We start from the raw sequence: 44,445 nt of genomic DNA, 5'->3' as shown, positions 1-44,445 counted from the left end.
GTACGTAACGTTAAGAACGTAAAGTAAAGTTAGTTAGATAGTACTACTAACAAAGTAACTAACTTAAACTAAACTACTCTACGTGTTAGAGTGATGTTTTTGTTATTTAATTGCTTCATGAACCTTTAATTGTTTCCCTTTAATCGTTGTGTTTTTCATGATTTTTAAAACAAGTGGTCCTTTTCCATTTAATATTTCAACGTAAGAAACATTGTCCTGTATTGTAATAATGCCTATATCTTCTGCTGTAACACCTTTAATTTTAGCAATTGTACCGACGAAATCTACCGCCCTGATTTTCTTTTTCTTCCCGCCATTAAAGTACAATTTCATAATTCCTTTGTTTAGGTCTGCATTTTTATCTTTCTTTATAATTGGTTTAGCATGTATCTTTTCCTCAAATACTGCTTTCCCTTTCATAACTTCTTCCTTTGAAGGTGCAAGTGCCTTTGGAATTTCAAAGCCGATGTACTCCTCAATCTCTTCTAAAAATCTATTTTCATACGGTGTTATGAATGTAATAGCTTTTCCTTTATTACCAGCTCGTCCCGTTCTTCCCGTACGATGTACATAACTTTCTTTTTCTAATGGAATATCATAGTTAATAACATGTGTAATATTATCAATATCAATTCCTCTAGCTGCTACGTCTGTCGCTACTAAATAACGGAACTTTCCTTTTCTAAAATCGTCCATAACTTCAAAACGATCTTCTTGTACCATACCACCATGTATTTTGTCACAAGGATAATTAACGCGATCTAACTGTCTAAATACGTGATCTACATTTTCTTGTGTACGGCAAAAAATAATACAACTATCTGGATTCTCAATCGTTGTTACATCTTTAAGAAGTGACAGCTTCTCCTCTTCTCTCGTCTCAAAAAGTGTATGTTCAATTTTATCTGTTGTAATCCCAGCAGCCTTAATTTCAATATGCGTTGGCGAATCCATATACTTACGAGATAACTTTTCAACATCTTCTGGAAGTGTTGCTGAAAATAACATTGTCATTCGTTTTGTAGGTAACTCGTCAATAATTGCCTCTACTTGATCGATAAAGCCCATATTCAGCATTTCGTCTGCTTCATCAATAACTAAATACTTCAAACACGCTAAAGAAAGAGTACCTTTTTCAATATGATCTAACACACGGCCAGGAGTCCCAACTACAATATGTGTTTTTTGCTTTAACTCTAATTTTTGACGTGCAAATGGAGATTTACCATAAACTGCAGCAGCCTTAATTCTTTTGAAGCGGCCTATATTCGTAATATCTTCTTTTACTTGTACCGCAAGCTCTCTCGTCGGTGTTAAAACTAAAGCTTGTGGCTTATTCTCTTCCCACTCCACCATTTCACAAAGCGGTATACCGAATGAAGCGGTTTTTCCACTTCCAGTCTGTGATTTCACGACAAGGTCTTTCTTTTGCAGGGCAACTGGAATAACCTCTCCTTGCACTTCAGTTGGATGTTCATAGCCTAAACCAGTAAGTGCTCTTACAATTTCTTTACTTAATGCATAATCAGCAAAACTTTTTTTACTCATATATTAACCTCTTTTTATGATATATTATTTTCTTTTTTTGCTTTTCCTATCACTGAATCATCATATACGTTATTATCACCTTATTCATTATACTTGAAAGCTCACATAAAAAGGCGAATCATTCGTGATTCGCCAGACTAAACAAAAGGGTTTTCTATTTCAAAAATTTTATAAAAATATTATTTCATTATAAAAATAAACCTCTATCATTTCATATACTGTTCAACTAACTGATAACATCTTTCCCTAGTACTAGTTGCCTTCGATGAAATAGTTGCTATCCCTGATAATGTTCCCTGCCCAGATTCATTCCAAGCTTCTTCCGCCTTGCGATCTCGATACGTAATCCATTCACGCTGTTTCTCTCTCAAAGTGTTCATTTCACTTGTAGAAAGTTGCTTTTTCAAAACAGCATAAATCTCATTTAAAGCTTGATCCCATGCATCGTATCTTTTAACTTCCCCTTCTTTCATTTCAGTTGTAATTCCGTTCTCATATAAGTAATCGAACTTTTTCAAACTCTCCTCAATACTATTTAGTTTAGTAATATATTCTGCCTTCTGGCCGGTAATAACACTTTCTTTCTTCGGCTTCTCTTCTATTACTTTTTCTTCCTTACGGTTCTCATCTTTTGTTTTATCTACCTCTACTGTCCTCGGCACAATCTGTGTAATTTGTTCATTCGCATTTTGATAATATATTTTAAACTGTTCTTTCCCTTTCGTTTCCCTAATAATTACGTTCAGTTGCTCTTTTACATCCACAAACTTCTGCTCGTTTTTCAACTCTTCTACTTTAGCAAGCATTTGCTTATATTTTTCTTCCTCATCTTTTTGATTAGATAAAGCTTCTCGTTTTTCTTTTGCTTGTTTGGCTAATATAAATGAACTAGCAGAATCATTTTCAATTTCTCTTAATAACGAAATTGCCCGATCTATATTACTTTCCTGCAATGCTTCACTCATTTTATTCGTTTGATTCATCTTCAGCCTTACTTCTCGGTCATCCTTCTTTTCTTTTAATGCTAATTCAAAAGATGCAACTGCTCTATCGTATTCTTTATTTTCCAGTGCTAAATCTCCTTGTTTCTTCGCCTTATCAAATGCATCATTATTGCTGCATCCAGCAACAACCAACAAAGTTATTCCTATTGTTAGTATTAACTTTTTCATCGTATTTCCCCAGCCCCCTCACTCAAAATAAGAAGCACACATACAATTTTATGCAATTATCGCAACTTTCCTTACTTTTTTTATAAACGAACGTTATGCATATAAAAAGCTATTTAAATTCGCTTTTAACGTTATTTTCGAAAGATATTAGCTTTTTTTTAAAAAAATGTTAAGAAAATCTTTGACTTCTTAATAAAAATAATGTAAATTATCCTATGGACGAACATTTTTAATCAATAAAAATAAAATATTCGTATTTTAGGGGTGTAAATGATGGAAAACGTATTTGACTATGAAGACATTCAATTAATTCCTGCAAAATGTATTGTAAATAGCCGATCTGAATGTGATACAACTGTCACTTTAGGAAAACATAAATTTAAATTACCTGTCGTACCTGCAAATATGCAAACGATTATTGATGAAAGAATCGCAACTTATTTAGCTGAAAATAATTACTTCTATATCATGCATCGTTTCCAACCAGAGCAACGAATCTCATTCATTAGAGATATGCAATCACGTGGATTAATTGCTTCAATCAGCGTTGGTGTTAAAGAAGACGAATACGAATTCGTACAACAATTAGCTGCTGAGCAACTTTCACCTGAATACATTACAATCGATATCGCACATGGTCACTCTAATGCCGTGATCAACATGATTCAACATATTAAAAAACATTTACCAGAAAGCTTCGTTATCGCTGGAAACGTTGGAACTCCAGAAGCGGTAAGAGAATTAGAAAACGCTGGTGCTGATGCAACAAAAGTTGGTATTGGACCTGGTAAAGTTTGTATTACTAAAATTAAAACAGGCTTTGGAACTGGTGGTTGGCAGTTAGCTGCACTTCGCTGGTGTGCAAAAGCTGCAAGTAAGCCAATTATCGCTGACGGTGGTATTCGTACGCATGGTGATGTAGCTAAATCAATTCGATTTGGAGCAACTATGGTTATGGTCGGTTCTCTATTCGCTGGTCATGAAGAGTCTCCAGGGGAAACAATCGAAAAAGATGGCAAACTTTATAAAGAGTACTTCGGTTCAGCCTCTGAATTCCAAAAAGGCGAGAAGAAAAACGTTGAAGGTAAGAAAATGTTCGTTGAGCATAAAGGTTCTTTAGAAGACACTTTAATCGAAATGGAACAAGATCTTCAATCTTCTATCTCTTACGCTGGTGGAACAAAGTTAGACTCAATTCGTACTGTAGATTATGTAGTCGTGAAAAACTCTATTTTCAACGGTGATAAAGTATATTAATTTTTAAATCTAACTAGAAGGACAAGCATTTTTATGCTTGTCCTTCTTTTTCATGTATAAAAATGTAAAATATTTTCATTTTACTGAATTTTCTAGTATCATATTTTTAGATACTTATAATAAGGGGGATATAACAAATGAAAAATGTAATTGAGAAACGCCTTATTCGCGCAGAAGTCTCTACTGAATTGACATGGGATCTTTCTGATTTATACGAATCTGACAAAGAGTGGGGAAATGCATTAAGTGTATTAACAGACGATATAAAAAAACTTGATGCATTTAAAGGACAATTACACACTGGCCCCGCTACCTTATTAAATTGCCTACTTTTAGAAGAAGAGCTTTTAATGAAGTTAATAAAACTCGGCACATATGCAAATTTAAAAGAATCCGCTGATCGTACAGATCCAGTTATTCAAGCGAACTCTTCAAAAATTTCCGCTTTAGGGACGAAAGTACATACCGCACTATCCTTTATTCATAATGAAATTCTCTCCTTTGAAGAAGGAACAATTGAAAAATATTTAACTGAGGAAACAAAACTTGAGCCTTTCCGTAAATCGTTACTAGAAATACTACAAAAAAGGCAGCACACGCTCTCTCCTGAAACAGAAGAAGCTCTTGCTGCACTTGGTGAAGTTCATAGTTCTCCCTACAAAATTTACGGCATGACTAAATTAGCCGATATGGATTTCTCTTCTATACAAGATGAACAAGGAAATGATTTGCCTGTATCGTTTGCATTATTTGAAAGTAAATATGAATTTTCTCCAAGCGCATATATACGTAGAAAAGCATATTCATCATTTGTTTCCACATTGAAACGATATAAAAATACAGTTGCAACAACGTATGCTACTGAAGTAAAAAAACAAGTGACACTTTCTCGTTTACGTAAGTACGAGTCTGTTACCCATATGCTTTTAGAACCTCAAAAAGTTCCACTTGAAATGTATAACAACCAACTAGATATTATTTATAACGAATTAGCGCCTCATATGCGCCGTTTTGCAGATTTAAAAAAGAAAGTATTAGGTCTCGATCAAATGCTCTTCTGCGATTTACACGCACCGTTAGATCCTGAATTTAATCCAACCATCACATACGATGAAGCTGGTAAATTAATTCAAGAATCTTTAAAAGTATTAGGACCTGAATATAATACGATTATTGAAACAGGCTTTAAGGAAAGATGGGTAGACCTTGCAGATAATGTTGGAAAATCAACAGGTGCTTTCTGCTCTAGCCCATATGGTTCCCATCCTTACATTTTAATTACATGGCAAGATACGATGCGTGGATGTTTCACATTAGCTCATGAATTTGGACATGCTGGTCATTTTTATTTAGCCAATAAAAATCAGCGCATTATGAACGTACGTCCATCTATGTACTTTGTTGAAGCACCATCAACGATGAATGAATTACTATTAGCCCAGCATTTACTAGCGACTACTGACGATAAGAGAATGCGCAGATGGGTTATTCTGCAACTACTCGGCACATATTACCACAACTTCGTCACCCATCTACTTGAGGGAGAATATCAAAGACGAGTATATACCCTAGCGGAAGAAGGGCAAGCACTCACAGCTACAACTTTAACCGAAATAAAAACAAAGGTCCTTTCAACATTCTGGGGAGATTCCGTAGAAATTGATGAAGGCGCTGGTTTAACATGGATGCGTCAACCTCACTATTATATGGGCTTATATTCTTACACATATTCTGCGGGCTTAACTGCATCTACTACTGTAGCTCAAATGATTAAAGAAGAGGGACAACCTGCTGTTGATCGCTGGCTTGATGTACTCCGTGCAGGCGGTACAATGAAACCACTCGAATTAATGAAACACGCTGGAGTAGACATGTCAAAACCAGATGCAATCCGTAAAGCTGTTTCTTACGTCGGTTCCTTAATTGATGAATTAGAGCGTTCTTATCAAGAATAAAAATAAGCCCTCGCTTTATGAGGGCTTATTCTATACTTACTTTCCAAATCTTTTGCGGTATCCGCACTTTCTACATAGTTCTTCTACTGCAACTCTTTTTGAAAATCCATCTACAATACTTTTCGCTCTATCGCCTTCAATAATGTTAGAAAATGAATCAGTATTAATATTACCAAGATTGATGATACCTTCACCATCTAAGCAACAAGGAATAACAGTTCCGTTCGCTAAAATTCCAGCCTGATTACGAAGTCCATGACAGAACCCTTTTCCATCATCCTCTTCTTCATGTAATGCCGGCCACTGGAATTCGTAGTCTTGATTAATAAAGACACGTTCCGCAATTTTTATACCTTTTCCTGGTGTAAGCTTCTCTTCAATTTGATAAGATAGATCAAACTCATTTTCAATTATAGATAATAAATCCCTATTTTTCTGGATTTCAGCATTTGTTTTATTATCCTGAGTTAAATTCCATAATCTTAGTGAAACGATTAAATCCGATTGACTTGTCGCCTCTCTAATGAAAGAAAGTATACTCCTTACATAGCCCTCTTTATCTTGCGATCCTGGGTGTCCATCAAAACTGTGCAGCGAAAAATTCATTTGTCTTAACGCAGGCTTATTTAACAGCCTATGCCTTCTCTTATTAATTAACGTTCCGTTCGTTGTAATATTAACTTTAAACCCTTTTTCATGGCTTAAATCTAATAGTTGATCTATTTTCGGGTGGAGCAACGGCTCACCCTTCACGTGCAAATAAATGTAGTCTGTGTGAGGTTTAATTTGGTCTAATCTTTTAGCAAAATCCTCTACAGAAATGAATTGCTTCTGCCTTTCCGTCGGCGGACAAAAGCTGCACGCAAGATTACATACACTCGTAATCTCCAAGTAAAACTTCTTAAACTTCTTCACCTTTAATTCCTCACTTCTCTGACTACTTATACTTTTTCCTCTTCATATTACAGCATACTTTTTTAGAAATAGAAACATACTTATTTTAGGAAATAAGAGTTTACTGCATAAAGTATTTCTTCAATCTCTTTTCAATTTCTGGAAGTTGCATATAACTATCATGTTTTCTATCTTTAATCTCTTGAATACCTCTCTCAAGAATATCTTTCGCTTTATCTTCTTGCCCTGACATCATATAAAAATCACATACTTTTTCATAAAAAATAATTGGACTTCTTGTTGCATACTCCACCGCAGTATTCCAATCATCAATTTGCGAATAATATGGAATCCCAATATTTATTACATTACGTATAAACTCACTAAATTCCGCCCTACCACATTTCGAATTCGTGAGCTTCCAATACTGTGTACTCCTTGTCCACCCTGGAATATTCCACTCTGCATCTCCGGCTATTGAATTATTTACTAGCTTATTTCCCCATCGTTCTTTATACCATTTAGAATACTTTTTTGACGTAACACCCCACATAGTCCAAAACTCACAATAATCTTCAGAGTTCCATTTACTGAGTGAAAAACTAAAAGTTAGCTCAAAATCACCTTGTGTACGAGAAAATTTAGGTACACTCTTTGCATAACGGAAACCTAATTTTTGTAATTCATCCACTAAAAAATTTTCTATATATAAACTTAGTAGTTGTTTTGGCTTCATACTGTTCACCCTATTACATATTGTGAAATATAGAAAACGGCCACATATGTAGCCGTTTTAATGTACTAGTATACAACTATTTATGATACGGTTCCCCGCGATTAATACGAAAAGCCCTATACACTTGCTCAAGCAATACTAGACGCATTAATTGATGTGGTAATGTCATCTTTGAGAAAGACAGAGATTCATTTGAACGCTTCATTACTTCTGAGCTAAGTCCAAGTGATCCACCAATTACAAACGTTACTTTACTCTTTCCATATGTAGCAAGACGATCTAGACTTACCGCAAATTCTTCTGATGATTTTTGTTTTCCTTCTATTGCTAACGCAATAACGTGCGTATCGTCAGAAATTTTATCCAGTATACGTATGCCTTCTTTTTCTTTTACAATTAACATTTCTGCTTCACTTAAATTTTCTGGTGCCTTTTCATCTGGCAATTCAATTACTTCTACTTTTGCGTAAGAAGATAATCGTTTTAAGTATTCTGCTATACCTTGTTTTAAGTATTTTTCTTTTAATTTTCCGATTGAAATAATCGAGATATTCACATCTATTCCCCACCTTACAAACACGTTATCCACAGGACTTATCCACATATCCACAAATGTTACCCACATATTGTGTGAGAATCTGTGTTCGATACAACATATGTCGCCTCATTTTGACAAAATTCACATGTTTTTTTCTCTTCTTCAGAGTTATCCACATTGTTAATAACCGGCGCAACTTCACACTCATCCACAATGATATCTAATGCTAATTCAACATGTTCTAAACAACAAGGTAAATTCATATTCTTCACCTCACTTTTCTACAATAGAAAACAGGAGGTAGGCCCTCCTGTTTTCAATACTTTTGAATGCCTAATTTAATCGTTGTTGTCGCTCTTTTTGTACCACGATAAAACGTAAGAGTCATTTTATCATTAATTTTTTTATTATATAAGGCCGTGCGGAACCCAATAATATCGTTTACCGCTTTTCCATCTACCGCCACAATAACATCATGTTCTCGTAAACCAGCATCCGCGCCTGGTGAAGGACTTTTCACATCTAAAATGCAAACTCCCTCTGCTACATTACCTGGTAAATGTAATGTTTTGGACCAATAATAATTCGGGATCTCATTTAATGATCTAAGTTCAATTCCAACATAAGGTCTTTTTACTTGGCCGTACTTCTCCAGTTCATTCATAATTGGAACGGCTCTAGTAACCGGAATCGCTAGTCCAATTCCTTCTACTTCTTTTGCTGCAATTTTCATTGAGTTAATACCTATTAATTGTCCAGATACATTTACAAGCGCTCCACCACTATTACCTGGATTAATTGCCGCATCTGTTTGTAATACTTCTACTTGCCAATCGTAATGTCCATCTTGATCTAAATCTACAGGAACAATGCGCTCATTAGCCGAAATAATACCTTGTGTGACAGTTCCAGAAAATTGTAGCCCCAGTGGATTTCCAATCGCAATAACTGGTTCTCCTCTACGAACGGTATTAGAATCACCAATTTCAATCACTTTCTTCACATACTTTGCATCTATTTCTAGTACCGCTAAGTCTGTGACTACATCGGTTCCTAATACTTTACCGGGAACTTTCTTACCGTCACTTAAGCTAACTTCAATACGATTCGCTCCAGCGACAACGTGGTTATTTGTTACAATATACGCATGTCCATCTGTTCTCTTATAAATCACACCAGAGCCTGTACCAGCTTCCGAATCAGCCTCTGAAAAATCGTCTCGTTGAATATTAATAACACCCACAACAGCCTCCGAGGCACGATCAACAGCGTCTACAAAGCTAATTTGTTTAACAGACACATTTCCGCTTTGAGCTTCAGCCATATTTTTTTCACTCGCTTCAACTTGCGGAAGTTTACCTTCATGATTCGAAAATAAAGGTGCTCCAAATGCAAATAATGAAGCCCCTACAATTGTTCCCGCTATACTAGAAATAACAATACCTTTATGTTTCTTTTTCCCTGCACGTTTAATACGATATTTTTCTTCATCAATAAAGGACATATTTGTTCACCTATCTTCCTGAAAACAACTATATTCACCTTTATTGTTTACTAAAATGAAGAATTATACGTATTGAATTTTCGTAGGCATTTTTGGATCTGTATCATGTATTTCAAAGGATTCTCCAACCCCAAAACCTTTTTCTTCTAATACTTGTGATACAGACATACGCGCTAATTCTTTCATGTTATTATCTAAGCTTAAATGCGCTAAATAAATGTGTTTTGTCTCGTCTGTAATAACATCCGCCATCGCTAATGCAGCATCCTCATTACAAACGTGACCTACATCACTTAATATACGTCTTTTAATGCTCCATGGATAGCGTCCCATACGAAGCATTTCCACATCATGATTGCTTTCAAATACGAAAGCATTCGCTCCCTTAATAACACCTTTCATACGGTCACTTACGTATCCCGTATCTGTAATAAGAGCTAACTTTCTATTGTTGTTATGAAAAGCATAAAACATCGGTTCTGCCGCATCATGAGAAACACCAAATGATTCAACTTCAATATCCCCAAATGTTTTCACGTCTCCTACTGAAAAAATGAATTTTTGATCAGTTGGGATATTACCTATTAAATGTTCCATTGCATTCCATGTTTTCTCGTTCGCATAAACAGGTAAATCATATTTACGCGCCAATACACCTAATCCTTTAATGTGGTCACTATGCTCATGTGTTACAAGAATACCTGATATATCATTTATATTCAGTTCAGCTTGCTTAAATAAGGCCTCTGTAGCTTTACCACTTAAACCTGCATCGACAAGCAATTTTTTTTCATCTGTTCCTACATATAGCATATTCCCTGTACTTCCACTTGCAAGTACACTAAAGTGCATACTCATTCTTTCTCACTCCATTATGTTCTTCCGGCACTTGAGTTTCCCCTAATTCCATAACTTGTCCTTCAATTGCATTCACAAAATAGTCCTTTTTCTGCTCTGTCTTTAAGTTCCACGTTGGAGCAAGCACTTGTATATTAGAAGAAGATTCAGCTAGAGTCGCATATCCAATCTGCGCCTCTTTCACGTGCGTATTTTCTGCAATTTTATTTTTTACATATATATTTTCTAAAGCTGTTTGAGCAGTGATAATTTCTTGTTCTTTCGTTTTTTCACTTTCGCCCATTTCCTTCAAATCCGTTAACATTGTTTGTGTATACGAAACAAGCTCATTTTTTTCATTCAAATCTACAACGATCATTGCATGATTGTTGTAGAAAATCGGCTTCTCCTTATACTTTTGAAAGAAATAAATTTTTGAATCTTTCATTGCCCCAAACTCGTATTTCTGCCCATCAAGCACGTAGTTTTTTAAGAAATCATTATACTTGTCCTTTGATAACGATTTTGCATTTAAAAATGGTTCTTTCAACTTACTTTCTATCTTATATTCTTCTTGCAGATGCACTGTTTGATTTTTTAAAGACTGCACATCTTCTTCCTTAAAGCTTTTATTTTTCGCCATAATAAACGACTCTTTTTTCGGCTCCTTAGGAAAACTCCCCATAGTAATTTTAGACTCTTTTAATTGTTGATCAATTTTTGTTTCTGTCACAAGTTCCAATTGATTACTATCTTGCTTTTGAATGAACTGAAAGATAAGAAAGAGATCTAAAACAAAAAAGGTCACAATAAATATGGTTTTAATTCGATCCCAATCCATTTAGTCCCCCCTCACTCCATTCAAATATTTTTTGCTTACCATTTTCTTCACATTTTACATACCATATCGGCTTTAAAATAACGTTTTTTCCTTCGTTGATGGAATCTTCCAATGATAACTTATAACCAATTCCAACATCCTGAATTGAATTTTTATCAATTTGCGGATTATTCTCTAATGATGTCATCACTGTACGACCCGATGCAAGAGAAGTTGTTAGTTGTTTACTAGGTAATTTGAAACTTGGATCAAAAAGGGATCTTTCATACTGCATGATTTCACCCGAACCCCATGCTTGCTTTAATTCCGCCATTCCATCGCTATTAAATACAGGCAACCCATCCTCATATAAACGGAAGGACGTTTTCCCCTTATTAATATAATCAAAACGATAGAGTTTTAAGGCACCACTATGCCCACTTACAAAGTCAAAACTTTTTTGTAAAAGTGCTGCATTATCCATAGATTCATCACTATGTACAGCGGAGTTTTTGTATTTCAACATTGCATTTGACTGATCAATTTCCATAGAACGTATACCATCTGTAAATATTTTCTTTGATTTCTCAGAAATAGGGCTTAAATAACGCGGATCACTAAATAATGCATTTTTAAATGTATCCTCATCTAACCTAGATCCAAAATACTCTACCTCACTTAATTCCGTAATTCCATCTGGTAAGTACAGTTTTTTTCTATCACTTATTTGATATTCAAAATACGGTCTCGCTACTGTTATAAGTTGATTTTGAGCATTTATAACATCCTTTACATAAACACCACTCAATTTCGCTTCATATATTTTACGATAAGGATAAGTATCATAGGAAACAAAACTAATTTTAATTTCTTGGTCCTTACTTCGAGAAGGGTCAATTATAATACGATTGAAACTCCTATTACCTTCTATGTTTTTATCTTTAAAATTAAACATACTTTTAATCGTATCCAGTGGAATGTTTGTAGGAAAAACAAATTCGATTTTTTCTTCTCCATGTACATACGAAAGAAAATCACCTTTAGGAACTGTCCCTGTCACTTCCTTTAAATCATGTAACTCTCCATTTTCAAGAATTCTATAAATTAAATCCACATTACTCTTGTTTTCACTCACATAATGATTTTTCTCTTTATGAACAATGACAGAGGATGGGCGAACAACCTCCGAAAGTTTTATTGGATTTATCTCTTCATTACCTTGAACAAATTTTGCATTTTGTATCGAAGTAGAATCGGGGACATATGTCCATAAGTTAAAAGTAAGAAATAGGCTAATAACAACTAGATTAATTAAAACTATCGTTTTAAAGTTTTCCATACTCATTCCCAATCGTCCTCTTCATCAGTTGCCATTGGCAGTGTGAAATAAATAGTTGTTCCTTTTCCTTCCTCACTTTTCGCCCAAATCGAGCCGCCGTGTGCCTCAATCATTTCTTTCGCAATGGCTAATCCAAGACCTGTACCACCCATTTGTCTTGAGCGAGCTTTATCTACACGGTAAAAACGTTCAAATATTTTATCTACATTTTCCTTCGGAATACCCATTCCTTGATCACTCACACTAATTTCTAATAACTCACCGCGGTCACGCAGACGATATGTTACTGTGCCACCTTCTGGCGAATACTTTAATGCATTGGAAATAATGTTATATAAAACTTGTGTAATTTTGTCTGTATCCATATCAATAAATCGAGATTTTTTAGAGAAAGATCGTTTGAAGCTTACATTTTGCTCTTTCGACATTTCAAAGCGATCGATAACGTTATTAAAGAAATCAGTAAAGTCGACCCATTCCTTCATTAAGCGATGTTCTGTACTATCTAGTTTAGATAGTTGTAACAACGCATTTACAAGTCTAATCATTCTTTCTGTTTCTTCTTGTGTAACTGTTAAAAATTGCGGTGCGATATTCGGATCTTGCCATGCACCATCCGTAAGTGCTTCTAAGTAACTGCGCATTGTTGTTAACGGTGTTCTTAGCTCATGAGATACGTTCGCAACAAACTCACGACGCTCTCGCTCTATACGCTCCTGCTCCGTTACATCATATAATACAGCAATTAAACCATTCGCCTTCCCTGTTTCCTTTTGAATGACAGAGAAACTAGCACGTAAAATATATGGTTCATTCCTCGTACTAAAATCTAATAAAACTGAATCCGGTTCTTCATATAAATGATCCAGCGTAAATTCTTCTTGTATCCCTAACACTTCTAAGACAGATTGATCTAGTGCCGTTTCACGCGAAACATTTAACATTTTTTCCGCAGGATCATTTAATAAAATGATGTCACCTTTTCGATCAGTAGCAATTACTCCATCTGTCATATGTGATAAAACAGATGATAGTTTGCGCCTTTCACTCTCTGTTGAAGAACGGGCTTGTTGTAATTTTTTTGATAAATTATTGAAAGATAATGCTAGTTGTCCAATTTCATCATGGCTATGCACTTTTACTTTTCTCGAATAGTTTCCTTTTGCCATTTCAATTGCTTGTCTCCGCATATCTGAAATTGGTCTCGTAATTGTTTGAGCCAACAAAATCCCAAGTACAGCTGTTACTAATAAAGCAATTACTGTCCCCGTCGCGAAAATTCGGTTTATATCTTTCATTTGTTTATACACATCTTCCATAGATGCAACAATACGAATGACGCCAAGTACCTCTCCTTCTTGTTCTTTTAGAATAGGAGTAATCATCACTTGAACCCGATGACCTGTTTTCACGTCTTTCTCAACCTTTGACTCTGGTTTTTTTTGTACCATTACCCGTTGTACAGCTGTATCTGCTGACGTTCGTCCTACTTTATTTTGTTTAGACGCGTCTGAAATTGCCATTAATTTTTTAGTAGAATCAATTACGCTTATTTCTTGAATATCTCTCTTACGATCCGATGCAAGTTTTTGAATCGAATCATTAATAGCTTTATCTACTGATTCTGCTTTAGGACGTTCTTTTACAAACTCTTGCTTCAAGTTATAAGAAAGTAAATTTGTTTGCTGCGTTAAGGAATCTTGAAAACCTTTTACAAGGCTTTTTTCTAATTCCCTAACGAAATATACACCAATTACTTGCATTGCTATTAATATTAACAGCATATATATGAGCACAAATTTTAAATGAATAGATTGAAAAAAACCAACTTTCTTCATATACTATTCCTGTTCTGGGTCACGCAAGTAATACCCTACCCCACGTCTAGTTACAATTAAAGTAGGATGACTTGGATTATCTTCAATTTTTTCGCGTAAACGACGTACTGTTACGTCTACTGTACGTACATCTCCAAAATAATCATAACCCCAAACTGTTTGTAATAAATGTTCGCGAGTCATAACTTGACCTAAATGCTTCGCTAAATAATGTAGTAATTCAAATTCACGATGTGTAAGCTCAATGCTTTCTTCACGCTTCGTTACACTATAAGCATTTGGATTGATGACGATTGGTCCAATAACCATTTCAGTATTTTCTTCTTTCTCTGCAGCACCACCCTGCTGATGACGACGTAAATTCGCCTTCACGCGGGCAAGTAACTCTCTCGTACTAAAGGGCTTCGTTACATAATCATCCGCCCCAAGCTCAAGCCCTAATACTTTATCAATTTCAGAGTCTTTTGCTGTAAGCATAATAATTGGCATTTCTGAGCTTTTACGTATTTCACGACATACCTCTAAGCCGTCTTTTCCCGGTAACATAATATCTAATAAAACCATATCTGGCTGCTCTTCATTTGCTTTTTCAATCGCCTCATCACCATCATGCGCCATTACAATTTCAAAACCTTCTTTTTCTAGGTTGAACTTCAAAATATCCGCAATCGGTTTTTCATCATCAACTACTAAAATTTTCTTTCCCATCATCGTCTATTTCCTCCTTATAAAAATATGGTCAATAATCCCTAAACACATTGACGTTTATATAGTATGTCCCTATATGACCGCACCCTTGGTTTAAGTATTTTCTCCTCTATTCTCATAGACTCATGTATCATCCACTTTTACACGGAATCCTATACGATCTATAGAAAAACCTCTAGCTTCAACTGCTAGAGGCTCCTCATTCTATTGTAAAATAACTACCCACTTTTGTAAAACTGGACAAAATAAAAAGGATATTAAGTGGGCCCACTTAATATCCTGAGAGTGGCTCGGGACGGAATCGAACCGCCGACACGAGGATTTTCAGTCCTCTGCTCTACCGACTGAGCTACCGAGCCAAAACTATATATAAAACCACTAATGGTGGTATAAACAAAAGTGGCGGTCCCGACCGGGGTCGAACCGGCGATCTCCTGCGTGACAGGCAGGCATGTTAACCACTACACCACGGGACCAAAAATGAACATAAAAAAACATGACCCGTACGGGATTCGAACCCGTGTTACCGCCGTGAAAGGGCGGTGTCTTAACCACTTGACCAACGGGCCACGAAAAACAAAATGGTGAGCCATGAAGGATTCGAACCTTCGACCCTCTGATTAAAAGTCAGATGCTCTACCAACTGAGCTAATGGCTCATACTCACCAACGTCATATTTTCGTGACGACAAGATGTATCATAACATATTATCTTTTATTTTTGCAATACCTTTTTTTATTTTTTTATAAAAGATAAGAAAAAACTCATGAGAGCATGAGTTTTTTCTTACAAAAATCAATTTCTTATATCAATTAAGCTTCGTATACATTACGAACGATATTTGTTTGATTACGATCTGGTCCAACCGAGAACATAGATAATTGGATTCCTGTTAATTCAGAAACACGCTCTACGTATTTTCTTGCATTTTCAGGAAGTTCGTCTAATGATTTTACACCAGTAATATCTTCTTCCCAACCTGGAAGCTCTTCATATACAGGCTCACATTTCGCTAAGATGTTTAAGTTTGCTGGAACTTCATCGATAACTTCGCCATTGTATTTGTAAGCAACACAAATTTTAAGAGTTGGAATACCTGTTAGAACGTCGATAGAATTTAATGATAAATCCGTTAAACCACTAACACGACGTGCATGTCTTACAACAACGCTATCGAACCAACCTACGCGGCGTGGACGACCAGTTGTCGTTCCATACTCACGACCAACTTCACGAATTTGGTGACCAATTTCATCATGAAGCTCGGTAGGGAATGGACCATCACCTACACGACTTGTATATGCTTTACATACACCTACAACGCGAGTAACTTTCGCAGGACCAACTCCAGTTCCAACTGTTACACCACCAGCAATCGGGTTAGAAGATGTAACGAATGGGTACGTACCGTGGTCAATATCAAGCATAACACCTTGTGCACCTTCAAATAATACACGGTGATTGTTATCTAGTGCATCATTTAATACAACAGATGTGTCGCATACATATTGTGCGATTTGTTGTCCATATTCGAAGTACTCTTCAAAGATTTCTTCTACGCTGAAACCTTCTGTGTCGTACATTTTTTCAAATAAACGATTTTTCTCTACTAAATTGCGCTCAAGCTTCTCTTTAAATGCTTCACGGTCTAAAAGATCAGCCATACGGATACCAATACGAGCAGCTTTATCCATATATGCAGGACCGATACCTTTTTTCGTTGTACCGATTTTGTTATCACCTTTACTAGCTTCTTCTAACTCATCTTGTTTTAAGTGATAAGGTAAAATAACGTGTGCACGGTTACTTACACGTAAATTATCAGTACTTACACCACGATCGTGTAAGTATTTTAACTCTTCAAGTAATGCTTTCGGATCTACTACTAAGCCGTTTCCGATTACACAAATTTTCTCTTTATAGAAAATACCAGATGGAATTAAGTGTAATTTATATTTAACTCCGCCGAAAACAATTGTATGTCCCGCGTTATTTCCACCTTGATATCTTGCAACTACTTCCGCATGCTCAGAAAGAAAATCAGTGATTTTACCTTTTCCTTCGTCGCCCCATTGTGTTCCTACAACTACTACTGAAGACATTATTAAAGCACCTCCGCGATTTTCAAACGATCTATTCAAACAATATAATTGTACCAAAACCGAAAAAGAAGTCAACCAAAAAGCGAACATTTTTTTAATAAAATTCATTTTCGTTCGTAAGAATTATATTTTCACATTATGAAAGCCTTATCTTTCCTATATAAAAAAAGAAACACATCTTATTATAAGAAATGTGTTTCTTTTTTATACTGCCTTTATGCCCCATCTTCAAAGCGTCGTTCTAAGTTGACGAATTTATTAAATTCCTTAACAAACGCAAGCTCTACTGAACCTACGGGACCATTACGCTGCTTTGCAATAATAATTTCAATGGTGTTTTTATTTTCCGTTTCTCGGTCATAGTAATCTTCACGATATAGGAAAGCTACAATATCCGCATCCTGCTCGATACTTCCCGATTCACGAATATCAGACATCATTGGACGTTTATCTTGACGAGATTCTACACCACGAGATAACTGCGATAAGGCAATAACAGGCACTTGCAATTCACGTGCAATCCCTTTTAATGTACGAGAAATCTCAGATACTTCCTGCTGACGGTTTTCTCCTGATTTCCCGCTACCTTGAATAAGCTGCAAATAGTCAATTAAGACCATACCAAGACCTTGTTCTTGCTTTAACCTACGACATTTTGCTCGAATCTCATTTACTTTAATCCCTGGTGTATCATCAATATATATACCAGCATTAGAAAGGCTACCCATCGCCATCGTTAATTTTGCCCAATCATCAGAAGTTAATGAACCGGTACGAAGTCTTTGTGCATCAATATTTCCTTCTGCACAAAGCATACGCATAACAAGCTGATCAGAGCCCATCTCTAGACTGAAGATCGCTACATTTTCATCCGTTTTTGTCGCTACGTTTTGTGCGATATTTAATGAAAATGCAGTTTTCCCTACCGATGGACGTGCCGCCACAATGATTAAATCATTTCGCTGGAAACCTGCGGTCATCTTATCTAATTCAGTAAATCCAGTTGGTATTCCCGTAACTTCACCTTTTTGATTATGCAAAAGTTCAATTTTATCATAAGCATCTACAAGAACATCTTTAATGTTTTGAAATGCTTTTGCATTTGTTTGATGAGATACTTCTAATATTTTTTTCTCAGCCTCATTTAAAAGGCCGTCCACATCATCTTCTCTCTCGTATCCATCCGATACAATATGAGTCGCCGTTCGAATTAAACGACGTAAAAGCGCCTTTTCAGCGATGATGCGTGCATAATATTCTACGTTAGCAGCTGTTGGAACAACTTCTGCTAACTCTGCTAGATAAGAAACCCCACCAACTTCTTCTAGTAATCCTTGATCAGCCATCGCTGATGTCATTATTACTAAGTCAATTGGTTCTCCCTTATCAGACAACCCAAGCATGACTTCAAAAATCTTTTGATGTTTCGTTCGATAAAATGAGTCAGGTACCAATAGTTCCGATGCTGACGTTAACGCATCCTGATCAATTAATATGGCACCTAAGACTGCCTGCTCAGCTTCTATATTATGCGGAGGGGTACGATCAGCCATTACATCACTCATGCGCAATCCTCCTTATTTAATTTATTTTTATTGTTCACTAACATGAACTTTTACTTTTGCTGTTACTTGCGGATGCAATTTCACAGTCACATTTGTATAGCCTAATGCACGGATTGCATCATCCATTTCAAATTTACGTTTATCAAGTTTGATTTTGTGTGATTTTTGCATTGCGTCTACGATTTGTTTGCTTGTGATAGAACCAAATAAACGGCCACCTTCTCCAGATTTTGCCTTCAGTTCCACAGTTAAATTCTCTAAAGTTTCTTTCAGCTCTTTTGCATTCTCAAGCTCTGCAGCTGCATCTTTTTCTTCTTTACGCTTTTGAGCTTCTAAAGTTTTCATACTGCTGTTTGTTGCTTCGGCAGCTAATCCTTGTTTTAATAAGAAATTATTTGCATAACCGTCTGGTACGTTTTTTATTTCTCCTTTTTTCCCTTTACCTTTTACGTCTTTTAGAAAAATTACTTTCATGATTGTGTGCCTCCCTGTAAATAGTCATCAATTACAAATTGAAGCTTCTCCTCAGCTTCATCTACTGTAACATTTTTCATTTGTGTGGCTGCATTTGTCAAATGCCCGCCACCTCCTAAATTCTCCATGATTAGCTGTACATTCAATTCACCTAAAGACCTACCGCTAATTCCAATGAAATTCTCTCCACGTTTTGCAATAACAAATGATGCAATGATACCTGTCATCGTCAATAACGTATCCGCTGATTGTGCAATAAGCACCTGATCATAATAATCATCACTATCAACTTTAGCAATCGCAATTCCATTTTTATAAATGTACGCATTTTTAATCGCTTTTGCAACTCGTAAATACTGATTCATGTCTTCTTTTAAAAGCTCTTGTACAAGTACAGTGTCTGCACCATGCGAGCGTAAATAAGAAGCTGCATCAAATGTGCGAGCGCCTGTACGGAATGTAAAACTTTTCGTATCAACAATAATACCAGCTAACAATGCCGTCGCTTCTAACATTGTCATCTTTAAATTTTTCGGTTGATACTCAAGTAATTCTGTCACAAGCTCTGCTGTTGAAGAAGCATACGGTTCCATATAAACAAGCAATGGATCTTCAATGAAATCTTCCCCGCGGCGATGATGGTCAATAACCACTACATTTTCAATCTTATGTAGCAGTTTTTCCTCCATCACCATCGAAGGTTTATGCGTATCAACAACAACAAGTAATGAATCATCATTTGCAAATTCCATCGCTTGCCCTGGTGTAATAAAGTGTGACCATAACTCTTCATTTTGTTTCACTTTATCCATCAAACGTTTGATTCCTTTATCCGAATCATTTTCGTCTAATACAATATATCCTTTGCGCTCATTTAATTGCGCTACCTTTAAAATACCAATCGCTGCACCAATCGCATCCATATCAGGAGCTCTATGCCCCATTATAATGACATTACTGCTTTCTAATACTAAATCCTTTAACGCATGCGAAATAACTCTAGCACGTACACGAGTACGCTTTTCGACCGGATTCGTTTTACCGCCGTAAAATTTAACTTTACCTGTCGCTTGTTTAATAGCTACTTGATCTCCACCACGTCCAAGCGCAAGGTCTAAACCAGATTGAGCCATCGCTCCAAGCTCTGATAAAGGCATATCACCTGACCCGACACCTACACTTAATGTAAGTGGTATATTCCTTTTGGATGTTTCTTCACGCACTTGATCTAAAATGCTAAACTTACCTTTCTCCATTTGCGCTAAAATACTTTCATTTAGTACAACGAAGAACCTCTCTGAAGATGCACGTTTTAAATAAGCGCCATACTTAACAGCCCATTCATTTAGACGTGACGTGACAAGGCTTGTTATATTCGTACGTAATTGATCATCTAATCCTTGTGTAACTTCATCATAATTATCTAAATAAATAACGGCTAAAACCGTACGCTGATCCTCATACATTTTTTCAATCTCTGTTTGCTCAGTTACATCAAAAAAATAAATTAGTTTTTCTTCTTTCCTTACGAAAACACGGAACTTTCGACTATTTAAAGATACTATATCGTCCGAAGTCTCTCCTTTAATAAAAAGGAGTAATGTTTCTGATACATCGTACAGATGCCACCCAGCTAATGCGTGTTGCCCCAAACATGAAGACAAGTAAGGATTTGCCCAATCAATCCCATACTCTTTATTGTATAACAATATACCGATTGGCATCTGGTTGAATGCTTCGTTACTCACTTTTTTTACCCTAGTAATCATATCTGTCGTATACTTTTCAAAATTCCTTTGAAAGTTAAGTTCGAATCGTATAACTAAAAAGAACACGATGCTAAAAATAAAAAAGGCGGCTATCCCCATAATTAAGTGAAAATAACAAAGAATCGAGATTAGCACCAAAACAAAAAATGCCAATACGTAAACAGGATATAAAAACCACTGTTTCTTATAAAATTCAGGCATGTATACAACTCCTATAACGTAAAACCAACTTGATTTCTAGTTAGTTAAACAGATTAAACACCTTAAAATAGCATAAAAATGCTATTTTACCCCTTTGTTTTTCATTGCATTTTAGAACGCAATGAAATCCCTAAATCAATTATACCTAAGATTGTCACAAGAGGAAACAGCATTGGAATAAACATACATACGATAAAACTAATAATAGGAACGCCTTTCGTAAAACCTTTTTTGTGTGCTAAAAAAGTGATAAACGTTAATCCTTGCAATACAAGTAGCAAGGCAAAGATTACATATAGATTAGAAAATACCATATGCAAATATGATGTTGGTTCAACTTTCATGAAAGTTGATAGCAAAATAAATATGACGTAATACCAGACAATACTCTTTGGCAATTGTATATCTTTAAATTTAGGCCAAGGTGTCGCGTCGTACTTTAACTTTCTCAAAACACTACCTGATATTATCACTGTGATCCAAGAAAAACATACAGAAACTAGCACAAGTATACTTGGAAATAACGTTTGTAATATATCATTCATTTGTGCAAATAACTCTTTTTGTTCTTTACTAACTGGCATACCAGCCGCATTTGCTATTTTTTCACTTTGCGCGATGCTTTCACTAAACATATTTTGCATTTGCTTCATTAAATCTATGTTAAAGAACTTTATACTTCCCACATAAATGAACATCATACCAATTAAATATGCAAGTGTTCCAGCTATCAATATCTCCACTGGTTTTTTCCCTTTTTTATACATATATCCTAATACAACACCTATTAATCCAAACATCACTGTCTTTATGAGACTAATCGGTTGACTCACGATAACTGTAACAAAAAGCGCCGCTACAAAAATTACGAGCACATTAGATAGTTTATGTCTTACTGTTAATAATATAAATGGTAACGGCAACGCAAATATTGCAACTGTGCCTAAAATCGGAACATACATAGATATAAGCAATAAAATTGAATATATTGCCAATAATGCTGCACCCTCAGTAATAAATTTCGTACTTTTCATCATCTAACCTCTCTTTCAAAAAGAAAAGCATAGCAAAATGCACAGTAGAGTCCGACTCTACTGTGCATTTCATACGCTATTATTCACCAACATATGGTAAAAGTGCCATTTGACGAGCACGTTTAATTGCAACTGTAAGTTTGCGTTGGTATTTCGCGCTTGTTCCTGTTACACGACGAGGTAAAATTTTACCACGCTCAGAAACGAAACGTTTTAATAAATCAACATCTTTATAGTCAATGCGAGTGATGCCGTTAGATGTGAAGAAACACACCTTACGACGCTTCGCACGTCCACCTTTGCGTCCTGCCATGTCTATTCCCTCCATTCTTTGTTAAAAATAGCCGATTCATACCATTAAAATGGTAAATCGTCGTCCGAAATGTCAATCGGTTGACCAACATTCGAAAATGGATCGTCATTCTTCGTAAATCCAGAGTTACCTTGATTACCTTGGTTGCCTGAATTACTAGATTGACCAAATGGGTTAGAGCTTTGGTTACCGAAACCAGCTCCTGATGGTTGCTGATTGAATGAACCACGTTGCTCCCCACCGCCATTACGCGGCTCTAAAAATTGTACGCTCTCCGCAAGAACTTCTGTTACATATACACGTTTACCATCTTGTCCATCGTAATTACGAGTTTGAAGACGTCCGTCTACGCCTGCTAAGCTACCTTTTTTCAAATAATTTGCCACGTTTTCTGCTTGTTTACGCCATATTACACAATTAATAAAGTCAGCTTCACGCTCACCTTGTTGATTCGCAAATGCGCGATTCACAGCTAACGTAAAAGTAGCTACTGCAACACCATTGGGCGTGTAACGTAAGTCAGGGTCCTTAGTTAAACGACCAACGAGGATAACACGATTCATCAATCGAACCACTCTCCCTTATATATCAATTATTTTTCTTCTTCTTTAACAACGATATGACGAAGGATATCTTCGTTGATCTTAGCTAAACGATCGAATTCGTTAATCGCCTCTGAGTTAGAGTTCACGTTTAAGATCATGTAGAAACCTTCACGTAAGTCGTTGATTTCGTAAGCTAAACGACGCTTACCCCACTCTTTCGTGTTAATGATTTCTGCACCATTGTTTGTTAAAACACCTGCAAAACGTTCAACTAAAGCTTTTTGAGCTTCTTCTTCAACGCCAGGACGAATGATGTACATAATTTCGTACTTTCTCATTACACTTTCACCTCCTTTTGGTCTAAACGGCCCATAATGGGCAAGGAGCAATTAATTTATAGTAATTACTCACGAGTTTAGATTATATCATAGTAAGTTATATGAATCAACTCACCAATACGTAAAAAACTTGGCAAACACATAATATATTTGCCAAGTTCATATCTTTATTTTTCCTAGGAAATATTAAATTAAACGTTAAAGCGGAAGTGCATAACATCTCCGTCTTTTACGATATACTCTTTTCCTTCTAAACGTACTTTTCCAGCTTCTTTTGCAGCTGTCATAGAACCGTTTGTCATTAAATCATCATAAGAAACTGTTTCTGCGCGAATAAATCCACGCTCAAAGTCTGTATGAATTACGCCAGCACATTGTGGTGCTTTCATACCTTGTTTAAACGTCCATGCACGCACTTCTTGCACACCAGCTGTGAAGTAAGTAGCAAGTCCTAATAAATCATATGCAGCACGAATTAATTGATCTAAACCAGATTCTTCAATGCCTAGTTCTTCAAGGAATACTTTTTTCTCTTCCTCGTCTAGCTCAGCGATTTCTTCTTCAATTTTTGCACATACAACGATTACTTGAGAATTTTCATTTGCAGCAAATTCTTTTACCATTTGTACGTATTTATTTTCAGAAGGATCCATAATATCATCTTCACTTACGTTGGCTACGTATAGCATTTCTTTCGTTGTAAGTAAATGAAGGCCTTTAACAATCTTCATTTGCTCTTCTGTAAATTCAACAGTACGAGCTGGTTTTCCCTCTTCAAAAGCTTCTTTTAAACGAACTAAAATTTCATGCTCATATACAGCTTCTTTATCTTTTTGTCTTGCTAACTTCGCAACACGCTCGATACGTTTATCAACAGACTCTAAGTCTGCTAAGATTAGCTCTAAGTTGATTGTTTCAATATCATCAATTGGATCTACTTTTCCTGAAACGTGCGTAATATTTTCATCTTCAAAACAACGAACAACTTGGCAAATTGCATCTACTTGGCGAATGTGAGATAAGAATTTATTTCCTAATCCTTCACCTTTACTTGCACCTTTTACGATACCTGCAATATCAGTAAATTCGAATACAGTTGGAACAGTTTTTTTCGGTTCTACTAATTCCGTTAATTTATTTAAACGCTCATCTGGTACTTCTACAATCCCTACGTTTGGGTCAATTGTACAGAATGGATAGTTCGCAGATTCTGCTCCTGCTTGTGTAATTGCATTAAATAAAGTGGACTTTCCTACGTTAGGTAATCCAACAATCCCAGCCGTTAATCCCATATTTTTCACTCCTATGTCTCAATCTTTCATCATTATAGATAGTAACGAAAAAAATGACAAGTTTCCTCCAAATGAAAAAAAGTAACAATTGCCCACTGCAACTGTTACTTTCTCTCTATTCTTCATGCTTCACAAGTATTTTTTTCACCTTACGATCGAACTCTCTTCGAGGAATCATCACTGAATGGTCACATCCCTCGCACTTAATGCGGATATCCATTCCCATACGAATAATTTTCCAACGATTCTCACCACATGGGTGGGCTTTCTTCATTTCCACAACATCGTACAAGTTATATTGCTTTTGCTCCACTCTCCAAACCCCTCTCCATACTAAATTGCTTTTCCACTAACCAATTCTTCACGATTATATAAAACCATACGTGGATATGGAATTTCAATTCCATGTAAATCCAGACGAGTTTTAATCTCTTTACGAAGAGCTCTTGCAATAACTGCATGTTGCATCGGCTCCACTTCAGCAATAACACGTAATATAACTTCTGATGCAGCTAATGTTTGTACACCTAACAATTGAGGCGTTGTTACCATCTTCTCGTACTTTGCAGGTAATTCTACTAATAAATCTTCAATTACTTGCTCCGCTTTTGCTATATCGGCCTCATACGAAATAGATACATCAACGAATGCTACACTATTACTAACTGAAAAATTAGTAACTTGAATAATACTTCCGTTTGGTAAAGTATGAATTTCCCCTGTCCAACTCTTTAGTTTCGTTGTACGAAGTCCAATTTCTAAAACAACTCCCTCAAACTGACCAATTCTTACATAGTCACCAACGGAAAACTGATCTTCTAGCAAAATAAATAGTCCTGTAATGACATCTTTCACTAAACTTTGAGCACCAAATCCGACTGCTAAACCAATGACCCCGGCACCAGCTAATAGACCTGATGCATTAATATTGAACACGCCTAAAATCGCAATCAACATAATAAACATAACAACGTATGCCACAATATTTTCAAGTAACTTCGCTACTGTAACTGTACGACGTTCTGAAATTTGAATTGGCGAACGACTTCCCATGCGAAACGCATTTCGTACAATTGCCCTTGCAACTCGCACAATGATTGCACCAAGTATTAAAATAACGACTATTTGTAGTGATTTCACACCTATATTCGCCCAATCAATGGACTCAAACCATTTCAACGCTAAATCCATGTACCTCTACCTCTCCAGCTAAAATTTCTTTTTAGTTATCCTTCTCATTGTATCAGAAGTCTCTTTGATTTCTGAAATAATTTTATGACTTTAATTCCATTCCTTAACTTCCATTCAGGTATAAAATGGAGCGAATATATATATACTAGTACTATTATTTCCGTTTTTATTAACACTTTGCAAAAATATGCACTTATAGTCTTTCATTTTACTCACCATATAACGTATTTTAAAAATTTATTAAAAGGATGGATGCTTCATGAATATTGGAAGTTTTCGCTTACCTTTTTTTGAAAAAGAAACTCAAAATGTTATGCACCAAGACTTAGAAGCCTCCGAGACAATCAGTAATTTCCTACTTTCCCATATCCCTATTAGAACTAATACACCACTTATTCTCGTTTGTATTGGGACGGATCGTTCCACCGGTGACGCACTCGGTCCATTAGTCGGTACAAAACTGGAACAAGTAGAAATTAAAAACTTCCAAGTATTCGGCACACTAGATGAACCAATACATGCGTTAAATTTAGAAGAGAAAATTCAGAATATACAGAAAGGTAATCCTACTTCTTTTATAATTGCTGTTGATGCATGCTTAGGAAAATCTCAAAGTATCGGTTCAATCACTACTGGAAAGGGACCTAGTAAACCTGGAGCTGCGATGAATAAGAAATTACCTGCAGTTGGTGATTTGCATATACATGGCATCGTCAATCTAAATGGTTTTATGGAGTTTTTCGTTCTTCAAAATACAAGGTTAAGTTTAGTTATGAAAATGGCTGATGTAATCGCACAAAGTATCAAAGAAACGGACCAAAAATTATCTGCGTTAAAAAAAAGCAAACCATCTCTAAATAATAAGATGGTTTGCTTTTTAGTTTTTCTGTGATAATAATTCTAAAATACGATTTAAATCTTCTTTATTGAAAAATTCAATTTCAATTTTACCTTTTTCTTTTTTTGTTTCTTTAATTTTTACATCTGTACCAAACTTTTCTCTTAAGAACGTTTCGCGCTCTACGAAGAATATATTTCGCTCTTTTTTTATCTGTTTTGTTTCACGTGAAACGCTTTGATTAATCTCCTGGACAATTTTTTCTAATTGGCGAACATTTAATCCTTCTTTTTCGATCCGTTTCAATAAAGACTTCAGCTGTTCTTCATCTTTTATCGTAAGTAAGGTTCTACCGTGAGCCATTGAAAGTTGACCATTTGCAATCATATCTTGTACGAACGAAGGGAGGCTTAATAACCGAGTATAATTTGCAATGTAAGGTCTGCTTTTACCAAGACGTTTCGCTAATTGTTCTTGCGTTACATTTAGCTCATTCATTAACATCTGATATGCCATTGCCTCTTCCATAGGATTTAAATCTTCTCGTTGTAAGTTTTCAAGCAAAGCAAATTCCATCATTTGCTGCTCGTTTAATTGCCTTACAACAGCAGGCACCTTTTCAAGTCCAGCCTCTTTAGCGGCACGATATCTTCTTTCACCTGCAACAATTTCATATCCCTTAATACTCTTTCTAGCGATTAATGGTTGCAATATGCCATGTTCTTTAATAGAAGCCGCCAATTCCTGAATTGCTTCTTTATTGAAATGCTTACGTGGTTGATATGGATTCGGCCTTAATTCAGTTACTATAATCTCCTGAATTGTTTCTTCTTCCTTCACATCCAAATCAGGAAAAAACACATTAATCCCTCTTCCTAATCCTTTAGCCACCTGCAATCACTTCCTCTGCTAAATCTATATATACTTCTGCTCCTCTTGATTTAGCGTCATACTGCATAATCGGTTTCCCATGACTTGGCGCCTCACTTAAGCGCACATTTCGAGGAATAATCGAACGATATACTTTATCCCTAAAGTATTTTTTTACCTCATCTATAACTTGAATCCCTAAATTTGTACGGGCATCCAACATCGTTAACAATACACCTTGGATTGCTAAATTTTTATTTAAATGTTTTTGCACAAGTCGAACTGTATTTAATAGCTGACTTAATCCTTCTAGTGCGTAATATTCACACTGGACAGGAATAATAACTGAATCTGCTGCTGTTAATGCATTAATCGTTAATAACCCTAAGGATGGGGGACAGTCGATAATAATATAATCATATTCATCACGAATTGGCTGTAATGCCCTTTGCAAACGTACTTCCCGGGAAATAGTCGGTACCAATTCAATTTCAGCACCGGCCAATTGAATTGTAGCGGGTAGAACATCTAAGTTTTCAGTTGCGGTTTTCCGTATAACTCCTTGAACATCTGCATCTTCCACCAGAACATTATAAATACATTGATCTAATTCGGATTTTTCAATTCCCACACCAGTCGTGGCATTTCCTTGAGCATCAATGTCTACGAGAAGGACCTTTTTACCTACTTGTGCCAATCCAGCCCCTAAATTAACAGATGTTGTTGTTTTTCCAACACCACCTTTTTGATTAGCAATAGCAATGATTTTTCCCATGATGTCACCTACTTTCAACCTTTCTATCTTATTCTAGTAACAATTACGTTTATTGTAACATGAAATAAAAGCTTTTCTTTTACGTCCTTATTAAACTTCAAAATTTATTTCTAAACTCCTTCTTCATTAACAAGAAAATATAGTAAAAGAGACCTCTCCAATAGGATAAGGTCTCTAACACACCATTATTATTTTTTCTTCGGAATTTTAATCGTAATTTGATAGTACTCATCAAATTCTTCTTCCTCAGAATTAACATTTAAACCACTATTAGCAACCATTTGTAATGACTGCCTAATTGTATTCATAGCAATTCTCGTATCTCTACTTACTGCTTTTTGCTTTGCTTTACGCTTCGGTTTTGCTTCCTCTAGTAATTTTGCAATTCGTTCTTCTGTTTGTTTTACATTCAGTTGTTTTTCCACAATTTCCTGTAAAACCTTCAGTTGTAATTCCTCATTTTTTAAAGGAATGAGAGCGCGAGCGTGACGTTCTGTAATACTTTTTTCTAATAACGCACTTTTTATTTCTTCAGGCAACTTTAACAATCGCAACTTATTTGCGATTGTGGATTGCCCTTTTCCAAGTCGTTGTGCCAGTGCTTCTTGTGTTAAATTATGTAACTCAATCAGCTTTTGATATGCCACAGCTTCCTCGATTGCTGTTAATTCCTCACGTTGCAAATTTTCAATTAGCGCTACAGAAGCTGTCTCTGTATCATTTAAGTTCTTTATAATTGCAGGAACCTTTTCCCACCCTAACTTCGTTGCTGCGCGGAAACGCCTTTCTCCAGCAATAATCTCGTACTTATCGTCCTCATATTGCCTCACGACAATCGGCTGGATAAGCCCGTGAGTACGAATCGTTAATGCTAATTCCTCGATTCGTGCATCATCGAAAACTGTTCGTGGTTGATAACGGTTAGGGGTAATATTTACTATCGGGATTTCTTGTATTTCCTCATATACCTTTTTATCTATTTCTTCATGGCTTTCCTCTTGTAATTCGAATTCGCTCTCTTTATCTCCAAAGCCAAATAAACGAGAAAACGTATTTTTCATACATATTCCACCACCTTTTAGGCCTATTGACTATTCTCCATAAAATGTTTCCTATGAAACATTTACGTTTTCATTTATATAATTCAAACTTACGTCTAATAAGATTTATTTTTCAATAGGTAATTTATTGGGTGTTCCCGGTTTGCGTGGATATTTCTTTGGTGTCTTGCGCTTTTTCTCGATTAATAAAATATTACGTTCACTTTCCTCAAACGGTAATTGGAACGTAGACATTTCTTTTAATTCCCCGCCTAGCACCTCTAAAGCATACTTACCATTTTCAATTTCTTCGTTCGCTGCAGCACCTTTCATTGCAATAAATGTTCCTCCAACTTTTACAAGTGGTAAACATAGCTCACTTAATACAGAAAGACGCGCAACTGCACGTGCCATTACAATATCGTATGATTCACGTACACCTTCTTTTTTCCCAAATGTTTCAGCACGATCATGACAAAAGGCAACATCACTTAACTCTAATTTTTGCGCTAAGTGATTTAAGAAATTAATACGTTTTTGTAATGAATCTACAATTGTTACTTTTAAATGTGGGAAACAGATTTTCAGCGGGATACTTGGGAATCCAGCTCCTGCGCCAACATCACAAATAGAGAATGGTTTCGAAAAATCATAATAAAAAGCAGCTGTAATAGAATCAAAAAAGTGTTTTAAGTATACTTCTTCCTTCTCCGTAATAGCTGTTAAATTCATTTTTTCATTCCACTCTACTAACGTTTCAAAGTAGATTTTGAACTGCTCTAATTGTCTAGAAGAGAGGGTGATACCCTTCTCTTCTAGCATAGATTGAAATTGTTCTATGTTCATCTAGCAATATCTCCTTACTATTTATTGGTTCGATACTCGTGCAATTTTTCCTTGTTCAATATACACAAGCAAAATGGAAACATCAGCTGGATTTACGCCAGAAATACGCGAAGCCTGCCCCATTGAAAGTGGACGAACATCTTTCAATTTCTGTCTCGCTTCTGAGGCAAGGCTAGAAATCGCATCATAATCAATATCCACAGGAATTTTTTTGTTTTCCATTTTCTTCATACGCTCTACTTGCTGTAAAGATTTTTCAATGTATCCTTCGTACTTAGTCTGAATTTCAACTTGTTCCGTAATTTCATCACTTAATGCTACTTCACTTGGTACTAAAAGATGAATATGCTCATATGTCATCTCTGGACGACGTAATAAGTCACTTGCACGTATTCCATCTTTCAATTCACTTCCGCCAATACTACGAATTAATTCTTGAACTTCAGGACGTGGTTTAATAATAATGCTCCCTAAACGTTCCTTTTCCTGTTCAATTTGTAACTTTTTATTTGTAAATCTCTCATAGCGATCTTCTTTAATTAAGCCAATTTCATGACCAACTTCAGTTAAACGAAGATCAGCATTATCGTGGCGTAATAATAGGCGATATTCTGCACGAGACGTTAATAAACGATATGGTTCATTTGTACCTTTCGTTACAAGGTCATCAATTAAGACACCAATATAAGCATCAGCACGACCTAAAATCACTTCTTTTTTACCTAAAGAACGACACGCTGCATTAATTCCAGCCATAAGCCCTTGTCCTGCTGCTTCTTCGTAACCAGAAGTTCCGTTAATTTGTCCTGCTGTATATAAATTTTTAATTTTTTTCGTTTCAAGTGTCGGCCATAATTGAGTTGGTACAATTGCATCATATTCAATTGCATAACCTGTACGCATCATTTCAACATTTTCTAGACCAGGGATTGTTCTAAGCATGTCACGTTGCACATCTTCTGGTAAACTTGTCGATAACCCTTGAACATATACCTCTTGTGTATTACGTCCTTCTGGCTCTAAGAAAATTTGATGACGTGGTTTATCATTAAATCTAACTACCTTGTCTTCAATTGAAGGGCAATATCTAGGCCCTGTTCCTTTAATCATACCAGAATACATAGCTGAGCGATGTAAGTTTTCATCTATTAAACGATGTGTTTCTGTACTTGTATACGTCAACCAACATGGAATTTGATCCATAATAAATTTTGTCGTTTCAAAAGAGAAAGCTCGTGGCTTGTCATCACCCGGCTGAATTTCTGTTTTACTGTAATCAATCGTATTACTATTTACACGCGGAGGCGTACCTGTTTTAAATCTAACAAGATCAAAGCCAAGTTCCTCTAAATGTTCAGATAAAGTAATAGATGGTTGCTGATTATTTGGACCGCTTGAATATTTTAAATCTCCCATAATAATCTCACCGCGTAAAAATGTTCCAGTTGTAATTACAACTGTTTTTGCTGTGTATTCAGCACCAGCTTGTGTAATTACCCCTTTACATACACCATCTTCAACGATTAAACGCTCTACCATTCCCTGGAACAACGTTAAGTTTGGTGTTTCTTCAATTGTTTTCTTTAATTCATGTTGGTAAGAGAATTTATCAGCTTGTGCACGAAGCGCACGTACAGCTGGTCCTTTACCCGTATTTAACATACGCATTTGAATATGTGTCTTATCAATATTGCGTCCCATTTCTCCGCCTAATGCATCAATTTCACGAACAACAATCCCTTTTGCTGGTCCACCAACAGAAGGGTTACATGGCATGAATGCTACCATATCTAAGTTAATTGTTAACATTAAGGTTTTTGAGCCCATTCGTGCTGCCGCAAGACCAGCTTCACATCCTGCATGACCTGCACCGATTACTATGACATCGTATGAACCGGCATTGTATCCCATTGTTTATTCCTCCTAATAATCTCTATCTTTCTAAAACGTTGCTTCGCTTTATTATTTTCCTAAACAAAACTGAGAGAATAACTGGTCAATTAGGCTTTCATGGACGGTATCACCAGTAATTTCACCAAGTATTTCCCACGTTCTTGTTAAATCAATTTGTACCATATCGATTGGAACACCATTTTCTATCGCTTCAATTGCATCTCCAATTGTCGTTCCTGCTTGTGTTAATAATCCAATATGTCTCGTGTTAGAAACATATGTCATATCTGCAGAATCAATTGCTCCTTCAAAGAATAAATCAGCTATCGCCTTTTCAAGCTCATCAATTCCTTGCTCCTCAATTAAAGACGTCGTAATAACACGATTGCCTGCAGCTAGCTCTGTAACACGTTCCATATCAATTTCTTGCGGTAAATCTGTCTTATTGACAATAATAATGAAGTCTTTTCCTTGTACGGCATGGAATAGTTCTTCATCTTCATTCGTTAAAGCTTCACTATAATTGACTACAACTAACACTAAATCGGCTTGGCTCATCATTTCTTTTGAACGCTCTACACCAATTCGTTCAACAACATCTTCCGTTTCACGAATACCAGCTGTATCTATAAGTTTAAGTGGTACACCGCGCACATTAACGTACTCTTCAATAACATCTCTCGTTGTTCCTGCAATATCAGTTACGATTGCCTTTTTCTCCTGAACGAGACTATTTAATAGCGATGATTTTCCAACGTTAGGTCTACCAATAATCGCAGTAGCAATTCCTTCACGTAAAATCTTTCCTTGCTTCGATGTCTCTAATATTTTTGCAATTTCAGCACGAACATGTGTAGCTTTCTCAATTAAAATATTATGCGTCATCTCTTCTACATCATCATATTCTGGGTAATCTATATTTACCTCAACATGGGCTAACGTTTCCAATATGTCTTGACGCAGGCGGCCAATTAATTTAGATAATCGCCCTTCCATTTGGTTGATTGCCACGTTCATAGCACGATCTGTTTTTGCACGGATTAAATCCATAACAGCTTCCGCTTGTGATAAATCAATACGCCCATTTAAAAAAGCACGTTTCGTAAATTCACCAGGCTCTGCCAAACGTACTCCTTGTGCCAAAATAAGTTGTAATACTTTATTTACCGAAACAAGTCCACCATGACAGTTGATTTCTACTATATTTTCACGCGTAAAAGTCCTAGGTGCACGCATAATCGATACCATAACTTCTTCAATTACTTGATTTGTATCTAAATCGACAATATGACCATAATGAATTGTATGAGAATCAACCTGTGTTAAATCTTTCCCTTTAAAAATGCGATCGACTTTCTCAATCGCATCATCACCACTTACTCGAACAATGGCAATTGCACCTTCCCCAAGAGCTGTGGAAATTGCGGCAATTGTATCAAATTCCATGTCCTTTCACCTCACTTGCTTATTTATCTCTATTTCAACATGATTTTTTTACGTCACTAAACTATTAGGATACCATAACGAACCTATCTGCAAAAGAATAATAACTCATTTTATTATGTCCTCATGTAAAAAACACTAAACTTATTAACAGTGGATAAGTTTAGTGTTTTTTTAGTTATCCACATCTATTTTCGCCTTAAAAAAACCGGCACTCAATTGAGTAACCGGTCACTTGGAAGATATTACAACATATCGATGTGGTTCTTTTCCTTCAGAAGTTGTAATGATATTTTGATGATTAGATAATGCTTGATGAATAATCTTTCGTTCAAAAGATGGCATAGGTTCCAACATAACTCTTTTTTTCGTACTTACTGCTTGTTTTGCTAGTCGATAAGAAAGCAATTCTAACGTATTTTTTCTTTTACTACGATAATTTTCAGCATCTAGTGTGATGCCAATATATTGCTTCGTATTACGATTTGCCACAAGTTTTGTTAAATACTGTAAAGAATTCAAGGTGTTTCCTCTTTTACCAATCAAAACACCTACGTTTTCACCAGAAATTGTAAATTCCACTTCGCGGCCTTTTACAACTTTTCTAATCTCAACTTCCACACCCATATTGCGAATAACATTTTCCAAATATTCTTCACACTCTTGGATGGGATCTTTCTTCACTACAACTTCTACTGTAGCAGGGCGATTCCAAAATAAACCTAGGAATCCCCTCTTACCCTCATCAATAATCTTTATATCTACTCGATCTTTTGAAACATTTAATTGTCTTAAAGCATCTTGTACTGCCAGCTCGACTGTTTGTCCTTTAGCAGTAATTATACTCACTTGCTTGATCCTCCTGCCTTACTAGCCTTAATTTCAGGCCCTTTGATCAAATACATTTGAGCAATACCAAAGATGTTACCAACTACCCAGTATAGTGATAATGCTGCTGGGAAGTTAATTGCAAAGACTAAAATCATGATTGGCATAAGCCAAATCATCATTGCCATTTGCGGGTTTTGTCCAGCCGTTCCTGCCATTGCAAGTTTTTGCTGAATAAAAGTCGTAATAGCCGCAACAATTGGAAGGATATAGTAAGGATCTGCCTGTCCTAAATCAAACCATAAGAATGTATGCTTACTAATTTCTGATGTTCTCATAATCGCATGATAAAACGCGAATAAAATAGGCATCTGAACAAAAATTGGTAAACATCCTGCTAATGGATTTACACCATTTTTTTGATATAACTGCATCATTTCTTGTTGTAATTTTTGCTGTGTTGCTTGATCTTTTGAGCTATATTTCTCTTTTAATTTTACCATTTCTGGTTGTAACGCTTGCATTGCCTTCGTACTCTTCGTTTGTTTGATCATTAATGGTAATAATGCAAAACGAATAATAAGAGTTGTAACCACAATTGCTAAGCCGTAATTACTACCAAATAAGTTTGCAAAATACGTGATTAACTGAGAAAGCGGGTATACGAAATATTCATTCCAAATCCCAGTACTTTTCGGTGTAATCGGCTGATTTGTTTCACTACAACCAGTAGCAATTGCCATTAACACAACAACCATGGCTATTAAACCTATTTTCTTTTTCAAAGCCTGCTCCTCCTTGTTTCGGTATGTATATAGTGTAATTCATTTCCTTACGCTACTTTTTTATTCTTTTCATACCAGAGCGTTTAAAGACATGAATTAAGCTTTTCTTTAACTCTTCATATGTCATCTCTGCACAAGGCTTCCTTGCTATTATAACAAAATCTTTTCCAGAATCTATCTCATCTTTTAATTCCATAATCGCTTGGCGAATCATACGCTTGATTCGATTACGAACTACTGCATTTCCTATTTTCTTACTAACGGAAAGGCCGATGCGAAAGTATGGCTGTTTTTCTTTATTTAATTGGTATACAACAAACTGACGATTAGCATTCGACTGTCCTTTTTGGAAAACAGCCTGAAATTCATCATTCTTTTTTATACGATTTTTTTTCTTCATATCAATTGACACTCCTGTATTTCATCAGCGGAAATTCATTATTATTAGAAAAAAAGACCACTGAACGATCAGTGGTCTACGCAGATAATACTTTTCTTCCTTTACGACGACGAGCTGCTAGCACTTTACGTCCGTTCGCTGTGCTCATACGGCTGCGGAAACCATGTACTTTGCTGCGCTTACGTTTATTTGGTTGGTAAGTTCTTTTCATTATATGACACCTCCCTGAGGAATATCTGTTAAAGACAGTCTAATAAATTATAGTAAATCAACTAGGAAAATGTCAATGGTTCTTGAAATTTTCATCAAATATTCATTTTGAACCTATTCACAGACTTTTTCACAGCCCCTATATTTCCTTGTGGATAAATATATTTTCTCTTTTTTTGTATCCACAAACTCTTTTTTTACTTTTACACAGTATATCGTGTTGTGGACAAGTTTATTCCACAAGGTATTGATTTTGTGGATAACTTTCTTAAATTCATTGCTATAGCTACTGTTTTTTGATATTATAGTTGTGTTTTCACTTTGAATAAGTTTTCCACATCTTTATTTTATCCACAATTTGTGCATAACATGTGGACAGTTTAAATCACATGTGGGTAAATAGTTGTCCACATTTGTTTTTTTGTCGAAAACTCTATCTCGGATACAAACAACGTTTTTATATTTTAAAATACGTTTCGTATAAATATGCATTTAAAATATTTACGGGTTGTACAATTGTTGCGCAACCTTATTCTTTTACCATCTTTGTAAAGGAGGGACACCTTTGGAAAATATCTCTGATTTATGGAATAGTGCCTTGAAAGACTTAGAAAAAAAGGTAAGTAAGCCAAGTTATGAAACATGGTTAAAATCAACAACCGCTCATAACTTGAAAAAAGATGTACTAACTATTACAGCTCCAAATGAATTTGCTCGTGACTGGCTAGAATCCCATTATTCAGAACTCATTTCGGAAACACTTTATGATTTAACAGGGGCAAAACTAGCTATTCGTTTTATTATTCCCCAAAGTCAGGCGGAAGAGGATATAGATCTTCCTCCTATTAAAAAAAATCGAGCACAAGATGATTCTACTCATTTACCACAGAGCATGCTAAATCCAAAATATACATTTGATACATTTGTTATTGGCTCTGGTAATCGTTTTGCACATGCTGCTTCTTTAGCTGTAGCTGAAGCGCCAGCTAAAGCTTATAATCCGCTCTTTATTTATGGGGGCGTTGGACTTGGAAAAACACATTTAATGCACGCAATTGGGCATTATGTAATTGAACACAACCCGAATGCAAAAGTTGTATATTTATCATCTGAAAAATTCACAAATGAATTCATTAACTCAATTCGTGATAATAAAGCTGTCGATTTTCGTAATAAATATCGTAATGTAGATGTCTTATTGATAGATGATATTCAATTTCTTGCTGGAAAAGAACAAACACAGGAAGAATTCTTCCATACATTTAATGCGTTACATGAAGAAAGTAAACAAATTGTGATTTCAAGTGATAGACCACCAAAAGAAATCCCAACTTTAGAAGATCGCCTTCGTTCTCGCTTTGAATGGGGTTTAATTACGGATATTACGCCACCAGATTTAGAAACTAGAATTGCAATTTTACGTAAAAAAGCAAAAGCAGAAGGCCTTGATATACCAAATGAGGTTATGCTTTATATTGCAAATCAAATTGATTCTAACATTCGTGAGTTAGAAGGTGCACTTATTCGAGTTGTAGCTTATTCATCTTTAATTAATAAAGATATTAATGCTGATTTAGCAGCTGAAGCACTTAAAGGTATTATTCCAAACTCTATACCTAGAATTATTTCTATTTCTGATATTCAAAAGGCCGTTGGGGGCGTCTATCAAGTAAAATTAGAAGATTTCAAAGCAAAAAAACGTACAAAATCCGTTGCATTCCCTCGTCAAATTGCAATGTATTTATCACGCGAACTTACGGACTCATCTTTACCAAAAATAGGTGAAGAATTTGGTGGCCGCGATCATACAACAGTAATCCATGCTCACGAAAAAATTTCGAAGCTATTAAAAACGGATACTCAATTACAAAAACATGTCGAAGAAATTAATGATATTTTAAAGTAGTAGTAGCTGAATAGTGTGAATAACTTACCTTGTTTTACGCACAGTCTATCCACATGTAGATAGACTGTTTTTACATCTTTAAACGGGGTTATCCACATATCCACAGGCCCTATTACTATTACTACTACTTTTTTATCTTTATTAAATAAATAAAATCTTATACTTACCGGAGGTTTTTCGTTATGCGTTTTACAATACAAAAAGACTATCTTGTAAGAGGTGTACAAGATGTAATGAAGGCAGTTTCTTCTCGTACAACAATTCCAATTCTTACAGGAATTAAAGTTGTAGCAACTGAAGAAGGGGTTACTTTAACAGGTAGCGATGCAGATATCTCTATCGAATCATTTATCCCAGTCGAAGATGCTGGAAAAGAGGTTGTTGAAATTGAACAATCAGGAAGTATTGTTTTACAAGCAAAATATTTTAGTGAGATCGTAAAAAAATTACCTAAAGAAATTGTTGAAATTTCTGTGGAAAATCATTTTATGACAAAAATAAAATCTGGAAAATCAGAGTTTAATTTAAATGGTTTAGATTCAGCTGAATATCCGTTACTACCTCAGATTGAAGAACATCATGTATTTAAGATTCCAACAGATTTACTTAAACATATGATTAGACAAACGGTATTTGCAGTTTCAACTTCTGAAACAAGACCGATCTTGACAGGTGTAAACTGGAAAGTATATAATAGTGAGTTAACTTGTATTGCAACAGATAGTCACAGACTAGCACTTCGTAAAGCAAAAATTGAAGGGTATAATATTGCTGATGAATTTCAAGCCAATGTCGTTATTCCTGGTAAGAGCTTAAATGAATTAAGTAAAATCCTAGATGAATCTGAAGAAATGGTAGATATCGTTATTACGGAGTATCAAGTATTATTCCGTACAAAACATTTATTATTCTTCTCGAGATTGTTAGAAGGTAACTATCCAGATACAACACGTTTAATTCCAGCCGAGAGTAAGACAGATATTTTTGTGAATACAAAAGAATTTTTACAAGCAATTGATCGTGCTTCGCTATTAGCAAGAGATGGACGTAACAATGTTGTTAAATTATCGACATTAGAACAACAAATGCTTGAGATTTCTTCAAATTCACCAGAAATCGGAAAAGTAGTAGAAGAAGTTCAATGTGAAAACGTAGATGGAGAAGAATTAAAAATATCTTTTAGTGCAAAATATATGATGGACGCATTAAAAGCTTTAGATAGTACAGAAATTAAAATTAGCTTTACTGGGGCGATGAGGCCGTTTTTGATTCGTACAGTAAATGATGATTCCATCATCCAATTAATTTTACCGGTACGTACTTACTAAGTAAGGGTTGAGGGTTGCTAGTTTAAAGGTACTAGTGACCCTTATTTGATTTTAGGGTATTGCTTTCCTAATGCTAGTTTATTTAGTACAATGAAAGAATGAACACTTTCAGAAAGTGAGAGATTTTTATGAAAAGTATTAAAATTTCAACAGAATACATTACACTAGGACAATTTTTAAAGCTAGCCGATGTAATTGATATGGGCGGGGCTGTGAAATGGTTCTTACAAGAATATGAAGTGTACGTGAATCAAGAGCTTGAGAATAGAAGAGGTCGCAAGTTATATGCGAATGATATTATTGAAATTCCGGGAAGTGGAACTTTCCAAGTTCAGGCATAAAGGGGGATCCCTTTGTTTATTACAGAAATACAATTAAAAAACTATCGTAATTATGAAAAGTTAGAGCTTTCCTTTGAGGACAAGGTCAATGTAATTATTGGTGAAAATGCACAAGGGAAAACAAATTTGATGGAGGCCATTTACGTATTAGCGATGGCGAAATCTCATAGAACCTCTAATGATCGTGAACTTATTCGATGGGATGAGGATTACGGTCAAATCAAAGGTAGATTACAAAAAAGAAATAGTTCTTTGTCTTTAGAATTAAATATTTCCAAAAAAGGTAAAAAGGCAAAGCTAAATCAACTTGAACAACAAAAGTTAAGCCAATACATTGGTGAAATGAACGTTGTGATGTTTGCCCCAGAAGATTTAAATCTTGTAAAAGGAAGCCCTCAAGTAAGAAGACGCTTTTTAGATATGGAACTAGGACAAATAGCGCCCGTTTATTTGTACGAACTAAGCCAATATCAAAAAGTGCTCACGCAACGAAATCACTTGCTTAAAAAGATGCAAGGGAATAGTAAAAATGAGGAAACGATGTTGGATGTATTTACACTTCAACTCATTGAGCATGGTGCAAAAATATTGCGAAAACGTTTTGAGTTTTTGCATTTACTACAAGAATGGGCTGCGCCGATACATCGCGGGATAAGCAGGGGATTAGAGGAACTAGAAATCGTCTATAAACCAAGCCTAGATGTATCAGAATCAATGGATTTGTCGAAAATAAAAGAAGTATACTATGAAAGTTTTCAATCTGTGAAACAACGTGAAATTTTCCGTGGTACAACTTTAATTGGTCCTCATCGTGATGATTTACAATTCTTCGTTAATAGTAAAAATGTTCAAGTCTTTGGTTCGCAAGGACAACAACGAACGACCGCACTGTCCCTAAAATTAGCTGAAATTGAATTGATTTACTCAGAAGTTAAGGAATATCCTATTCTTTTATTGGATGATGTATTATCAGAATTGGATGATTATCGTCAATCACATCTGTTAAATACAATTCAAGGAAAAGTGCAAACATTTGTGACAACGACGAGTGTCGACGGAATTGAACACGAAACATTAAAAGAAGCGAAAACAATTCATGTAATGAACGGCACGGTAGATTGTGAAATGGACAGGGCATAATCCCTGTTTAAATGGAAAAGTAGGTGATCTTTGTGTCAATGGAACAAAAGCAGATGCAAGAAAATGCATATGATGAAAGTCAGATACAGGTACTTGAAGGACTAGAGGCAGTTCGGAAACGTCCGGGTATGTACATTGGTACTACAAGTGGAAAAGGACTTCACCACCTTGTATGGGAGATTGTCGATAATAGTATCGATGAAGCCTTAGCGGGGTATTGCGATGAAATCAACGTTAGTATTGAAGAAGATAATAGTATTCTTGTAACGGATAATGGACGTGGTATTCCAGTTGGTATACAAGAAAAAATGGGACGCCCTGCAGTAGAAGTTATCATGACTGTCCTTCACGCCGGAGGTAAATTTGGCGGTGGCGGTTATAAGGTTTCTGGTGGTTTACATGGTGTTGGTGCATCTGTTGTAAATGCCTTATCAACAGAACTAGAAGTATTTGTACATCGTGATGGAAAAATCCATTACCAAAAGTATGAAAGAGGTATTCCAGTTGCGGATTTAAAAGTCATCGGTGATACAGATAAAACTGGAACAATAACTCGCTTTAAGCCGGACCCAGAGATTTTTAAAGAGACGACAGAATATGAATTTGATACGTTAGCGACTCGTATGCGTGAGTTGGCATTTTTAAATCGTAATATTAAATTGACAATTGAAGATAAGCGTGAACATAAGCAAAAGAAAGAGTTTCACTATGAAGGTGGAATTAAATCATATGTTGAACATTTAAATCGTTCAAAACAACCAATTCATGAAGAACCTGTATATGTAGAAGGTTCAAAAGATGGCATTCAGGTTGAAGTTGCGCTTCAATATAACGAAGGATATACAAATCATATTTACTCATTTACAAATAATATTCATACGTATGAAGGTGGTACACATGAGGTAGGATTTAAAACTGCCCTAACACGTGTAATCAACGATTATGGTCGTAAAAATAATATTTTAAAAGATGCGGATAGTAATTTAACTGGTGAAGATGTTCGTGAAGGTCTAACGGCAATCGTATCAATTAAACATCCAAATCCACAATTTGAAGGACAAACGAAGACGAAACTTGGAAATAGTGAAGCGAGAACAATTACAGAGTCAGTATTCTCAGAGGCATTTGAAAAGTTCTTACTGGAAAATCCCAATGTTGCACGTAAAATTGTAGATAAAGGAACTATGGCAGCGCGTGCACGTGTAGCAGCTAAAAAGGCTCGTGAGTTAACTCGCCGAAAGAGTGCTTTAGAAGTTTCAAGTTTACCAGGGAAATTGGCAGACTGTTCTTCTAAAGATCCAGCAATTAGTGAGATTTATATCGTAGAGGGTGACTCTGCCGGTGGATCAGCGAAACAAGGGCGCGATCGTCACTTCCAAGCAATTTTACCACTTAAAGGTAAAATTATTAACGTTGAAAAGGCGCGATTAGATAAAATTTTATCTAACGATGAAGTGCGTACAATCATTACTGCTATTGGTACGAACATTGGTGGAGATTTCGATATTGAAAAGGCACGTTATCATAAGGTTATCATTATGACCGATGCCGACGTGGATGGTGCACATATTCGTACCCTATTATTAACGTTCTTCTATCGTTATATGCGTCAAATAATTGAGTGTGGTTATATCTATATTGCGCAGCCGCCATTGTTTAAAGTACAACAAGGTAAAAAAATTCAATATGCTTACAACGATAAAGAACTTGAAAAAATACTAGCTGAATTACCGGCACAACCTAAGCCTGGAATTCAGCGTTATAAAGGTCTAGGAGAAATGAATCCAACCCAGCTGTGGGAGACAACAATGGACCCAGAAGTACGTTCTTTACTTCAAGTTTCTCTTCAAGATGCGATTGAAGCAGATGAAACATTTGAAATCTTAATGGGAGATAAAGTAGAGCCACGTCGTAACTTTATCCAAGAAAATGCAAAATACGTGAAAAACCTTGATATTTAAATGAGTAATGACAGGAATCTAAGTATTCCTGTCTTCTACATATAAATCAATGTATGTGTAACGGAAATGTAAGAGGAGGTGCTCGTTAATGTCAGACAATCAACAACAAGCACGAATTCGAGAAATTAATATTAGTCATGAAATGCGTACCTCATTTTTAGATTATGCAATGAGTGTTATCGTATCTCGTGCATTACCAGATGTTCGTGATGGATTAAAGCCTGTGCATCGTAGGGTATTATATGCGATGAATGATTTAGGGATTACAGCTGATAAAGCGTATAAGAAATCAGCACGTATTGTCGGTGAAGTAATCGGTAAGTATCACCCGCACGGTGATGCAGCTGTTTATGAAACGATGGTACGTATGGCGCAAGATTTCAGTCAACGTTATATGCTTGTTGATGGGCATGGTAACTTTGGTTCTGTTGATGGTGATTCGGCAGCAGCAATGCGTTATACAGAAGCAAGAATGTCTAAGATTTCTATGGAATTAATACGTGATATTTCAAAAAATACGATTGATTACCAAGATAACTATGATGGTTCTGAAAGAGAGCCAATTGTATTGCCAGCGCGTTTCCCTAATTTATTAGTGAATGGTACGACGGGTATTGCAGTTGGTATGGCAACAAACATTCCGCCGCATCAACTTGGTGAAGTAATTGATGGCGTATTGGCACTAAGCCATAATCCTGAAATTACTATTGCGGAATTAATGGAGTTTATTCCAGGACCGGATTTTCCGACAGCAGGTTTAATTTTGGGACGAAGTGGGATTCGAAGAGCATATGAAACCGGTAGAGGCTCTATTATGCTTCGAGCTAAAGTTGAAATTGAAGAGAAGTCAAATGGTAAACAATCTATTCTCGTAACTGAACTACCTTATCAAGTTAATAAGGCGCGATTAATTGAAAAAATTGCAGAATTAGTTCGTGATAAGAAAATTGAAGGTATTACGGATTTACGTGATGAGTCAGATCGAAACGGTATGCGTATTGTTATGGAAGTACGTCGTGATGCCAATGCCAATGTACTATTAAATAATCTATATAAACATACAGCACTTCAAACAAGTTTCGGTATTAATATGTTGTCTCTTGTAAATGGAGAGCCACAAGTATTGAATTTAAAACAAAATTTATATCATTACTTGGAGCATCAGAAGGTAGTAATTCGTCGACGTACTGCTTATGAATTAGAAAAAGCAGAGGCGCGTGCTCATATTTTAGAAGGATTACGAATTGCTCTAGATCATCTTGATGAAGTTATTACGTTAATCCGTAGTTCGAAAACAGCAGATATTGCAAAGCAAGGCTTAATGGAACGTTTCGGTTTAAGTGAGAAACAAGCACAAGCGATTTTAGATATGCGTCTGCAACGTTTAACAGGATTAGAACGTGAAAAAATTGAGCAAGAATATCAAGAGTTAATGAAGTTAATCGCTGAATTACAAGCAATCTTAGCAGATGAAGAGAAAGTTCTTGAGATTATTCGTGAAGAATTAACGGAAGTAAAAGAGCGCTTCAATGATAAGAGACGAACGGAAATTACAATTGGCGGTATGGAATTTATTGAAGATGAAGATTTGATTCCAGAGCAAAACATTGCAATTACGTTAACTCATAACGGTTATATTAAGAGGTTACCAGCTTCTACGTACAAAACGCAGAACCGTGGTGGGCGTGGTGTGCAAGGAATGGGAACGAATGATGATGATTTCGTAGAGCATCTATTGACTACTTCTACACATGATCATATTTTATTCTTCACTAATAAGGGTAAAGTATACCGTACGAAAGGATATGAAATCCCAGAGTATAGCCGTACAGCAAAAGGTATACCGATTATTAACCTATTAGGTGTAGATA

41 protein-coding genes, 4 tRNA genes and 1 pseudogene (1 of these 46 running past the window's edge) are annotated in these 44,445 nt (G+C 35.8%); 9 read left to right on the top strand and 37 right to left on the bottom strand.

Going from position 1 to position 44,445, the window contains the following annotated elements; translation table 11 throughout:
* Positions 1 to 102: 102 nt before the first annotated feature.
* Both CDB3_RS00615 and CDB3_RS00610 read right to left on the bottom strand, forming a co-directional pair.
* On the bottom strand, positions 103 to 1,548 hold the full coding sequence (locus CDB3_RS00615; RefSeq protein WP_097831366.1) for a DEAD/DEAH box helicase: 1,446 nt from the start codon (positions 1,546 to 1,548) through the stop codon (positions 103 to 105).
* 206 nt (positions 1,549 to 1,754) lie between these two features.
* The gene (locus tag CDB3_RS00610) at positions 1,755 to 2,720 is read right to left on the bottom strand and encodes a lysozyme inhibitor LprI family protein (RefSeq protein WP_128853207.1); all 966 of its coding nucleotides are present in this window, start codon (positions 2,718 to 2,720) and stop codon (positions 1,755 to 1,757) included.
* A gap of 273 nt (positions 2,721 to 2,993) precedes the next feature.
* Between CDB3_RS00610 and guaC the strand changes: the two genes are divergently transcribed.
* Both guaC and pepF read left to right on the top strand, forming a co-directional pair.
* Complete coding sequence (gene guaC / locus CDB3_RS00605) at positions 2,994 to 3,977, top strand: GMP reductase (protein ID WP_128853206.1); 984 nt, start codon at positions 2,994 to 2,996, stop codon at positions 3,975 to 3,977.
* Between the two features lie 137 nt (positions 3,978 to 4,114).
* Complete coding sequence (gene pepF, locus CDB3_RS00600) at positions 4,115 to 5,932, top strand: oligoendopeptidase F (protein ID WP_128853205.1); 1,818 nt, start codon at positions 4,115 to 4,117, stop codon at positions 5,930 to 5,932.
* Positions 5,933 to 5,968: 36 nt separating this feature from the next.
* Here pepF and CDB3_RS00595 read toward each other — a convergent pair whose 3' ends face one another.
* The 25 genes from CDB3_RS00595 to CDB3_RS00475 all read right to left on the bottom strand — a co-directional run bounded on the left by CDB3_RS00595 (position 5,969) and on the right by CDB3_RS00475 (position 25,970).
* Complete coding sequence (locus tag CDB3_RS00595) at positions 5,969 to 6,847, bottom strand: radical SAM/SPASM domain-containing protein (protein WP_128853204.1); 879 nt, start codon at positions 6,845 to 6,847, stop codon at positions 5,969 to 5,971.
* Positions 6,848 to 6,947: 100 nt separating this feature from the next.
* Entirely contained in the window at positions 6,948 to 7,562 is a 615-nt protein-coding gene (locus CDB3_RS00590; protein WP_128853203.1) for a DUF4304 domain-containing protein, read from the bottom strand.
* 76 nt (positions 7,563 to 7,638) lie between these two features.
* The gene (gene rlmH, locus CDB3_RS00585) at positions 7,639 to 8,118 is read right to left on the bottom strand and encodes a 23S rRNA (pseudouridine(1915)-N(3))-methyltransferase RlmH (RefSeq protein ID WP_001027006.1); all 480 of its coding nucleotides are present in this window, start codon (positions 8,116 to 8,118) and stop codon (positions 7,639 to 7,641) included.
* Between the two features lie 59 nt (positions 8,119 to 8,177).
* Positions 8,178 to 8,363, bottom strand: coding sequence for a CxxH/CxxC protein (locus tag CDB3_RS00580; RefSeq protein ID WP_001052825.1), 186 nt, complete (start codon positions 8,361 to 8,363; stop codon positions 8,178 to 8,180).
* Positions 8,364 to 8,416: 53 nt separating this feature from the next.
* Complete coding sequence (locus CDB3_RS00575; protein WP_128853202.1) at positions 8,417 to 9,604, bottom strand: S1C family serine protease; 1,188 nt, start codon at positions 9,602 to 9,604, stop codon at positions 8,417 to 8,419.
* Positions 9,605 to 9,667: 63 nt separating this feature from the next.
* Entirely contained in the window at positions 9,668 to 10,462 is a 795-nt protein-coding gene (locus CDB3_RS00570; protein ID WP_000061686.1) for an MBL fold metallo-hydrolase, read from the bottom strand.
* Positions 10,446 to 11,282: a two-component system regulatory protein YycI gene (locus tag CDB3_RS00565; RefSeq protein ID WP_128853201.1), complete on the bottom strand. Its 837-nt coding sequence runs from the start codon at positions 11,280 to 11,282 to the stop codon at positions 10,446 to 10,448. The genes CDB3_RS00570 and CDB3_RS00565 overlap by 17 nt, the downstream gene beginning before the upstream one ends.
* Positions 11,263 to 12,606 (bottom strand): YycH family regulatory protein, encoded by a 1,344-nt coding sequence (locus CDB3_RS00560; RefSeq protein ID WP_128853200.1) that lies wholly within the window; start codon positions 12,604 to 12,606, stop codon positions 11,263 to 11,265. The genes CDB3_RS00565 and CDB3_RS00560 overlap by 20 nt, the downstream gene beginning before the upstream one ends.
* Positions 12,603 to 14,438 (bottom strand): cell wall metabolism sensor histidine kinase WalK, encoded by a 1,836-nt coding sequence (gene walK, locus CDB3_RS00555; protein ID WP_128853199.1) that lies wholly within the window; start codon positions 14,436 to 14,438, stop codon positions 12,603 to 12,605. Before walK ends, CDB3_RS00560 begins: the two co-directional genes overlap by 4 nt.
* A gap of 3 nt (positions 14,439 to 14,441) precedes the next feature.
* Positions 14,442 to 15,149: a cell wall metabolism DNA-binding response regulator WalR gene (gene walR / locus CDB3_RS00550; protein ID WP_002174499.1), complete on the bottom strand. Its 708-nt coding sequence runs from the start codon at positions 15,147 to 15,149 to the stop codon at positions 14,442 to 14,444.
* Positions 15,150 to 15,432: 283 nt separating this feature from the next.
* Positions 15,433 to 15,505: transfer RNA gene (locus tag CDB3_RS00545), tRNA-Phe, on the bottom strand.
* A 41-nt stretch (positions 15,506 to 15,546) separates the two neighbouring features.
* Positions 15,547 to 15,622, bottom strand: a tRNA-Asp gene (locus CDB3_RS00540).
* Positions 15,623 to 15,643: 21 nt separating this feature from the next.
* A tRNA-Glu gene (locus CDB3_RS00535) sits at positions 15,644 to 15,715 on the bottom strand.
* A 13-nt stretch (positions 15,716 to 15,728) separates the two neighbouring features.
* Positions 15,729 to 15,804, bottom strand: a tRNA-Lys gene (locus CDB3_RS00530).
* A gap of 154 nt (positions 15,805 to 15,958) precedes the next feature.
* Positions 15,959 to 17,248 carry an adenylosuccinate synthase gene (locus CDB3_RS00525; RefSeq protein WP_000100227.1) on the bottom strand — a complete coding sequence of 430 codons (1,290 nt, stop codon included), beginning with the start codon at positions 17,246 to 17,248 and terminating at the stop codon, positions 15,959 to 15,961.
* Positions 17,249 to 17,463: 215 nt separating this feature from the next.
* Positions 17,464 to 18,813 carry a replicative DNA helicase gene (gene dnaB, locus CDB3_RS00520; RefSeq protein WP_001286241.1) on the bottom strand — a complete coding sequence of 450 codons (1,350 nt, stop codon included), beginning with the start codon at positions 18,811 to 18,813 and terminating at the stop codon, positions 17,464 to 17,466.
* A 27-nt stretch (positions 18,814 to 18,840) separates the two neighbouring features.
* A complete protein-coding gene (gene rplI / locus CDB3_RS00515) occupies positions 18,841 to 19,287 on the bottom strand; it encodes a 50S ribosomal protein L9 (protein WP_128853198.1) in 447 nt (148 codons plus the stop codon).
* Positions 19,284 to 21,257: a DHH family phosphoesterase gene (locus CDB3_RS00510; RefSeq protein WP_071744216.1), complete on the bottom strand. Its 1,974-nt coding sequence runs from the start codon at positions 21,255 to 21,257 to the stop codon at positions 19,284 to 19,286. The genes rplI and CDB3_RS00510 overlap by 4 nt, the downstream gene beginning before the upstream one ends.
* A 101-nt stretch (positions 21,258 to 21,358) precedes the next feature.
* Positions 21,359 to 22,291 (bottom strand): YybS family protein, encoded by a 933-nt coding sequence (locus CDB3_RS00505; RefSeq protein ID WP_128853208.1) that lies wholly within the window; start codon positions 22,289 to 22,291, stop codon positions 21,359 to 21,361.
* Between the two features lie 79 nt (positions 22,292 to 22,370).
* Positions 22,371 to 22,604 (bottom strand): 30S ribosomal protein S18, encoded by a 234-nt coding sequence (rpsR, locus tag CDB3_RS00500; protein WP_000918874.1) that lies wholly within the window; start codon positions 22,602 to 22,604, stop codon positions 22,371 to 22,373.
* Between the two features lie 44 nt (positions 22,605 to 22,648).
* Positions 22,649 to 23,170, bottom strand: a complete 522-nt coding sequence (gene ssb, locus CDB3_RS00495) for a single-stranded DNA-binding protein (RefSeq protein WP_000981963.1) — start codon at positions 23,168 to 23,170, stop codon at positions 22,649 to 22,651.
* A 26-nt stretch (positions 23,171 to 23,196) separates the two neighbouring features.
* Positions 23,197 to 23,487 (bottom strand): 30S ribosomal protein S6, encoded by a 291-nt coding sequence (gene rpsF, locus CDB3_RS00490; protein ID WP_001233782.1) that lies wholly within the window; start codon positions 23,485 to 23,487, stop codon positions 23,197 to 23,199.
* Positions 23,488 to 23,678: 191 nt separating this feature from the next.
* The gene (gene ychF, locus CDB3_RS00485) at positions 23,679 to 24,779 is read right to left on the bottom strand and encodes a redox-regulated ATPase YchF (protein ID WP_000524661.1); all 1,101 of its coding nucleotides are present in this window, start codon (positions 24,777 to 24,779) and stop codon (positions 23,679 to 23,681) included.
* A 115-nt stretch (positions 24,780 to 24,894) separates the two neighbouring features.
* On the bottom strand, positions 24,895 to 25,092 hold the full coding sequence (locus tag CDB3_RS00480) for a DUF951 domain-containing protein (protein WP_000436051.1): 198 nt from the start codon (positions 25,090 to 25,092) through the stop codon (positions 24,895 to 24,897).
* 20 nt (positions 25,093 to 25,112) lie between these two features.
* On the bottom strand, positions 25,113 to 25,970 hold the full coding sequence (locus tag CDB3_RS00475; RefSeq protein ID WP_128853197.1) for a mechanosensitive ion channel family protein: 858 nt from the start codon (positions 25,968 to 25,970) through the stop codon (positions 25,113 to 25,115).
* A 259-nt stretch (positions 25,971 to 26,229) separates the two neighbouring features.
* On the opposite strand from CDB3_RS00475, the pseudogene yyaC reads away from it, so the two are divergent.
* Positions 26,230 to 26,827: pseudogene (gene yyaC / locus CDB3_RS00470) on the top strand (spore protease YyaC).
* Between the two features lie 20 nt (positions 26,828 to 26,847).
* On the opposite strand, the gene spo0J reads toward yyaC, so the two are convergent.
* From spo0J to rpmH, 10 genes are all read right to left on the bottom strand, one after another.
* On the bottom strand, positions 26,848 to 27,699 hold the full coding sequence (spo0J, locus tag CDB3_RS00465) for a stage 0 sporulation protein Spo0J (RefSeq protein WP_083596240.1): 852 nt from the start codon (positions 27,697 to 27,699) through the stop codon (positions 26,848 to 26,850).
* Complete coding sequence (gene soj / locus CDB3_RS00460; protein ID WP_002174509.1) at positions 27,692 to 28,453, bottom strand: sporulation initiation inhibitor protein Soj; 762 nt, start codon at positions 28,451 to 28,453, stop codon at positions 27,692 to 27,694. The genes spo0J and soj overlap by 8 nt, the downstream gene beginning before the upstream one ends.
* Positions 28,454 to 28,641: 188 nt before the next feature.
* Positions 28,642 to 29,514, bottom strand: coding sequence for a nucleoid occlusion protein (gene noc / locus CDB3_RS00455; protein ID WP_071744222.1), 873 nt, complete (start codon positions 29,512 to 29,514; stop codon positions 28,642 to 28,644).
* A gap of 105 nt (positions 29,515 to 29,619) precedes the next feature.
* Entirely contained in the window at positions 29,620 to 30,339 is a 720-nt protein-coding gene (rsmG, locus tag CDB3_RS00450) for a 16S rRNA (guanine(527)-N(7))-methyltransferase RsmG (RefSeq protein WP_001019628.1), read from the bottom strand.
* Positions 30,340 to 30,360: 21 nt separating this feature from the next.
* A complete protein-coding gene (gene mnmG / locus CDB3_RS00445) occupies positions 30,361 to 32,250 on the bottom strand; it encodes a tRNA uridine-5-carboxymethylaminomethyl(34) synthesis enzyme MnmG (RefSeq protein WP_128853195.1) in 1,890 nt (629 codons plus the stop codon).
* A 51-nt stretch (positions 32,251 to 32,301) separates the two neighbouring features.
* Complete coding sequence (mnmE, locus tag CDB3_RS00440; RefSeq protein WP_128853194.1) at positions 32,302 to 33,678, bottom strand: tRNA uridine-5-carboxymethylaminomethyl(34) synthesis GTPase MnmE; 1,377 nt, start codon at positions 33,676 to 33,678, stop codon at positions 32,302 to 32,304.
* Between the two features lie 228 nt (positions 33,679 to 33,906).
* Entirely contained in the window at positions 33,907 to 34,524 is a 618-nt protein-coding gene (gene jag / locus CDB3_RS00435) for an RNA-binding cell elongation regulator Jag/EloR (RefSeq protein ID WP_128853193.1), read from the bottom strand.
* Positions 34,521 to 35,288 carry a YidC family membrane integrase SpoIIIJ gene (gene spoIIIJ, locus CDB3_RS00430; RefSeq protein WP_000726756.1) on the bottom strand — a complete coding sequence of 256 codons (768 nt, stop codon included), beginning with the start codon at positions 35,286 to 35,288 and terminating at the stop codon, positions 34,521 to 34,523. The genes jag and spoIIIJ overlap by 4 nt, the downstream gene beginning before the upstream one ends.
* A gap of 52 nt (positions 35,289 to 35,340) precedes the next feature.
* Positions 35,341 to 35,688, bottom strand: coding sequence for a ribonuclease P protein component (gene rnpA / locus CDB3_RS00425; RefSeq protein ID WP_000728888.1), 348 nt, complete (start codon positions 35,686 to 35,688; stop codon positions 35,341 to 35,343).
* A 76-nt stretch (positions 35,689 to 35,764) separates the two neighbouring features.
* Positions 35,765 to 35,899, bottom strand: a complete 135-nt coding sequence (rpmH, locus tag CDB3_RS00420) for a 50S ribosomal protein L34 (RefSeq protein WP_000831901.1) — start codon at positions 35,897 to 35,899, stop codon at positions 35,765 to 35,767.
* 564 nt (positions 35,900 to 36,463) lie between these two features.
* Between rpmH and dnaA the strand changes: the two genes are divergently transcribed.
* The 6 genes from dnaA to gyrA all read left to right on the top strand — a co-directional run.
* On the top strand, positions 36,464 to 37,804 hold the full coding sequence (dnaA, locus tag CDB3_RS00415; protein WP_128853192.1) for a chromosomal replication initiator protein DnaA: 1,341 nt from the start codon (positions 36,464 to 36,466) through the stop codon (positions 37,802 to 37,804).
* Positions 37,805 to 37,986: 182 nt separating this feature from the next.
* Positions 37,987 to 39,132, top strand: a complete 1,146-nt coding sequence (dnaN, locus tag CDB3_RS00410; protein ID WP_001212881.1) for a DNA polymerase III subunit beta — start codon at positions 37,987 to 37,989, stop codon at positions 39,130 to 39,132.
* Positions 39,133 to 39,260: 128 nt separating this feature from the next.
* The gene (gene yaaA / locus CDB3_RS00405) at positions 39,261 to 39,473 is read left to right on the top strand and encodes a S4 domain-containing protein YaaA (protein WP_128853191.1); all 213 of its coding nucleotides are present in this window, start codon (positions 39,261 to 39,263) and stop codon (positions 39,471 to 39,473) included.
* Between the two features lie 12 nt (positions 39,474 to 39,485).
* Positions 39,486 to 40,613 carry a DNA replication/repair protein RecF gene (gene recF, locus CDB3_RS00400; protein WP_000470960.1) on the top strand — a complete coding sequence of 376 codons (1,128 nt, stop codon included), beginning with the start codon at positions 39,486 to 39,488 and terminating at the stop codon, positions 40,611 to 40,613.
* 38 nt (positions 40,614 to 40,651) lie between these two features.
* On the top strand, positions 40,652 to 42,574 hold the full coding sequence (gene gyrB / locus CDB3_RS00395; protein ID WP_128853190.1) for a DNA topoisomerase (ATP-hydrolyzing) subunit B: 1,923 nt from the start codon (positions 40,652 to 40,654) through the stop codon (positions 42,572 to 42,574).
* 88 nt (positions 42,575 to 42,662) lie between these two features.
* A protein-coding gene (gyrA, locus tag CDB3_RS00390; protein WP_128853189.1) for a DNA gyrase subunit A crosses the window boundary here: on the top strand, positions 42,663 to 44,445 show its 5' portion. The gene runs 689 nt beyond the window's last position; the window shows 1,783 of its 2,472 coding nt (coding positions 1–1,783); the start codon lies at positions 42,663 to 42,665; its stop codon lies beyond the right edge, outside the window.

This window comes from Bacillus sp. CDB3 (genome assembly GCF_002081505.1).
GTDB lineage: Bacteria > Bacillota > Bacilli > Bacillales > Bacillaceae_G > Bacillus_A > Bacillus_A cereus_AT.
This window is presented reverse-complemented; position numbering and strand designations above follow the sequence as displayed.

What these genes read in the sequence shown, in the direction of transcription:
- CDB3_RS00615 (WP_097831366.1), bottom strand. Translation starts at nt 1,548, where the DNA reads ATGAGTAAAAAAAGTTTTGCTGATTATGCATTAAGTAAAGAAATTGTA.
- CDB3_RS00610 (WP_128853207.1), bottom strand. Translation starts at nt 2,720, where the DNA reads ATGAAAAAGTTAATACTAACAATAGGAATAACTTTGTTGGTTGTTGCT.
- guaC (WP_128853206.1), top strand. Translation starts at nt 2,994, where the DNA reads ATGGAAAACGTATTTGACTATGAAGACATTCAATTAATTCCTGCAAAA.
- pepF (WP_128853205.1), top strand. Translation starts at nt 4,115, where the DNA reads ATGAAAAATGTAATTGAGAAACGCCTTATTCGCGCAGAAGTCTCTACT.
- CDB3_RS00590 (WP_128853203.1), bottom strand. Translation starts at nt 7,562, where the DNA reads ATGAAGCCAAAACAACTACTAAGTTTATATATAGAAAATTTTTTAGTG.
- CDB3_RS00580 (WP_001052825.1), bottom strand. Translation starts at nt 8,363, where the DNA reads ATGAATTTACCTTGTTGTTTAGAACATGTTGAATTAGCATTAGATATC.
- CDB3_RS00575 (WP_128853202.1), bottom strand. Translation starts at nt 9,604, where the DNA reads ATGTCCTTTATTGATGAAGAAAAATATCGTATTAAACGTGCAGGGAAA.
- CDB3_RS00570 (WP_000061686.1), bottom strand. Translation starts at nt 10,462, where the DNA reads ATGAGTATGCACTTTAGTGTACTTGCAAGTGGAAGTACAGGGAATATG.
- CDB3_RS00565 (WP_128853201.1), bottom strand. Translation starts at nt 11,282, where the DNA reads ATGGATTGGGATCGAATTAAAACCATATTTATTGTGACCTTTTTTGTT.
- CDB3_RS00560 (WP_128853200.1), bottom strand. Translation starts at nt 12,606, where the DNA reads ATGAGTATGGAAAACTTTAAAACGATAGTTTTAATTAATCTAGTTGTT.
- walK (WP_128853199.1), bottom strand. Translation starts at nt 14,438, where the DNA reads ATGAAGAAAGTTGGTTTTTTTCAATCTATTCATTTAAAATTTGTGCTC.
- walR (WP_002174499.1), bottom strand. Translation starts at nt 15,149, where the DNA reads ATGATGGGAAAGAAAATTTTAGTAGTTGATGATGAAAAACCGATTGCG.
- CDB3_RS00525 (WP_000100227.1), bottom strand. Translation starts at nt 17,248, where the DNA reads ATGTCTTCAGTAGTAGTTGTAGGAACACAATGGGGCGACGAAGGAAAA.
- dnaB (WP_001286241.1), bottom strand. Translation starts at nt 18,813, where the DNA reads ATGAGTGATGTAATGGCTGATCGTACCCCTCCGCATAATATAGAAGCT.
- rplI (WP_128853198.1), bottom strand. Translation starts at nt 19,287, where the DNA reads ATGAAAGTAATTTTTCTAAAAGACGTAAAAGGTAAAGGGAAAAAAGGA.
- CDB3_RS00510 (WP_071744216.1), bottom strand. Translation starts at nt 21,257, where the DNA reads ATGCCTGAATTTTATAAGAAACAGTGGTTTTTATATCCTGTTTACGTA.
- CDB3_RS00505 (WP_128853208.1), bottom strand. Translation starts at nt 22,291, where the DNA reads ATGAAAAGTACGAAATTTATTACTGAGGGTGCAGCATTATTGGCAATA.
- rpsR (WP_000918874.1), bottom strand. Translation starts at nt 22,604, where the DNA reads ATGGCAGGACGCAAAGGTGGACGTGCGAAGCGTCGTAAGGTGTGTTTC.
- rpsF (WP_001233782.1), bottom strand. Translation starts at nt 23,487, where the DNA reads ATGAGAAAGTACGAAATTATGTACATCATTCGTCCTGGCGTTGAAGAA.
- ychF (WP_000524661.1), bottom strand. Translation starts at nt 24,779, where the DNA reads ATGGGATTAACGGCTGGGATTGTTGGATTACCTAACGTAGGAAAGTCC.
- CDB3_RS00475 (WP_128853197.1), bottom strand. Translation starts at nt 25,970, where the DNA reads ATGGATTTAGCGTTGAAATGGTTTGAGTCCATTGATTGGGCGAATATA.
- soj (WP_002174509.1), bottom strand. Translation starts at nt 28,453, where the DNA reads ATGGGAAAAATCATTGCTATTGCTAATCAAAAAGGTGGTGTTGGAAAA.
- noc (WP_071744222.1), bottom strand. Translation starts at nt 29,514, where the DNA reads ATGAAAAATACGTTTTCTCGTTTATTTGGCTTTGGAGATAAAGAGAGC.
- rsmG (WP_001019628.1), bottom strand. Translation starts at nt 30,339, where the DNA reads ATGAACATAGAACAATTTCAATCTATGCTAGAAGAGAAGGGTATCACC.
- mnmG (WP_128853195.1), bottom strand. Translation starts at nt 32,250, where the DNA reads ATGGGATACAATGCCGGTTCATACGATGTCATAGTAATCGGTGCAGGT.
- mnmE (WP_128853194.1), bottom strand. Translation starts at nt 33,678, where the DNA reads ATGGAATTTGATACAATTGCCGCAATTTCCACAGCTCTTGGGGAAGGT.
- rnpA (WP_000728888.1), bottom strand. Translation starts at nt 35,688, where the DNA reads ATGAAGAAAAAAAATCGTATAAAAAAGAATGATGAATTTCAGGCTGTT.
- rpmH (WP_000831901.1), bottom strand. Translation starts at nt 35,899, where the DNA reads ATGAAAAGAACTTACCAACCAAATAAACGTAAGCGCAGCAAAGTACAT.
- dnaN (WP_001212881.1), top strand. Translation starts at nt 37,987, where the DNA reads ATGCGTTTTACAATACAAAAAGACTATCTTGTAAGAGGTGTACAAGAT.
- yaaA (WP_128853191.1), top strand. Translation starts at nt 39,261, where the DNA reads ATGAAAAGTATTAAAATTTCAACAGAATACATTACACTAGGACAATTT.
- gyrB (WP_128853190.1), top strand. Translation starts at nt 40,652, where the DNA reads ATGGAACAAAAGCAGATGCAAGAAAATGCATATGATGAAAGTCAGATA.